This window comes from Effusibacillus dendaii (assembly GCF_015097055.1).
GTDB classification, from domain to species: domain Bacteria; phylum Bacillota; class Bacilli; order Tumebacillales; family Effusibacillaceae; genus Effusibacillus; species Effusibacillus dendaii.
In genome coordinates this window covers 403,700-461,062 of the sequence record NZ_AP023366.1, presented here as the reverse complement: position 1 = coordinate 461,062, position 57,363 = coordinate 403,700, and the positions used below count along the sequence as shown (strand labels likewise).

The following is a 57,363-nucleotide window of genomic DNA, read 5'->3' as shown; positions in this document are numbered from 1 at the left end:
AGCCACTCTGTATACCGTTTGACAGCTGCGCGGAATTGTTCAGGCTGTTTTGGGCGCAGTCGGTCAATTCCTGCATCATCCAATACAATCGCCTTAACTCCTTTCGAACCGGCGACTGCTCCCAAACCGCCGCGTCCCAAAAAGCGGGTGGGTGATCCATCCTTGTCTTTGACGGCGATGCCCGCCAGATTCATCTTATGTTCTCCCGAAGAGCCGATCATATAATAACTGATGTGTTTGCCAAATTTCTCATCCAAAAGGTTCGCCGCTTCACTCAACGGTTTGCCTAAAATCCAATCGGCCGATTCAAACCGCACTCCGTCTTTTGAGATATGTACAATCTGCATATCATCACGGATGCCCTCCACCACAATCGCCCGATATCCCAATCGTCCCTGCTTCAATCCGGCCGTTCCGCCAGAATTGCTTTCTTTAATGCCACCGGTCAATGGGCTTTTGGCCCCGACCGAAACCCGCTCCGCGCTAGATGCAAGAGATCCCGTCAAAACACCATTGGCAAACACCAGTTTATTATTAGACCCCAACGGATGCGCGGTTCCGATCACCTCATCAAACACGATGCGCGACGTGAGCGCCCGTCCGCCAAGTGCGGCATACTCAGACTTCAATTCTTCCTCTGACCATGTCAGGTCGGTCATCGAAATACGCAAAATTTTCATCATGATCCCCCTTATCCCACGCAGCTTGAATATATACATTCTATTTTAGCAATTATGTGCTAGATTTGACTATAGATCTTAAAGAATTAGTTCCACTTCACTCGACATATCCCGCAATCGCTGTTTGAGAATTTTTCCGACTCCGTTACGCGGCAATTGATCGATAAATAAAATGCGGCGCGGCGTTTTATATTTGGCCAGCCGATCCTGACAAAATTGGATCAGTTCCTGTTCGGTGACTTCTTTGCCTGCTTGTTTCACAACATAGGCGATCACTTCTTCGCCCAGCCGTTCGGACGCCACCCCGATCACCGCAGCTTCGGAAACAGCCTCATGGCTGACCAACAGCTCTTCCAAATCCCTCGGATAAATATTGAACCCGCCGCGAATGATTAAATCCTTTTTGCGGTCCACAATATACAGGTAGCCGTCCTCATCTACCTTTGCCATGTCTCCCGTATGCAGCCAACCGTTTTGGATGGCGGATTCGGTCGCATCCGGATTCTGAAAATATCCGGTTGTAACATTCGGCCCTCGTACAATCAATTCCCCTACTTCCCCGGTTGGAAGTTCACGGCCGTGCGGATCGACAATTTGAATTTCAACACCCGGTATCGGAATGCCAACCGATCCCGGTTTGACAATCCCTTTCTTACGATGCGCAGTAACAGTTGGAGCCGCCTCTGACAATCCATATCCCTCATAGACTTCTGCATTAAATTTTTGCCGGAACGCTTCAAGCAAAGCAACCGGCAGAGGGGCAGAACCGGAACCGACCCACTCCAGGCTGGACAGGTCGTACCTATCCGCGTGCGGGCTGGTCACCATCGCGTGAATCATCGCGGGAACAGCCGAAAAACCTTTCACTTTGTAGGTTTCAATTGCCTTAAAGATTGCATCCGGATCAAATTTAGAGAAAATTACCACTGAATTTCCTAACAGAAAGCATACGTTTGTGACAGTGAAACCGTACACATGCGCAAGCGGCAAAACGCCAAGCGTAGTGCTTCTCCCGTCCGTATTAAGCGAGGCGGAACTGGCCGCGTTTGAGTACAGGTTTTTATGTGTGAGCATTACGCCTTTCGGTTTTCCTGTTGTGCCGCTGGTATAAAGAATAACGGCCAGATCGTTTTCATCCAGATTCAGTCTGTCAGATATCAAGGATGCATCCGCCTGATTCATCAGATCGTACAGGTTCTGCACATTCTCTGCGGAAGGCGCATCAACTGCCAGGATCATCGGATTTGTCGCCACGGACCGGACCGCTTCCTGCAATTTCGGAACAAGCATAGCTGACGTAATGATCGCGTTGGCCCGTGAATTTTCCAGAATAAAAGCGATTTCTTGCGCATGCAGCAAAAACATGACAGGAATTACAACAGCTTCCGCATGCAAAATCCCCTGGTAGGAAAAAATCACCTCGGGACAGTTCGGCATGCAAACCAGCACCCGATCCCCTTTTTGGATACCCAAGTTTTTCAAGGCGGACGCAATTTGTTTGGCATGGATGGCCGTTTCAAAATTCGTGTACGTTTTTTCTCCGTAATGCAAGAACGGGTACTCGCCAAATCGTTCCATATTTTCTTTCATCACATCAGTCAGCAGCATCCGGTTCCCCCCCCTGCGATCGAATACGGAAGAATATGACTAGTTCGAATTATTGGTTAAATTATAACAGATCGACGACTCTAATCAGTGACTTTTTTGCTGAGTAACCGTTCCAAAAACGGAAACATTATTTTGCAGGGGAGGTGACTGAAAATGGAAAACAAGCACCAGCCGACAATCGCCCCCGGATCGGACAACCTGGAGAAACGTGCGACTCCGGAGGAAATTGCTCAAAACGATTACACGCAAGTCACAAAAATGGCTTTGGATGAAGTGGATCCCAGTCTGGAAAATAAAAAAAGTTAAACTGCGGACACTTGGACCCGACAAAAAGAGGATTCTGCATCAAAATCCGATACAGAATCCTCTTTTTCTCTACTCAACCGGATGAACTGTAAGCCGGTTTACCAAATCTGCCTGCAAACCTGCGTTAACGGCTGCGCATCCACCTTGTAATATTCGATCATATCCTGTCACCGTCCTCCTATCCTTATCGTCCTCCCAAATAAGCCGTTCTGATTCCTTCATGTGTCAGCAGTTCATCCGCCTCCCCCTCCAGAACCGTCCTCCCGCTTTCCAATACATACCCTCGCGAGGCAATCTGAAGAGCCATTTTCGCGTTTTGTTCGACCAGCAATACGGTGATACCTTGCCGATTTATATCTTGAATAATGCGAAATACCTGTTGCACCAATAAAGGAGCCAAACCGAGCGACGGTTCGTCAAGCAGAAGCAAATTCGGTTTTGCCATCAATCCTCTCGCGATGGCCAACATTTGCTGTTGACCTCCGCTCAGCGACCAGCCCTGCACCTTTAGTTTGTCTAACAAATCGGGAAACAGCGAAAGAACATACTCAAGATCGCGCTGAATCTGTTTTCTGCTTGTTTTGATTCGGTTGCTGATCCCCAGCAGTAAGTTGTCTGCTACGCTCAACCCGGGAAAAATCCGTCTTCCCTCCGGAACATGGACAATCCCCATTCGGGCGATAGTTTGCGGTTTTAAACCGCCAATCGGTTTCCCTTCATATGTAATCTTGCCTTTCGTGCAACGCAAGAGACCGGAGATCGTTTTCAGGGTCGTTGATTTCCCGGCGCCGTTTGCTCCCAGCAGAGCCACCGTTTCGCCCCGGTTAATATGCAGATTGACTTCTTTTACAGCCACAATTTCTCCATATCGAACCTCTATTTGTTCAACTTGAAGCATATTCAAAGTCCTCCCCCAAATACGCTTTGATGACCCGTTCGTCCGACAAAATGGCGTCTGGCAGACCGGACGCAATTTGCTTCCCAAAATCAAGAACGGTAATTTGACTGGCCATCGAACTGACCATGGCCATATCGTGTTCAATCAATACGATGGTCAACCCTGTCTGATTCAGCCGTTTTAACAGATGAACCAGTTTCCTCGTCTCTTCTTCATTCATGCCAGCGGCCGGTTCATCAAGCATCAATATGATCGGATTCGAAACAAGTGCCCGTGCGATTTCTACCATTCTCTGCTGGCCGTAGGACAAATTCTTCGCCAACTGATTGGATTCCGCGAAGCCCACAAAGTCCAGAATCTCGATCGCCCGTTCCCGCATGGCACGTTCCTCTTTTGCCGCATTTGGCAGACCAAACCCGATTTGCAACATTGAAGCGGAAGTTCGTGTATGAAGACCGACCATCACATTTTCCAAAACGGTCATTTCAGGAAACAAACGAATGTTTTGAAATGTGCGGGTCATTCCTAATCGCGCAATGTGACTGGGCTTTTTTCCGCCAATCGATTGACCGGCAAACAAAATCTGACCGCTTTGCGGTTTGTAAATACCGCTTATCAGGTTCAACAAAGTGCTTTTTCCTGACCCGTTCGGGCCAATCACGCAATGGACATCCCCCTGGAGCACCTGCAGCGAGACCCCATCGACCGCTTTCACCCCGCCAAAGTGAAGCACCAGATCGGACACTTTCAGCAGTGAGTCGGCTGTTGAACCGGTGAACATTTTCTTGTCCGCTTGCAGCAGCCAACCTGGAACATCTTTTTGTTGTTCCCGTTCCACGTCGCCAATCGGAATTGTGTTCGAGCGCCTGTTCTTTTTGCGCAGGAAATGAGCCAGATTTTCAGCGATTCCCGACAGTCCGCCCGGTACAAAAATCAACACCAGAATGATCGCCAACCCGTAAATCACCAGATACATTCCGTTCAAGAACCGCAGCCATTCAGGCAAAAATGTCAGCAAGAAAGCGCCTGCCACCGTACCTGTCACCGACGAAGAACCGCCGATCAATGTCATAGCGAAAAACAGCACCGACTTTTCGAACGTGAACATATCGGGGCTGATATAGCGCGCGCCGGATGCATACACAATGCCGGCGATCCCTCCTGCCACCGCACTGAATGTAAAAGCGACCAGCTTCATGCGGTACGTGTCGACTCCCACCACTTCGGCTGCCAGTTCGTTTTCCCGCAATGCCAAAAGCGCCCTTCCCCAGCGAGACCGTTTCAGTTTCGCAATAAAAAATCCAGTCAGAAGCAGCACGACCAAAGCAAATGACAAGTAAAATTTGTCGTTATCAAGCAGAACACCCAACCAGGGCCTTTGAATACCGCCGATGCCGTCAGCCCCTTTTGTCAGATCGGTCCAATTGTGAAACACCAAATTCAAAATAATTCCGAATCCGATCGTCACAAGAGCCAAATAGTGGGAACGGATATTTAAGGAAATCAGTCCCAGCAGCAAACCGCTTACAAGCGTGAGCAGAATGGCAAACACGACAGATATCCAATAGGGAACGTGGTGCAGGACCAACAGAATGGCAAACGAATAGGCCCCTACCCCGTAAAATGCCGCCTGCGCCAGAGAGATTTGGCCGGCAAAACCGGACACCACCGTTAAGCCAAGACAAGCGATTGCATAGCTGACGGCAAGAATCATGAGGGTCACGAAGTAGTCAATCTGCGGCCCGTTTCCCAGCATCCACGGAGCGAAACAGGCGACGACCACCAACAGAAGCAGCCAAAGGGATTTTGTTCGTTTCATCCTCTCTCCCCCTTCATGCTTTCTGCGCGATTTTCTCGCCAAACAGTCCTTGCGGCCGAATTAACAGGAAGACAATCAGAATCAGAAAAGCAAACGCGTCTTTATACGGTTCCGACAGGTACGCGGCGGCAAACGTTTCGATCAAGCCAATGCCTAATCCCCCAATGATCGCTCCTGGAACACTGCTGAATCCCCCAATGATGCTTGCAGAGAATGCTTTTAGCGCAATGATGACTCCCATTGTGTTCGTCACCATAAACAAAGGAGCCACCAGAATGCCCGCCACCCCTGCCAGCACGGTGCTGTACATAAATGTAAGCATGATCATCGTGTTTACCGAAATGCCGAGCAATCGCGCCATTAATTTGTCTTGTGCCGTAGCCTGCATTTTTTTGCCGATCAGCGTTTTCTCGAACAGGATATATTGAACAAGCAGCAAAGCAAAAGTGACTCCCAAAATCAATAAATATTGGGTGGACAACACCACCCCGCCTACATGAACCGTCTCGGCAGGGAAAATGTTTGGCAACTGCTGAGGAAACGGGCCGTACACCATCAACACCAAATTTTGCAGCAAAATCGAAGCACCAAGCGTACTGATCATAACGGGCAAATAATTTTTGGACCTGTCACGAAACGGGACATATACCAACAGTTGAAAAATAATCCCCAGCAAAATCATGCTAAGAAGTCCCAACACAATCGCCAATCCGTAAGGAACCCGCATTTGCACCGAAAACGTGAATACCAAGTAGGCGGCGATCATTGCAAAATCCCCCTGCGCAAAATTTACCGCGTCAAGTGCTACGTAAATCCAGACAAATCCCAACGCAAGCAGCGCATAAATACCGCCGATTGCAAGACCTGCCACCAGCAGTTGAACAAAATCGGTCAACGGAACCCCCTCCCAAAAGATGCGGCACAGATCGAAATCCGTGCCGCCTGCGCACTCATTTAGAACCGGACATCATCTGTCACTTTTTAAAATTAACCATTTTAATTATTTTTTGAGTGCCATTCTCGATTTTGACAACGGTGTATCCGTGCAGTCCGTCTCCGTTTGGATCAAAATCGTAGACCCCCTCCGTTCCTTCCCAGCCTTTGATGGACAGAATCCCTTGCCTGATTTTATCGGGAGCCGTTGATTTCTCCTGATCGATCGCTTTCTTCAGGGCCATCATCGCGTCATACACCCAACCGGCAAATCCGTCCGGAATTTGGCCAAATTTGGCTTGAAAAGCGGCCGTAAACTTTTTATTCGCCTCATTCTGGTTGGGCACATAGTCACCTACGCCATAAATTCCTTCTGCCGCTTCTTTTGCCAGATTAAGAGTGACGTTGCTGACACTGGCAGGCGCACCCACATACGTCTGCTGCAGTCCCATTTGGCGGTACTGTTTAAGCAAGAGCGCCGAATCCTCCGATACATTCATATAGGTAAGGACGGCGTCCGCATCGGAACGTTTGATGTTATCCAGAATCGGGGTCCAGTTCTTGTTACCTTGTGTGTAAGGGATGACAGCCGCCGGTTCCAGCCCCCGTTTTTTCAACTCTGCCGCCACCAGATTTTTGCCGTTCTCACCGAACGTTTCGGAAGAATAGATGATCGCAATTCGTTTTTTCTGCAAATCGTTAGCCGTATAGTCGACAAGCGTCTCAGCGGCGAAGCGATCGGGTGGACGAAACCGGAGAAGCCACTCATTGCCGGCTTGCGTCAGCTTGTCGTCAGTACCGCCAAACAGCATCGGAATCTTGGCATTCCGAATGTAAGGATCGAGCGCCTGCGTTTCTGTGCTGCGAATTGAACCGATAACCGCCACCACATTTTGGCTGATCAGTTTTTGATAAGCGGACACAGCGCCCGGATTGGACGTTTGGTCATCTTCAAAGACCGCCTGTACGGGGCGTCCCATAATGCCTCCTTCTTTGTTAATCTGCTCCACCGCAAGCTCAATTCCCTGCTGTTTGAACTTTCCGCTTAGCGCGGCCCCGCCTGTCAATTCCACGATGGCTCCCACTTTGATTGGATCCCCCGATGTCTTTGCCGCGTTACCACCGGTGGGATTCGACTGTGAATTACCCCCGCAGGCAGCTGTTAGCATCAGTCCGCATACCAGGAGCGACGCGCTTGCCAGCTTAAAAATTAACATATAATTCCCCCTTATCTGAAAATTCAAGCCATCAGAATATGTTTGTACCCAACATATTCCTGGCAGACAGCTTTTATGACGTGGCAACCGTTTTTAAGGACGCATCGGATGGGGGGAAGGTCCAACCTGCTGCGGCAGCAACTGATAGGCGTCTTTTATCCATTCGCATAATAGAGGCCGGGTGTCGCGCGGGTCGATGATTTCTTCAATTCCAAACTGCTCCGCAGTACGGAAAGGCGACCTTACCGCTTCCAGGCGAGACAAAAGTTCTTCATACAGCACCTGCGGATCGTCACTTGCTTCAAATTCCCGTCGGTAGGCAACCTGAATACCGCCTTCCACCGGCAGCGAACCCCACTCTCCGGAGGGCCACGCATAACGTAAATGCAGTCCGTGCCCGTTGATCATACCGGCACCGCCAACTCCGAATACGCGGCGAATAATAATTTCGATCATCGGAACGGATGCTTGATAGACTGCCGCAACGGCACGAACTCCGCGACGTATGGTCCCCTTTTTTTCCGCTTCAAGACCGATCGCGATGCCCGGTTGGTCGACCAGATTGACAATCGGCAAATGGAATGTTTGGCACAGATCAACAAACCGCTCCAACTTGTCACAGCTTTCAACAGTCAGGCAGCCGCCTCCAACATAAGGATCAGGCGCAATCACACCGACCGGATGGCCGTTCAATCTGGCCAAAGCCACGACAGTACCGCCGCCGTAATAGCGTCCCATCTCAAAAATGGATTCCTTGTCAAAGATCATCGGCAGTATCTGTCTGATTTTATAAGGAACCCGCCGGTTTCTTGGAATCGCTGACAAAAGCGGTTCTTCCTTTCTGTCCGGATCATCAGCGGATGGTGCAACCGGAGGCAATTGCCAAACGTTTGATGGCAGATAAGAAAGAAATTGACGAATCTGTTGGAATGCTTCCGCTTCTGTTTTCGCCACATTATCAACAGCTCCGCTGGAACGGTGGACCTGAACGCCGCCCAGCTCTTCCTTCGAAAGATCCTGACCGATTCCGTATTTAACAATTTGTGGTCCCGCTACAAACAGCTGCGATGTTCCCTCCACCATCACCGAAAAATGGGAGGCAGCCACCCGCGCTGCGCCGAGGCCGGCAACCGATCCCAGACAGGCGGCGACAACCGGAACCCTTCCCAAATTGGCCACAACCAAATCCCATCCAGGATTGACCGGCACATATGTATATCCCATATCGTCCAGTGATTTTACGCTGCCGCCGCCGCCTGTCCCGTCCACCAGACGGACGATCGGAAGCTGCAAATCATGCGCCATTCGTTCCGCGTATTCCTGCTTGCCACGGATAGAACCGTCAGCCGCTCCGCCACGAACCGTAAAATCGTCCGCTCCGACAACCACCTTCCGGCCGTTAATCAAACCGGTTCCCAGCAAAAAATTGGACGGCCGAAAATCGACCAACTCCCCGTTTTGATAAGTGGCTTTACCTGCCAACGCTCCCGTTTCATGGAACGTTTCAGGGTCTAAAAGCTGTTCGATCCGTTCCCGAACTGTCAGCTTTCCTTGTGCCTTGTGTTTGGTGACCCGCTCTTCGCCGCCCATTTTGCGGGCCCATTCTTCCCGTTTATGCAGTTCATTGATTTCCGGTTGCCATGACATTGGTTATCACCCCTGATTTTTGATTGTTTGCAGCATCGACTCCGCACCGGCCGACAGAAGCCCGATATCCATCGAACAGGTGATATATTGAATCCCCATTTCCTGCAGTTGAGGAATCAGTCGGATGTCGGGGCACTGGATTCCGACCGCTTTTCCGCGCGAACGGACCCGTTTCGTTACCCATTGAATCGTTTCCCACAACAGAGAATCATCAAATTTGCCTGGAATTCCAAGCGCCTGTGAGAGATCAGCCGGACCCATATAATAAACATCCACCGCATCCTGTGAAACCTCCAGAATCTCATCTAACCGTTCTACCGCCTGTTTTGTTTCCACCTGCAGCGCTAAAATCGTTTCCCGATTGGCCGATGCAAGAAACGAGACTGTGTCCGCCTGGCCATAACTGTCTGCCCGACAAGCGCCGCCGATTCCCCGCAAGCCTTGCGGATAAAAACGGGCTGCTTCAATGATTCGTCTGGCTTCTTCCCCATTGTGGAGCTGCGGTACAATTACCCCGCTTGCCCCCATATCGAGCGTTCGTCCGATAATTGTTCCGTCCTGACCGGGAACACGTACAATCGATGGAATTCCCATATACTTGCATGCCAGCAGCAATTGATTCAGTTCTGCCGTCCCAATGGGGCCATGTTCCATATCGAGATGAAGAAAATCAAAACCGGCTCGCCCCAACACCTCAATGACCGTCGGATGAGCAATCCGCACCCATGTCCCGATTACCGTTTCGCCTGCCTGTAACCGTTCTTTAATCATTCAAATCCCGCCTTTAAGTTTAGATTTGGAGTAAGTATTCCCAAGATTCTACCAGTTGTTTATAATAAATATCAGTTTTCCGCAAGAAGAAAGCGGTGGTCATGTGATCTTGTTCCAGGTTGTTTTGCCCGTACTCTTCATTTTCTTAAGCGGTTACATCGTCCAGAAAAAATTCCAGCCTGACATCCGGTCCGTTTCGGTCGTTGCCTTATACATTACAAATCCGGCGCTTGCATTTCAGACATTTTATGGCACGATGTTAAACAGTCAGCTTTTCTATATTGTGGTTAACTCATTTCTCCTTTTATTTGCGTTAATCCTTTTCACCAAATGGGCAAGCCGCCTGTTTCATTATTCAACTACGGATGAAAGTGCTTTAATGCTGACGACCGCCTTCATGAATTCAGGGAATTACGGTGCTCCCATCATTTTGTTCGCTTATGGGCAAACCGCTTTTCAGTATGCGGTAGTGACCATGGTTTTGCATTTGATCATCATGAGTATTTTTGGAGTTTACTTCGCATCGCGAGGCCAAAACGGTGTGATGACAGCCGTCAAAAATGTGCTTCGGATGCCTCAAATCTATGCGGCCGTAATTGGCATCCTGTTTCAGTTAACTCACGTTCACATACCCGCTTCGTTTGACCAAGCGATCAATCTGGTTGCACAAGCGACCATCCCATTAGTGATGCTGATCTTGGGCATGCAGTTGGCAACCATAACGACAAAAGATTTTGAATGGAAAACGATCGCTGTCGGTTCCGTTATCCGTCTGCTGCTGTCGCCTGTTGCGGCTTGGGCGATCTGCCTGTTGTTTCCGCTCGACCCGCTTCTGCAAAAAGTATTGATCGTCACAGCGGCCATGCCGCCTGCCGCCACGATGGTTTTGTATGCGATCGAATTTGACGCAAAACCGCAGTTGGTTTCCAGCATCACGTTTATCGGTACGCTGATCAGCTTCGCCACCATCACGGCACTGCTCTACATTGTATGATGGCAGGCAAACTTTCATTTTGAAATCTTGCCATCTTATTTTTGCCACTTACCGTTCATACAGCCCTCCGGTAAAATAGTAAAAAAACACAGGAGGCGGTAACGTGGAGGATCGGATATGGCAAGCAATCGTGGATTGCGATTCGCAATATGACGGCCAGTTTTTTTATGCGGTTGTTTCCACACGTATTTTTTGCCGCCCCTCCTGTCGCTCGAAGACACCAAAAAGAAATAACGTAATCCTTTTCTTCACCCCATCAGAAGCAGTTGCAGCCGGGTTTCGTCCCTGCAAACGATGCCAACCGCATGACACCAGTCCCTTCTGCTCAGATATTGAAATCGTCAACCGTACCTTGCAGCTGATCGATACAAACTATAGCGAGCCGCTCTCTTTGCGTGAGATGGCAAGCCGGGTTCATATCAGCCCCTATCATTTGCACCGTACGTTTAGACGTATAACAGGCGACACTCCGTCTGACCGTTTGACGCGAAAAAGAATAGAAGCAGCCATACAATTATTGGTCAGCAGCAGGATTCCCATCAAACAAATTGCTGAACAGGCAGGGTATCGAAATACGGCCTACTTTTCGTCTGTATTTCGAAAGATCACGGGTGTAAGCCCGACCGCCTACCGTCTCCAACAGTTTCAGCAGAAACAGCAGAAAAGGTGATATCGATGAAAAGAACGGTTTGCATAGGAACAATCGATACAAAACTCGGCGTTTTGGGCGCCGTAGTGACAGACCTTGGACTCGCCCTGCTCACCTTCCCATCCGATCCGGTCGATGAGTGTGAAATGTGGATACGCAAATGGGAGCCATCCGCCGGAGTCATCTCCCACTCTCCTTTGCTGGATGAGGTACGCAACCAACTATCCGATTATTTCGCAGGACGTTTGCGCACGTTTACCCTGCCGCTTGACATGCGCGGCACTCCTTTTCAGAAAGACGTGTGGCAAGCGCTGCCACAAATTCCCTACGGAACAACTGTATCCTACGGACAAGTTGCGAACATGATTGGAAAACCTAAAGCCGTAAGGGCGGTCGGAGCTGCCAATGGCGCAAACCCGGTACCGATTATCGTACCTTGCCATCGGGTGATTGGCAGCAACGGAAAATTGACCGGCTATACAGGCGGATTGTCGATCAAACAGTTTTTGTTGGAACTGGAAGGCGTACATCGTTTCGCAGCAGAGTTCACCGTTTCCTAATCGAGTAAACACGGAATAGACGGGGCTGACGACCAGGACACCCGTCTTCTTTCCCTGTTCACCGGTTTTATTCGTGGCTGCTGACCGGCACATAGCGGAGCTCTGTTTTTAACACTTTGCCGTTCGGATTGCGAGGCAACAAATCCATTATTTCTACATAAACGGGCACTTTGTATTTCGCTAATCGCTCCGCCACCCATTGTTTGATTTCTTCTGCTGACAGTGAGGCGCCTGGACGCGGTACAACACACGCTTTCACCACTTCCCCATAAACGCTGTCGGGAACTCCCACCACGGCCGCTTCCATAACGTTCGGATTGGAATAAATGACATCTTCCACTTCCACCGAATAGACTTTTTCACCGCCACGGTTAATCATATCCTTGATACGATCCATCACATAAACAAAACCTTCCGGATCCATCGCCGCCAGATCTCCTGTCGCAAACCAACCGTCCACCATTGCTTTTTGGGTCGCTTCTTCGTTTTGCCAATAGTAGGGAACCACCATCGGGCCTTTCAGAACAAGTTCGCCCACTTCCCCCGGGTTCAACTGTTCCCGACTGACAGGATCAACGATTTTAGCTTCCGCCACGGGAACCGGTATGCCGACCGAACTGATTTTTTCCAACTGGTATTGATGCGGCATCACGGTGGCTGGCGAAGTGGTTTCCGTTAAACCATATGTGTTGTGAAGTTCCAGATTCGGATTCCAATCCATCAGCGCTTTGACCGTTTCGGCTGGCATGGGGGCTCCTCCAAATCCGCCAACACGGAAGTTTTCCGTATTATATTGTTTGTAATCCGGCTGCATAAGGGTCATGACATACACGGTCGGGGCCGCAATTACATGGGTGATTTGCTCGTCCTGCAGAATCTGCAAAAACTGATCCGCTTTAAACATCGGCATCAGTGCGATTTTTCCACCGAGATAAATAAACGGCACTAACTGTCCAGCCAAGCCTGTAATATGAAAAAGCGGCACTGCCACCACCGTCGAATCATCGGAAGATAATCCGTAACAGAGTTCGTAGTTGATCGCCGAATGGATCAGATTAAAATGGGTGTTGACAGCCCCTTTCGGCCGACCGGTGGTACCCGATGTATACATGATTAACGCAGGGTCATGCTCATGCAGCGCTTCTTCTACCAAAAAAGGCGCGTTCTCTGCAACAAGCTGGCTGTACGGCAGAGCGCCCTGCGGGGGGTGTTCGCTTGTCACAAAAATCCTTTCCGCCGGAATCTGATCGATGATGGGAAGCACATTCGGCCACCATTCCTCGTTTGTAATAAGCAGCTTGGCTCCCGAATTTTGCAGCATGTATTCCAGTTCCTGCGTTTTCAACTTGGTATTGAGCGGAACCGCAATCGCTCCGATTTGCAAAGCGGCGTACAGCCCTACGACAAACGGAATGCCGTTCATCAACAAAAGAGCCACCCGATCACCCTTTTGCACTCCGTATTGATGTATCAATTGGTAGGCCATATTATAAACTTGCTGCTGCAATTCTGCATAGGTGATTCGCTGATCTCCGTGCACAAGCGCAATTTTGTCTGGAAAACGGCGGGCGCTGTTTTTCAATGTTTCGCATAACGTATGCGGTCGATTCTTATACACTTTTAATCGCACGCCATTGACCGTTTCTTCTGCAATCTGATTTTGAATTTTCTCCTCCCAAACTACACGCATTGCGGCACCCCCAGAATCTTTTTGTCATTCATCCATATTTTTGTAGTAGGATGAATATGACGAGAGTTTACTTTCTTTTCCCATATTACCAAACATTCTGATAAAATAGTGAGGGAATTTGGCAAATGGACAACCTGCTTGATCCAAAACCATTCGAACATCAGATAAACTGGACAAACATCGAGCATTTTTTACGGTTGCATATTGAAAACCTTGATGTAAAAAGTCCTTTGCAGGTAGAAACTTTCTCCATCGGCTATTCCAATTTGACCTTCTTGCTTCGTATTGGCGATTGGGAAGCTGTTCTGCGGCGCCCTCCGTTTGGCGTCTTACCGCCGAAAGGGCATGACATGCGACGGGAATACCAAATTCTTCAGAAAATGCAGCCCGTGTTTCCTTATGCACCCAAACCTTTTTTGCTATGCGAAGACCCGTCTGTAACCGATCGGCCCTTTTATGTCATGGAACGAAAAAGAGGCCTGGTGCTGGACGACGAACTGCCTGATGCCTATCGGAATCCTGGTGTTTTGCCGTTAGTCTCCGAAACGTTTGTCGATACTTTGGTACAGTTGCATCAGATCGATTATCAAACTGCAGGACTTGCCGATATTGGCCATCCGGAAGGATTTCTGGAGAGGCAGGTGAACAGTTGGATCAGACGATTCCATCTTGCAAAAACAGACGATCAGCCCTCCGCAGAAAAATTGGAACGGTGGCTTGTCGACCATCTTCCTCCCTCTCCCCCGCCGACGGTTCTTCATAATGACTTTAAATTGAACAATCTTATGTTTTCAACCGAAAAAGTTGGCAGTCTGGTGGCTGTACTCGATTGGGAGATGTGCACAGTCGGTGATCCGTTTGCCGAGTTGGGGTACGCGCTCGCCTTTTGGACGGAAGCGGGTGAACAAATAGACGGAATCACCTCACCGACCGCCTATCCCGGATTTTTCAGTCGACGGGATGTCTTGCAACGATATGCGGCAAAGAGCGGTCGTGATGTATCCTCCATCAATTATTACGTCACATTTGGTTTTTATAGAATTGCCGTGATCCTGCAACAAATTTATGCCCGCTGGAAAAACGGCCAGGCGTCTGACAAGCGATTCGCTAAACTGAGTCATTCGATTGGGCATTTGCTGATACGGGCAGAGTCGGTGAGGGAAAACGGTCTGTACTGACGCCGCTTTCCCCAACTATTTTTTGGGCAATTCGATTTGCCACAAACCCGGTTCTGCCGTTATGATTCGTTTCGGCCAATTCACTGGACGCGTTAGCGGGATCGCCTTTTCGAAATGTTCTTGGTAACTTTGCCAAACCATGTGTTCACTATGTTCCGTCTTTGTTTCCAGTTCAACTGTTCGACGCAAAATCAGTATCTGATTCTGGTAAAACGCTTCCAAATCATTTGGGTGGCGAATGCCATCCAGTGATACGGTAATCAGATACCGGTCATCGAATTCTTCGATTGTCAGTTGCCGATTCACTTGCTCAAGCAGTTGATTCAAGTGTCCGAATTTAATCCAATTTTGTAAATCAGACGTCATTCGCTGGAACAGACCCCACGGATCAAATGGACCCAGTTGGTTCACAGCCGACACCTCCAAGGATTCATTCTCACTGCTATCGTATGTTGGAAATAGTGTCGGGGTATATGGAAAGAGTGAAAAAACCTCCGATAGGATAAAATTTATACGATTCCTATCGATTAAAAAAGCACCGAGCCGGTGCTTACCCAATGAATCATTATCTTGGCAGGTGGGGAGGGATCTTAAGATAACCCCGTTGCTTCATAAGGTGTTGTAAAGTTTGCATCCAAGAAACCTTCATTAAAAAACATTTCAAAAACAAGAAATATTTCAAAAACACGGCTCCTACATCCGACCTCGTTGATTCCGTAACCCCTCTGACCGCAATTTGGATTCCCATAAGCTCATTAAACATAATCGTGTTTGCAATCTCTTCATCCGTTAACCTTGACGAATCGTTTATAACTAATCGGTCACCGCTTACTGATTTATCTGGCGTATTCCGCGGAAGCGGCACACCCTCATGTTTAAGAAATTCATTCAGTGCATTGATAATGGGTATACTCCCGCTTGATTGGTAGAATGGTCTCTAAAATATTCCCTTTCATCCAGTAACCTATGCATAGATACTAGTATTTTCGACCTGCCGTTTGGCGGAAAATCGAATTTTGTTACACGATTGTTACACCAATGTCACTCGATTGTTACATCCGTCTTATAAAATTCTGTTACCAAACTGTAAGACATCATGCGCAGCAGAGGTGATCAAATGGAAAATTTAGACCTGGTAAGTGAATTTGTTTTGATTAACTCTTATTTGCAAGCTGTTAAATACGGACTTGAAGAGGAATTCACGAATATGCTTTTTGAAGAAATTGAGCGGCGGGGTTTAGAGCTGCCGGAGGTTACCAAATGATTTATGAAAAGTTGGCCCGCTTGGAAACACGACTCCGGGAACAAGCAGGGTTTCTACAAAGTAAAGCACCCGTCACTATGGCAACCGTTCACCAACGAATCGTAGCTTTGCAAAATCTTTTAAATTGCATTTTGGTGGACTTCACATCCGATAACTTTCAGAAAAAGTACTGGTACGAACAAGTGGAAGCCCATTATCAACTGCCTCCGTTAGAGAAAGTATTTCATTCCAAACCCAAGATGTATAAATTTTAGCAGCAGTCCCCCCGCCTATCGCAGGGGGATTGTTTGCCATCAATTGTCACCCAGATATCCACCTTGATTGCTTTCCCGTGCGTGAATCTCCATTGCACCTTCTGCCAACTTCTCTATCGTTGACTTTGGCTTCATTTTAGCATTCTCTTTGTCCAAAACGTCCTTTACACTAATCCGCGCTTCCTTTAGGGTGGGCTGAAGCGCGTTGCAGTTCCATGATTAGACTTGATATAATCATGGTATGGGACAAGAATATCGCCATACGAAAACAACCGTACCGCTCATCCACTATCATTTTGTATTCTGTCCGAGATACCGACGAAGAGTTCTCGTTCGCCAGGTCAATTGCGATTCAAGGAACTGGTGAAAGGGATTTACGCTTAAAACGACTTGGCTGATTCTCGCAATGGAAGTCATGCCGGATCATGTTCATTTGTTTCTCCATTGTTTCCCCACAGATTCGCCGTCTGGCATCATGGCGACCATCAAAGGGAGCATTATCCAGACGACTGCGAAGTGAATTCCCGCATCTAAGACATCTCCCCAGTTTATGGACACGTTCTTTTTTTGTGAGTACGGCAGACAACGTATCCAGTGATACAATCCGCCGGTATGTCGACGCTCAGAAGAAGCGCGGGTGAACGATGTGCACAAAGCCTATTCCTTCCGTCTCTATCCAACAAAAGAACAGGAGTGGCAAATTCGGCGCACCATTGGGTGCTGCCGGTTCGTATTCAACCACTTTCTCTCTCGCCGGAAGGAAGCGTATGAGCGGGACGGATCTACCTTGAACCAATACGCCTGCATGCGGGAATTGCCCGCGTTGAAAACAGCAGCACCCCTGGCTTCGGGAAGTGGACGCGGAAGCTGCGGCGATGGCGAATTAAAACGGTTAAAACCCCGTCTTGCAACAGGGTATTCATAAGAACGCTTAAAGAAATCTATAGCTTTCTAGTCTTGTCTGTATAAACTCTACGCTATGAATTTACTCACGCGCGACTTCTCATCCCATCCCACAAATAAAAACGAGAGCCCCTGTCGAGTCTCTCGTTTTTATTCGTGGAGCGGGTGATGGGAATCGAACCCACGCCGCCAGCTTGGGAAGCTGGAGTTCTACCATTGAACTACACCCGCAACTATGGAGGCGCCACCCGGATTCGAACCGGGGAATAAAGGTTTTGCAGACCTCTGCCTTACCACTTGGCTATGGCGCCGTATTGTTTCTCATTCGAACCACGGATAATTCTCAAACTCCGTCGCGGCTTCTCATCCCATCCGCTGAGGTGTAACTTATTGGGGTGAGTGATGGGAATCGAACCCACGAATGTCGGAGCCACAATCCGATGCGTTAGCCACTTCGCCACACCCACCATAAAACAAGGATGTTTTACTCCGCGTTGATCATACGGACGTGATCGGTAGTAGCGGAGTCTCCTTAACATATTTACTCCGCGCGACACGCATGGACGTGCTAGTGTCGAACATGCCACAGGATGTGGCGCTTATGTTCGACCTGCAAGGACACAAGCGGTCTTAGCGGAATTTCCTATAAAAATTAAACTGGCAGGGGCAGCAGGATTCGAACCCACGACATGCGGTTTTGGAGACCGCCGTTCTACCAGCTGAACTATGCCCCTGTATACTCCCCAGCGAAGCACAGTACGGCTCCGCAAGGAATTCGGATATAAATGGTGGAGGCTGACGGGATCGAACCGCCGACCCTCTGCTTGTAAGGCAGATGCTCTCCCAGCTGAGCTAAGCCTCCGCATTTTGCCATTTGGTGCTCGAAGCCGGACTTGAACCGGCACGGGAAAAATTCCCGACAGATTTTAAGTCTGTTGCGTCTGCCTATTCCGCCATTCGAGCGATCAAGACAACTGCTATGATACCATTTTCGATGTACTTTCTCAATAGAAAAGATACAACAAAACAAAACAAAAAGCTTGAATCGCCTGCCTGATTTTAACCCTTCGCAATTATACTTCTACTTTCTTTCGTTTCCGCCCGTTGCAATCGGCGAACGATAAAAATTTGCTCTGTTATGCTCATCTCTTCTCGTTTTCGGGAAATACCGCAATCCCATTTTGCATAAACAGTGCTGCCGTGACGCCAACACCGGCCTTTTTTGCCCCGGAAAAGGATCCGTCATATATCATATGGCTTCCACACGATGGGCTTCGTTCTTTGAGAATGGCTTCTGTTGCTCCGGCAGTACGAGCGAGTTGTAACGCTTGATAGGCGCCATCAACAAACTCTTTCGTGACAACGTTGCCTTGGCTGTCGATAACCCGGGCACGGCCTGCAAGCACGTCAAATCCGTCACCGCCCACAATCTCCGCAGGGTTACGAGGCGTTGGCAATCCTCCTAACTGTTCAGGACAGATCGGCACTGCGGACCGGTCTGTTACGAATTGCTCTATGTCCTCTTGCCAAGCAGATTTTTTGTCATATCGACATTCGCACCCAACTAAACAAGCGCTTACTACTTTCATTTGCAAAACACCTCACCTATTTATCGGTTGGTTGAATGCGAAAAGCCATCCACATTTCGAACATGGCTTTCCTATATCATACACAAACAACAGTTGCTGAGTATAGTAGTGCTATGCAAAAGTAGCGCGCGCAGAGTTTAGAAGAATTTTATACGCGAAAAAGCCCTTCCGTTCCTGTGAAGGGCCTCATCTCATAAACAGCCTGTTATTTGTTCAGAATATGAATAGCATGCCCGACAGCCGCTTCTGCAGCCTCCATGATCGTTTCCGGCAGCGTCGGATGTGCGTGTACCGTCAGTGATAAATCCTCAAGCGTTGCACACATTTCAATGGCCAGCGTCGCTTCCGCTATCAGATTGGATGCCTCCGGACCAACAATGTGGACCCCCAACACGCGTTTCGTTTGTTTTTCGGCGATGACTTGCACAAATCCGTCACCGCCTTCCATAGACAAGGCACGTCCGTTAGCTCCAAACGGAAACCGACCGGTCAATGTTTCATATCCTTCCTGTTTGGCCTGTTCCTCCGTCCATCCCACACTGGCGATTTCCGGGTCGGTGAAAATTACTGACGGAATTACGACAGCATCCATTTCACTCGGCAGACCCGCGATCACTTCGGCCGCCACTTTTCCCTCGTAACTGGCTTTATGGGCCAACATCGGATTGCCTGTCACATCGCCGATTGCAAATACCTTCGGATTTGTCGTTCGTTGCTGCCGGTCCACCTTGATAAACCCTTGTTCGTTCGTTTCAATACCGGAATCTGCCAGTTCAAGACCGCCCGTATAAGGTTTTCGGCCAACCGTAACCAACACCTGATCAGCTGAAAAAACTTTTGTTTCATCCTTGACACGAACTGTCACATCCACTTTCTCTCCATTTATCTGGAGGGAAGTGGCAAGAGCGTTCGTCTGAACCTCAACGCCCAATTTTTTTAAGTTGCGGGTAACGTATCTCACCAAGCCCGGATCCGTTCCCGGCAAAATCTGGCCCGTTCCTTCCAAAACGGTTACTTCACTTCCCAACTTGCGGTAGGCAGTACCCAATTCCAGTCCGATATAACCGCCGCCTACCACCAACAATTGCTGCGGAATCTTTTTCAGGCTCAATGCTTCTGTGGAACTGATCACACGTTGCCCATCAAACGGAATGCCTGACAACTCCACCGGATAAGAACCCGTGGCAATAATGCAGGACTCAAAACGGTATCGTTCGCTTCCGTGTTCAGTAACCACCCGAACTTCATTGGCGGAAACAAAAGATGCCTCCCCTTGCACCACCGTAATTTGATTTCCTTTGCAAAGAGATGCCACGCCTTGTGTCAGTTTTTGAACGACTCCCTGTTTCCACTGCTGCAGCCGTTCCATTTCCACCGTAATACCATTTACTCGAATCCCGGCCGTTTCCATCGTTTTCATGCGATGTACAAAATCAGCCATGGAAATAATCGCTTTCGAAGGGATACATCCGCGGTTCAAACAAACTCCGCCCAAATCGTTTTTTTCAATTAACGTGACCGATTTGCCCAATTGCGCCGCGCGGATGGCAGCCACATAACCGCCGGGACCGCCGCCAATCACCAATACATCTGCTCCTACGGTAAATTCGCCTACAACCAATTAGACCATCTCCAAAAACATCAGTGTCGGATCCTGCAAGTATTGAATGATATGCTTGGTAAATCGGCCGGACATGCCACCATCAATTAATCGATGGTCAAATGTTAACGATACAGGCATCAGATGACGACCGATAATGCTATCATCATCCAAAATCACCGGTTTGCGCGCAATCGTTCCAGTCGCCAAAATCGCAACTTCCGGATGGTTAATCACCGGTGTCGCAAAATACCCGCCAAACGATCCGATGTTGCTGATCGTAAATGTCCCGCCCTGCAGGTCGGAAACATCCAACTTCCGGTGGGTCGCTTTTTCTGTGAGTACGCTTATTTCATCTGCCAGCTCCAGCAGGCTTTTGCGATCTGCCTGTTTGATGACTGGCACAATCAAACCGTCCGGTGTATCAACGGCTATGCCTATGTTATAGTAGCGCTTTACAACGATTTGGCCTTTCTCATCATCAATTGACGCATTAAAAAATGGATATTCCTTCAGCGCCGAAACCACCGCTTTAATTACAAACGGCAGATATGTGAACTTGATTCCTTTCTTGCTTGCCATATCGGCCGCTTTCTTACGGAACTTAACCAACTCGGTCACATCCACCTCTTCCATCGAAGTGACATGCGGAGCCGTGAACTTGGAACGGACCATGTGTTCCGCAATTACGCGGCGAATTCCTTGAATTGGAATCCGTTCTTCCAACTGTTCCGCTTCCCTGTCCGACGTATAAGCGAACGGCTGACGATCTGCAAGCGGCGGCGTATTTTTTAAGGGGTGGGAAACCTGTGATGCTACCGCTGACCGGACATCCTCCTCCGTAACGCGTCCTCCTGCTCCCGTTCCTTTTACCGTCTGGATATCCACGCCAAGCTCCCTCGCCAATCTGCGAATCGCCGGAGTCGCCAGTGCCCGTTTGGCAGGGGTGGGAGCGGTCTGCTGCGATTGATTGGATACAGATGCAGGGGTCTGGGCCGTTTCCGTTTGCGTCGTCTGATTCTCGGAATTGGGCGTTTGTTGATTTGTCTCGAATTCAACAAGAATGGTTCCCACCCGAACGACATCCCGCTCTGCCGCGTGGAGTTTCACGATTTTACCTTTGACAGGAGAAGGAATTTCGACAAGCGCTTTGTCCGTTTGCATCTCCAAAATCGGTTGGTCTGTCTCAACCGTATCCCCTTCTTTTACCAGCCAACGGATAATCTCCGCTTCGTGAATACCTTCCCCGACGTCAGGTAATTTCCATTGATATGACATAAGGTTTCCCTCCTGTATCATCCAAAAACAAACATAAGCTGTCTGGTTACTTAAAAATGCACCGTCCGTAAAATCGCTTCTCCTGTTCGTTTCGCATCCGGCAACCAATAATCCTCAAGGGTGGGCACCGGATAGGGTGTATCATAACCCGTTACGCGAGCCACCGGGGCCTCCAAAGAAAGAAATGCACGTTCATTGATTTGCGCTGTAATTTCGGCACCGACTCCACCTGCGCGTACCGCCTCGTGAACAATAACTGCCTTCCCGGTTTTTTGTACGGAATTCACAATCGTATCGATATCAATCGGAGAAATCGTCCGTAAATCAATCACTTCACAAGAAACTCCTTGCTGGTCAGACACCGATTTCGCCGCTTCCAATGCTACCGGAACGGTAGGCCCCCAGGCGATAACCGTAACGTCATTTCCTTCTTGCACTACATTCGCTTTTCCAAGCGGCACTTGATAGCTCCCTTCCGGCACCTCGCCGCGGAACGCACGGTACAACTTCATGGGCTCCAAGAAAAGAACCGGGTCGTCATCCGCCAGCGCGGCCAACAGCAAACCTTTTGCATCGTACGGATTGCTTGGCATGACCACTTTGATGCCCGGCGAATGAAGAAAAAGCGCCTCCAAACTGTCAGAATGAAGTTCTGGTGTACGCACACCGCCGCCAAAAGGAGACCGAATCACCATCGGAACGGAAAAACGCCCCTGGGAACGAAAGCGCATTCGTGCCGCCTGCGCTGAAACCTGATCCATGGTTTCATAGATAAATCCCAAAAATTGAATTTCTGCAATGGGGCGCATTCCGTTCAAAGCCAAGCCAACCGCCGTTCCAATAATCCCCGATTCAGCCAGCGGAGTATCGATTACCCGGTTTTCGCCAAACGCCGCCATTAATCCTTCCGTGGCGCGGAACACACCGCCGTTTTTGCCTATATCTTCTCCCAAAACAAGTACGCGCGAATCAGCCTCCATCGCCACTCGCATTGCATCTTGGATTGCTTGTATCATGGTCATGTTCGCCATATTAACGTCCCTCCCCCTGGTTCAAACGCTGAACAAAGTCTTGTTTCTGTTCTGCCAAAGGCCCCGTCAAATCGGCGTATACATGATCAAAGAAAGAAGAAGGTTCCGCTTTCGGATGTGATTCCGCTTTTTCGACTGCAGCATCGATTTTTTGTTTCGCTTCCTCACGCCACTCGTTTTCCTGTTGTTCATTCCAAATTCCTTTATTTTCAAGGAAAATACGAAAACGAATCAATGGATCCCGTTTTTCCTGCCACTCTTTCAGTTCGGTTTCATTCCGGTAACGAGTGGGATCGTCTGCGGTCGTATGCGAGCCCAAACGGTAGGTGACCGCTTCAATTAACGTCGGACCCTCTCCACTGCGCGCCCGGTCTGCTGCATACTTCATGGCGGAATAAACGGCCAATACATCGTTGCCGTCAACGCGAATCCCCTCCATTCCATACGCGACAGCTTTCTGTGCAATAGTAGGTGTCGCCATTTGTTTGGAAACCGGCACACTGATCGCCCAGTGATTGTTCTGACAGAAGAAAATGACAGGTGCCTTGTAGACAGCCGCAAAGTTCATTGCTTCATGAACATCGCCCTGTGAAGACGCTCCATCCCCATAATAGGTTACCGCAATATTCGATTCGCCTCTCAGTTTGCTGGCCAATCCGGCTCCGACGGCATGCAGCACCTGACCCGCAATAATAATTTGAACAGGCAATACATTTAAATTTGTCGGCATCTTTCCGCCATCCGGATGCCCCATACTGTAAAGCAGGGCATGTTCCATGGGAAGACCGTGATAGATGAGTCCTGCCATTTCCCGGTAGCTGGTCGCAAGCCAATCCGTATTTTTCAAAGCGGCAAAGCTGCCAATTTGGGCGGCTTCCTGCCCGCTAAATGGTGCATATGTGCCAATTCGTCCTTGTCTTTGCAAATTAAACGCCCGCTGGTCATATAAGCGAGTCAAAAGCATCCATTTGTAAAATTCGATCAGCTTGTCGTCCGACAGTTCCGGAAGATCCCCACGAACAGAACCATCCTCAGCTAAAATCTGATACATCGACACACCAAAATCGGCCGTGTATGTTTTCATAAAACGGACCCCCCAATTGGCATATATCCTAGTTCTTAACAAATTATATTCGATTTAGACTTTCGATATCCTTCCCTCTCCAATTAAAAGGAAAACGCCCTTACAAAGTCAAGGGCGCAAGATAAACTGTACCTTTACTTTGCCTGCCGTTCGACAAGGGGGAACCACCCGGGTGAATTAACAATCGCCTGCCATGAAGGATCAGGAATTACCAATTCGGCTTGATCGTCGCGGCTGAGCGTGACACGGATTTGATTTTCTTTTGCAGACTTGACCTTTTCTACCCAATCCGGTTCCATAATAATTTCGCGGCCAAGAGCTACCAACGAAACTCCTGTTTGCAAAGCTTGCAACGCATCGTCTGGTGTATGCAACGATCCGACGCCAATTACAGGCACACGATGGCCGCCCCGCTCCTGCACCAATTTCACACGCGATTTTTTGTCCTGTGGATTACGTATCGACCCGGCCCAAAAAGATTGCACGGAAACATGCAGGTAATCCAGTTCTTTAGTGGCCAAAACATCGGCAAATTGGAGTGTATCGTCCATCGTTATGCCAGGATTCTCCGCTTCTTCCGGAGACAAACGGTATCCAACCTGGAAAGGTTGCTTTGCATGTTCTTTTACCGTTTTCCTCACTGCCTCAAGAACAGCCAACGGAAATGTCTACGCTTTTCCAGACTGCCGCCCCAACGATCATCACGACAATTCGAGTGGGGAGAGAAGAACTGCTGCAGCAAATAGGTGTTCGCGCCGTGGATTTCTACATCGTCATATCCGGCTTCAATCGCCCTTCGTGTTGCAGCGGCAAACGATTAGATCATTTCCTCAATCTCTGCTTTGGTCAAAGCGCGTGGTGTTTTGGCACCTTCCCTGGCAGCGGGAACAGCGCTCGCAATCCGGGTTTGAGGACCAATTGGTCATCGGCGCCATTACAATCCGGTTGTCCAATTCGATGCCGCTTACCGGAAAACGAAAAGATTCGAACAACGGTGCATATTTCGGGTTCATTCTTCTCTCCACCATCCTTTTTTGTCACAGCATCTCCTTAATTTTCGACAGTAACCATGATCTATGTATGTTTATGAAAAACGCTGTTTGGAGAGTATTTTACAGATGAGACGTGGACCAAATCCGTAAGGTGCCACACACTCTACCAAATAAAACAAACAGAGTAAAAAAGCCCCCCTCGAATCACCGTCGAAAGGAGCATATGCCTCGTAAAAGTTATCGGGAGCCGGAAACGGACGAATGGGCAGACGGCTGCAAATGGTTTGCATAGCGAACCTGGACTGGCAGGTAGAAGGATAGCAAACTGGCTGCCGCAAGCAACAAGGCAGTCAATCCAAAGGAAGGCAGGTGCGTGCCAAACGTTTCATACCCCCAACCGGCCAAGAAAGAACCGACGGCAGCCCCAATCTGGTGAACAAAATAAGTCCAACCGTACAGGACGCCTACCCAGCGGACACCATATACATCTCCCAAAATGGCGGAGGAAAGTGCGGTGCTTCCGGCCCAAGCCAAACCTCCCATCACGGAAACCAAATATAACTGCCAAGGTGTCATCACAACCGCTATCAGCAGAAATCCAATGCCGCGGATCAGGTAAATGAGGGACAACAAATTTTTGCGCGGCAGTTTATCTGATAATGAACCTAAAACAACTGTACTGCCCACCGCCACAATTCCGATCAGCCCGACTCCGAATGAGGCGGTCATTTCCGAAAAACCGTGGTCAGTCAGCATCGGAACGCCATGCGATCCCAGCACGTTCATGCTGAAGCCACAAACAAACAGTCCGGCCGCAATGTTCCAAAACGGTTTAGTTCGTAATGCACCTTTCCAATCCACCAAGGGAATCATCTGATTAGCGGACAAAGTCTGGCTCAAATGGCTGCTGGCCAACTGACCGGGCAGCAAATCGGTACCGGCCGGTGCCTCGTCTCGAATAATCCAGATGGCAGAAGGAATAAGTATAACTATGAATACAATGTCCAAAACAAGCAATGTGTCCCGCCAGCCGATCCAACCAATCAGCCATTGAAAGACAGGGGTCATGACTGCTATTCCGGCCATAGCGCCGGTTGACAAATAAAATAATGCCCTTCCTCTTTGACGGGTAAACCATTTGCTTATGACAGGCGTCATCGCCACTGGACTGGTAAAAGCAAGTCCGAAGGACAATAAAATACCATAGGCAAGGAAAAAACTGACCGTATCAGCCGTCCAGATCGTCCATAAAGTAGCGACAGTAATCATCCCTAAACCGCTCAAGAGCACAAACCTGGTTCCGTAACGTTCGACCAGTTTCCCAGCCACCGGCATTCCCGCCCCATACGCCAGCATGCCGACCGAAATGACGAAAGACAGGAACGTACGGCTGACTCCCAGTTCGTCCGCCATCGGTTTAAAAAAGGGGCCGATGCCCAAACGGGTACCTACCGTAAGCAGTGTGATCATGCATGAGATCAGCACGATATACCATCCAAAATAAAATTTTTCGCCGCTCGTTCGATGTGACATAACATTTCCTTCTTTCCTGTCTGTTTAGTAACAGTATAACAGGTAACCTTGTCCTTATTTCATTTCCGGTTCAAAAAAATCTGATTGTTCCCCCAATTGCATCCCGTTTCACAAACTTCCGTTCGATCTCTGTTTGACACACTGTTAATAAAACCGTATTGTTATCAACAGGAAATGAATTCCATGTACATAGAGGAGAGAGAGTCATGAGCGAGCTGAACCGCAGTATTTATCTGGTGAGCCGTCCTGAAGGAATGCCGGAGAAAAGCAATTTTAAAACGGTCGAGTCTCCTGTTCCGCAACCGGCTGAGGGCGAAGTGCTTGTCCAGACCATGTATCTTTCGGTCGATCCTTATATGCGGGGCCGTATGCGGGATGTCAAATCGTACGTTCCTCCTTTTCCCCTCAACGAAGTGATCGTCGGAGGCGTAGTCGGCCGTGTGGTCGAATCGAAAAACCCCAACTTCGCTAAAGGCGACATTATAGCAGGGATGCTGGGTTGGTCCGATTATTCCATTTCGAACGGAAAAAACATCAAGAAAATTGAAACGGGAGCCATTCCGGTTACTCATGCGCTCGGAATTCTCGGCATGCCGGGTCTGACCGCCTATTTTGGATTGCTTGAAATCGGCAAACCGAAAGAGGGAGAAACGGTGGTTGTCTCTGGCGCAGCCGGGGCGGTTGGCATGGTGGTCGGACAGATTGCCAAACTGAAAGGATGCCGTGTCGTAGGCATTGCCGGAACCGATGAGAAAAACGAGTACCTCCGAAGCGAACTTGGATTTGATGCCACCGTGAACTACAAAACGACGACCAACATGCGCCAGTCCTTAGCAGAAGCATGTCCAAACGGAATTGACGTTTATTTCGACAATGTTGGCGGCGAGATCACGGATGCCGTATTAACCTTGATAAATTACCAAGCGCGAATCGTCATCTGCGGACAAATATCCGCCTATAACATGGAGAAACCGGATCTGCGGCCAAATCCGTTTACGCAGTTGTTAATTAAGAGTGCCATGGCAAAAGGTTTTATCGCATCCGATTTTGCCAATCGCAATCAAGAAGGTTTAGCGCAACTGACTGAATGGGTTACACAAGGAAAACTGAAATTTAAAGAAAATGTGGTAGAAGGATTGGAAAATACGGTCGAGGCGTTCCTGGGTCTGTTCCGCGGCGAAAACCTGGGAAAACAATTAGTAAAAGTCCACGATTAACCTGATCGAACCGTACACTTCACTGGCAAACCGCCTCGTAATTAGCGAGGCGGTTTGTTTGACAGAATATGTACTTCTGTTTTTCCATCTTTAGCACCTCTCCACAGGGAGTATGCCCGTCATACAAAAAAACACCCCGCAAGCGGAGCGTCATATCTTCACATTAACCGTTCGAACGGCCATAATAATCGTTAATTTGTTCAATAATGGTTTGTGTCGTTTCCATAGCTCTCGTTCCCCTCTCAATTGAATTCAAATTTTATGCTTCCGAATGACCTGGACAACGATAGTTTTCACTTACAACAGATTCGCTTCTGTCAATATCATCGCGAATCCTTCCATTACTTTATAATCCGATTATAGTACAACAGATTAATACAGTCAATACTGTTATAATACAAATTGTGAACAAATAAAAAAACCTTTAACCGAATGAGATTCAAGAAGATCACATTTTGTTCTTTCTAAGCTGTTAAAGAAAACAAAAAAGGGACGAACCTAAAAGCATGTAATCTGCTTTTGGACCGTCCTTTTTTGTGCAATTATAATTATAACTTTGCCAATATAAACACTTTGTCAACTCTATTACGCGACAGTCGCTGCCTCTTTCTTCCGCATCGATTTTTCTACCAGTTCGGCCAAATCGAGCGCTTGCACTTCTTCATCTTTATCAAAATGTTTGATACCGTCGCTCATCATGATTAGGCAATATGGACAGTTGCTGCCGATAACAGTCGGTTTGCCGTCCAACGCTTGTTCGGTACGAGTGACGTTTACGCGCAGGCCTTCATGTTCCTCGATCCACATGCGACCACCGCCTGCTCCGCAACACATGGCATCTTCTTTATTACGTTCCATTTCTACCCGTTCCACGCCTGGAATCGCATCCAAAATATTTCGCGGGGTATCAAAGATTCCGTTGTAACGGCCGATATAACAGGAATCGTGATACACGACACGTTCATTTACGGCATTTTCCAGTTTAATCCGGCCTTCTTTAATCAGCATTTCAATGATTTGTGTATGGTGGAAAACTTCCGCTTCCAACCCAAATTCCGGGTACTCGTTTTTGAACGAGTTGAATGCGTGTGGATCGCATGTCACAATTTTCTTCACACCCAGCTCTTTAAACATTTCAATGTTTTGCCGGGCAAGTTCCTGGAACAAGAATTCGTTGCCGACCCGTCTAGGCGTATCCCCAGAGTTAAACTCTTCTTCGCCGAGGATCGCAAACTTGACGCCGCCTTCATTCATAATGCGGGCAAAAGCGGAAACCACTTTGCGGTTCCGGTTGTCATACGCACCCATCGATCCAACCCAGAACAGATATTCAAACTCTTCCACTTCGTCAATTGTCGGAATGTTTACATCCGGGAATTCTTCACGCCACTTGGCTTTTTCGCGACGGTTGATGCCCCAGGGATTGCCTTGCCGTTCAATATTATTCAACGTTCGGGTAATTTCAGCCGGCATGCTGCCCTCTGTCATCACCAGGTAACGGCGCATACCATAGATAAATCCGAGGTGCTCGTTGCCGACCGGGCATTGGTCTTCACAATTGCGGCAAGAGGTACAAGCCCACAATTCCTGTTCAGAAATGACGTCACCAATCAGCGCAAGTTCCATCACATCTTTGTCTTGCACTTTCCACGTTTCATATTGCCGATGCATAGTCGGCGTAATGTCGGTATGTAGGTCCGGATTCGGAGAAAATCCTTCCGGCATGCCGTTAGCAAACGGAACTTCTGTCATAACATGCGCCATTCCAGCGGGAGCGGCCATAATACGTCCCGGCGCCCAAGCCGGTATGTTAAGCATTTTTTCCGCTTTCTCACTCAGATGGTCACGCATCTTAATCATCAAATGCATGGGAGACAGCATTTTTCCTGTGTTCGATGCCGGACACATATTGGTACAACGGCCACATTCTACACAAGAGTATAGATCAAGCAGCTGACCTTTGCTGAAATCTTCAATTTTGTTGACGCCGAACTCTTCCACCGACTCATCGGAAAAATCAAGACTGGTCGGCTTGCTGGGCGGACCCATTTTGGAAAAATAAATATTAAATGGCGCAAACAACAGATGCGAGTGTTTCGATTGCGGCACATAAAGCAGAAACGCAAGCAAGATTAACAAATGCGCCCACCAAAACACATAAAACAACGTTTTGGCAGTAGCCTCACTCATACCGAGGAATGGGCTGGCAATCAGGGAAGAAAACGGAGCAGCAGCAGTCAACGGTTCATTCAGCCATACTTTTTCAAACGCGAGACTGAACAGAACACTCAACATCAAAGTGAAAATAAACCAATACAGCCATGTGGTTTTCTCTGTCCGTTTCAAGCGGCGCAATTTTTCACCGAATCTTCTGTAAGCGGCATACCCAACTGCCAGGAAAATCGCCAGTACGGTAATTTCCTGCAACAAGCTGAAAAACGGGTGCACCGGTCCCAACGGCCATTTGTAACCGGGAATAAATCCCTTCACGATCAGTTCAAGCGCACCTAACTGCAGAATGAGGAATCCGTAGAAAATAAAGAGGTGCATAAAACCGCTCTTCCGGTCCTTAAACAGTTTCGTATGGCCAAATACCTGACGAAGTGTAACTCTCAACCGTTCGCTTGAATCGCCCAACGGTTCCGAATGCCCAAGCATGATAAACCGATAACGGGCATACATGATTTTCCAGAATGAATACAGCGCGTAACCCAAAACAATCAAGAACGCGAGAGTGAAAATAACACTGGTAGCCTGCATTAAAAATAACCTCTCCTCTTTCAATGCCTGTTATATAACAAATCTGGTTGTACGATTTCCAATTCATTTTCCTATTTCTTCGCTTAGAAATCAAGAGTTCATAGGGAAAATTTCATTTTTTTTAAAAATTTTCGCAGGCCGGCCACCGCTGTTACACCGCCGTACACCATTGATTTAGGATAGCTGGCCTTTTTTCTCGGCACGGTAAAACGTTCCCGTGGTTTTGCATAATAACTCTCCGCCCTCGTTTACAACAGTACTCTCCAAAAATACAACCCGGTAACCGTCTCGCATATAACGGGCGGTTGCCTTGATTTTACCGGTATGGGCCGCATTAAAATAGGAAGTTTTTAACTCTAAGGATACGTAAGACGCTTGTTTATCATGCATCAAAAGATGTCCCATCGACGAATCTGTAAGCAACGTGAATACACCGCCATGCACGATTCCAGCCGGGTTTAACATCGGTTCGCTGACCGGGCATTCGATGCTGCATGTTTTCTCCTGATCGTTGTACGAAAATTGAAATCCAAACAGATGAAACAGAAAAATGCTTTCCATTTTTAATTCCGATTTGTCATAAGCGGCTTCCACAAGCCGCAAAAACTGTTCTTTATTCAACTCTGTTTTATCCCCTTTTCCAGGACGATCCACATGCAAAACCATCCACTTTGCAAATTAGGAAGCAAATACGCTCTTCAGATATTCTGCTGCTTGCTGTAAAGCCTTTTTCCCCTGATCCAAGCGGTTCGCCATACTGATAAACCCATGAATCATGCCGTTGTAACGCGTATACTCAACTGGCACCCCAGCGTTTTTTAAACGTTTTGCATATGCTTCCCCTTCATCACAAAGCGGATCAAATTCCGCCGTAATGACCAGTGCGGAAGGCAGTCCGCCAAGGTCTTCGGTCAGCAACGGCGCCGCCAACGGATTTCTGGAGTCTTGTTCATTTTGCAGATAGTGATCTCGAAACCATGTCATTAAATTTTTCGTTAAATAATATCCCTGCCCATTCCTCTGGTAGGATTCCGTATCAAAGTCAAAGTTGGTAACCGGATAAAACAGCACTTGGCAAATAGGTTGAAACTCATTCCGATCACGCAACTGACAGCTGACAACAGCGGCTAAATTACCGCCTGCACTGTCACCGCCGACCGCAATCCTGGCTGGGTCGGCTCCCAGTTCATCGGTGTGCTCGAACACCCACCTGGTAGCGACATAACATTCCTCCAACGCAACAGGAAATTTGTGTTCCGGGGCAAGCCGATAATCGACCGAAATCACCATACAGCCAGCCAGATTGGTCAGCGAACGGCAAATCGGGTCATGCGAGTCGAGATTGCCAATCACCCAACCGCCACCATGAAAATACACCAACACCGGGTAAGGCCCCTCCTGATCAGGTGTATAGATACGAATCGGAATAGGCCCGTGCGGCCCTGGTATTGTTCGGTTCTCCACATTTCCTACCGGCTCCGCTTCGCCCGTTTCCCGCATAGCCACATAAACTTGACGTGCCCGCTCCGGTGAAAGCTCATTTAACGGCGGCGCCCCAGCCGATTTCATCAACTCCAGTACGGCCTTTGCCTGTGGATCCAATGGCATACTCATTCCCCATTTCCTATCAATCTGCTTACTCTCCCTGTTCAAACCGTTCAATTCGTTCTCTTACAAAATCGGGAATTGGCCGCGATCTTTTGTTGTGTCCATCATAGCTGACATAGACGGTTTGAGCTGACACCAGCGGTTCTTGTTCCCCTTCCCGACAAACGGCAAAATCGATCTTCATGCTCGATTTCCCCATTTCCGCCGTTTTCACCCAAATTTGCAACCAGTCGTCCAAATGGGCCGGACTTTTAAATTCAAGCGTGGTTTTCGCCAGAACCACATCGAAAATGTCCTGTTCTGCCAGCTTGATCATATCCAATTGCAATCCATCGCGAAAATATTCGGTGACCGCACAATCCAAATAGGTTAAATAATGAGCGTTAAACACAATTTTTTGACCGTCGATCTCCGAGTATCTGACGCGAAGGCGGTAATTAAACCGGAACCCTTCCATCAACTTCCCCGCCCTTCACAAAATTGATGTCCCATTCCATTGTAGCGGTTTATTGAAATATTCGAAATACTTTTCACCAGTTTATTTCATCCAGCGTTTGCATCCGTGACAGCAGCAGGTTCTGCTGGGTCAGAAAGCTTTCAAACTGATCGAACAGTTCCTTTCCTATAACAATTACCTCTTTCAACTCATCCGTATCGCGGAACATCTCCGCGACCTCCCTATAACGAACCGGTAAAAGAGGAAATTCAAAACTCTCGTTTACCGCACCGTAGTATCCGCTCCCAATCGGTAAACGGTTAATGAGCGCCAAAGCGGATGCCATTTCCGAAAGAACCTCATACTTATAAATCGATAAATTCCGTTTGCCCGCACGACGCTCTAAAGATCGGATTTTGTTAAACGATTCATATCCGATCATCGCCCCATGCAGCGAGAAAAACGATTGCACCTGTTCATCTGTTAAATCACGGTAACGTTCTATGATTTCGTCCCGTTGTTTAGCTTCTCCTGTAAGCAGTTGCAGATTGGCCAGGTTTCCCATTCGAATCGGAAGAAGTAAATCCGGTTCCCTCAACCATTTCTCAATGGTGTCAATCGATAGAAAATTGACTTCGATCACGATATCGCGATATAGAAACTGCTTATCCGGTAACGATACTCCGGACGGCAGTATATACAGCATCTCAATATCGGAAAACTCAGTATCACGTCCGATCGCAGTAGACCCGTATACGCCACCAAATAAAAGACTGTTCGGATATTGTTTCAGAACACGAATATGGATGCCTCGAACGACTTTAATCCGGTCGCCGTGCCGCATGTTTCACCCTCATTTATCACTTTTGTTACTATCGTACCCGATCAAACTGCAATCGTCCAATAGACAGAAAAAAACACCCGCTGCGGGCGATATTGCTGCCAACATCTCAGCAATCTGTCCGCAGCAGGGTGTTTGCTCACCACTGTCCGATTAGTACTTCGGTTCCGGCAATTTGACTTCCACTTCTTTGCCGTCTTTAACCGTAACCGCACTGGGCACGATGTTAAATGCACCAGATTGCGACACGCCGAGCAGGTCGAAAGGAAGTTTGTCTTTCGATACTTGCTTCGCAGCATCATCCAGCTTTGCACGAATTGCCTTCGCATCATCCGTTTTGCCAGCCAGTTCCATCGCTTTCGCAAAAATAATCAACGCGCCATAATTATAAAGTGTTTCCGAAGTCGGCAGCTTATCGGCGCCAAACTTCTTCTGATAAGCTGCAACAACAGCTTTCACACCAGCAGAATCAACTTTGGAAGCCGGATACACGCCGATATATCCTTCCAACAGTTTCACGTCTTTTACGACCGGCTCAATTTCTTCGACCTTTGCTTGGTCCATTACAATAAATCCGCCTTTAAACCCTTGGTCCCTGGCTGCTTTGATAACCAGAGCGGTCGGCTGCGAAGGACCACCGACAAACAGTACGTCCGGGTTTGCGGCCAGCGCTTTCGTAATGGCAGCCGAGAAATCGCTTTGTTTGTTATAATCGACTGCGCTGTCAGCCACTACTTCGCCGCCCAGATCTTTCCACGTTTTCGTCATCAGAGCCGACCAGTCTTTCCCATATTGGCTGGTGGTCGGAACCAGCGCCAGCTTCTTGCCGAAACGTTTCATCATTTCTTCCGACCAGGGTTTCGGATAGTTGTCATATCCCGGCGGAATTCGAACGCTCAATGCGTTATTTGTTTGGATAACACGCGGCTCGGACGTATAAGCGCCAATCAGGAAGTTTTCCTGCTGGTTAATCTGCTGCAGCGCAAGAATTCCTCCCGAATGAGGACAGAAGATGATGGATGCCTTGTTTTCCTGTTTCAAACGTCTCGCGTTTGTAACAGACTCATTCGGCAAATATTTATCATCCAAAGACACGACCTTTAGCTTTACCGTATCTTTGCCGACCTTGATGCCGCCTGCATTGTTGATTTCTTCAGCCGCCATTTCAATGCCGTCCAACGCGTTTTTACCATAAAGTGCAGCACCACCGCTAAGCGGGCCCGTATAACCGATCGTTACTTCTTTTGTGCTGCCGCTGCCCCCTGCCGCTTGTTTATCACCGCCCGATCCGCAAGCTGTCAGAAACAGCATGGAGGAAACGGTTGTCAATGCCAGAAGAGATTTCCATTTTCTGTTCATCTAAACATCTCCTTTGTTTGTTCTGATGTACCCCCGTTTTTTCATGTCCATCATAATTAGGGAACTAAGCACCTATATACGCTTTCCTCACCTCCTCATTGCCATTTAGCATTTCGCTGGTTCCTTCCAGAACGATTCTCCCTTCCTCAATGACGTACCCACGATGTGCTATTTGCAGTGCGGCATACGCGTTCTGTTCAGCCAACATCACACTGGTTCCCTGTTGGTTGATTTCTTTGATCGTGTCAAACATGGACTGTACTACCAGGGGAGCCAAACCTACGGACGGTTCATCCAATAACAAAAGTTTCGGTCTTGCCATCAAGGCGCGCCCGATGGCCACCATTTGCTGCTGCCCGCCGCTCAGGGATCCTGCCGCTTGTTCCCGTTTCTCATACAAAATCGGGAATAACTCGAATACCCACTGCAATGTTTTCTCAAAAGACACTTTATCTTTCCGGTGGATATAGGCGCCTAATGTCAGATTTTTGAGCACTGACATTCCGGAAAACAGTTTGCGCCCTTCTGGACATTGGGCAATTCCAGACTGTACGATTTTGTCGGGGGACATGTTGTTGATCCGCCTGCCCATGAACTCGATTGTCCCGGAAGACGGCTTCATCAAGCCGCTAATCGTTCGGAAAATTGTGCTTTTTCCCGCGCCGTTTGCACCCAACAGAACGATCAGCTCACCTTCCCCGATTTGCATCGAGGCACGGTGCAAAGCTTCAAAGCTGCCGTAACGAACAGATACATCCGTTAATTTAAGCATGGTACGCCCCTCCTAAATACGCCTGGATCACCGTTTCGTTTCGGCTGATCTCACTTGGAGTTCCCTCCGCAATTTTTGCCCCTTGATTAAGCACCATGATGCGGTCGGCAAGATTCATGATCATCTGCATTTTGTGTTCAATAATGCATACGGTATAACCTGCCTGTTTCATCTTTCTTACCAGTTCAGCCAATCCGTTTGTTTCATCCGCATTGATACCGCCTGCCGGTTCATCAAGCAGAACGATTTTTGGATCGGTGGCGAGCGCCAGCGCAATCGCAACACGTTTTTTCGCCTCTTGCGAAATGTTTGCAACCGGGCGATGTGCAAGTTGTTCCGCATCTACAAAGCGAAGCGCCTCCATCGCTTTTTCCCGGCATTTTTCTTCTTCCTGCCTGTATTGTTTTGTACGGAATAACGCTCCTAGAAGTCCGGTTTTGGTTCTCAGACGATGTCCCACAATCAAATTATCAATCACGGTTGCCTGTTCAAATAGTTTCGTTGTTTGAAAGGTTCTGGCAACGCCTAGTCTAGCCATTTGATAGGACGGTTTGTTCGTCACATCCTGCCCTTCCAGGATTAAGCGGCCGGAAGTGGGACGAAACGTACCGCTGATTAAGTTAAAGAAAGTTGTTTTACCTGCCCCGTTTGGTCCTATAATTGCTGTAATATTTCCCTGTTTGACTTCCAAGTCAACCGAATTGACTGCTACGTTTCCGCCAAATTGCTTCGTCAACTGTTCAATTTTAAGCATCGAGCTGCCTCCCCACCCGTTTGGAATCGCCCGCCGCAATAGTTGCCTGTTCCATCTTCCGTAAATTGCGCTGCATTTGACGTTTTGCGATAGAGCCCATAATTCCATGCGGCAGGAACATAACCAGAATGACCAACAGCGGACCAAAAATCACCATTCGGTATTCTGCCAAAAACTGCATCCATTGTGTAAGGATGGTAACAAGCAGAGTGCCTACAAGCGGACCCCAAAATGTTCCGATACCACCGACAATCAAGTACAGAAGCATGTCAAACGTATGGTCGATCACCGAAATATCCGGACCGATGAAGCGAATCATGATGGAATAGAGTCCACCTGCAAGACCTGCATACATAGTGGAAAGTGCAAACGAGAGAATTTTTGTTCGCATGACATTGACGCCAAGCGCTTCTGCAAGATCTTCACTGTTGCGAACAGACTGTAGGGTACGGCCGAACAGCGAATGAAGAATCCGTTTACTTACAAACACTGACAATACAAGGCAGAACAGAATCAAGTAGTATTGTGAAACATAGGAATCAAACGTGAAGGAGCCGACTGAGAGGCCGGGAATTCCGATCAATCCTCTCACACCTTCTGTCACTGATTCCCATTTTTCAAGGATAAGGGACAAAATAACCCCCACGCACAATGTGAATATGGTAAAGTAATGACCTTTTGTCCGGAGTGAAATCAGCCCCACCAAAAACCCAATACATCCCGTCAACACAATTGCCGCCAGTAAGGCCACTATTGTGTTGACGCCCAGTTTAAGAGTCAAAACCCCGTAGGTGTAGGCGCCTATTCCAAAAAATCCGGCTTGTGCCAAGGAAAGCTGCCCCGTGTAGCCAGCGATCAGGTTCATTCCGTAAACGGCAATCGTCCAGATAAATGACATCGCAAGCAATGTCAACGTATAGGAATCTGAAATGGTAAACGGATACACAACAGCCAGAATCAGAAAGACCAGAGGCAACCATTTCGATAAGCGATTCATGATCAGCGAGCCTCCTTAGCGAAAAGTCCAGCCGGTTTCAGGGCGAGAATGATTACAAGAATCAAGAAGGCGACCAAATCTTGCATATTCGTGTTCACAATGCTGATCATGCCTTCCGATAAGCCTAAAATATAACCACCGAGGACTGCACCCGGAAGGCTTCCCATCCCGCCAAGCACGATGATTACAAACGCTTTCAGGTTGACCATCGACCCCATTGACGGGTACACCAGGTTGACCGGTGCAGCAAGCGATGCGGCAGCGGCTGCCAAACCGGCAGCGATCGCAAAAGTGAGCATCGATACTTTGTTCGCATTAATTCCAACCAGAAATGCACCTTCCCGATTTTGGGCCATGGCTTCAATCGTTTGTCCAATTACCGACTTCTTGAGGAACAGGTTTAGAGCCACCATCAAAATCAAAGCTGAGATGATAATAATAATTCGCTGTTCTGTGATGCTAAGTCCGAATATATTGACAACTCCCTCGTAAGGACTTTCCAAACGCCGAAAATCGGATCCCCATAAAACCCTGGCGGTTGCCTCCATAAACAGCATCACACCGACGGCGGCAATCATGGCGTTTATATGCGGCGCGTCTTTTAGGGGATTAAATACAAGTCGTTCGAGAATCACCCCAATTACAACAAGTGCAAGAACAGAAATTACAATTGCCGGCCAGTAACTGAACCCGTAAAGTGTCATCATAAACAGGGTGAGATAAGCACCAACCATATAAAGATGACCATGGGCAAAATTGGGAAGTTCCAGGATTCCGTATACCATTGTGAGTCCGAGCGCCACTAAACTGTATATACTGCCGAGAACCAAACCGTTAATGAGTTGTTGAAAAAACTGTTCCATAACACTCACCCCCATATGCAAGCTGTATTTGAAATAGTTTGTAAATCTCTAAAATTCGGAATTCTTAATTCAAACCAATCGGCTAATTTGTTCGGATATTCGCAGGGCTTCTGCTTTTACCCGCTCCGCGAGCTTCTGCAGTCCACTTGCTGAGACAGATGAAGTAACAGCCAGCAAGGAAAGAACGTATCTCACCTCCTGATCTTTATAAATAATGGGTGCGGCTACGGAAGAGATCCCTTTACGAAATCCATCCATACTAACCGCATATCCTTTTTCCAAAACCTGTGATTGTTCAAAATTGACCGTTTCATCCAACATCCGCAGACAAGCCCCCAAAGAAGTGCCATCGATCGGGAATTGTTGCCCGATTGTAATCGTAATCCGAAAATCAACCGGGGGCTCTTCCTTCGCAATACAAATCCATTTATCCGCCCCGGATTTTTGTGCCAAAATCGCAGTATGGCCGGTTTCATGAGCCAAATTGCTTAAATGAACCCTGGCAATCGCCACATCATCCAAAAAGTCAGCCGCCCGGTTTCCCAATACGATCAAATATGAACCTAGCATGTACATACGGGTTCGTTCGTTGTAGCGCACCAATTCTTCCTGTTGGAGTGTTCGCAGAACCCGTAAACAAGTACTTTTGTTAATCGCGAGATGATCGGCGATTTCAGTCAAGGTGGATTGACGATATTTTGATCGGGCCAACAATTTGAGAATGCGGGACGCCGTTATAACCGCCGGAACCGTGTACATATCAGATCTGCCTACCTTTTTTGTTTCGCTTCCTCCGCCAATACCCGCCGCAGAATTTTTCCCACTGCTGTTTTCGGCAAGGATTCACGGAATTCTATAAGCCGCGGCACTTTATAAGCGGCCAAGTGTTGTCGGCAATGCTGTTCAATTTCTTCCGCTGTTGCTGTTTGTCCAGGTTTTAAAACGATAAATGCTTTGACCGTTTCACCTCTGTACTCATCGGGCACACCTATTACCACTGTTTCCAAAACGCTTGGGTGGGTGTAAATCACTTCTTCTACGTCGCGCGGATAAATATTGTAGCCGCTTGCAATGATCATATCTTTTTTACGGTCGACAATATAGAAATACCCATCTTCATCCATGCGGGCAATATCGCCCGTGTATAACCAGCCATCACGGAGTGTATGAGCCGTTTCATCCGGCATCTTCCAATACCCTTTCATCACCTGCGGTCCGCGGATGATCAATTCGCCTGTTTCCCCGATCGGCAGTGTTCTAGTTCCCGTTTCCAGGTCAACAATACGCGCTTCCGTGCCAGGCAACGGAATGCCGATGCTGCCAGCTTTTTTGGGTCCCTGAAAGGGAGTCGTATGTGTCGTTGGCGATGCTTCCGACAGCCCGTATCCTTCCAGCATATTGGCGCCTGTTTTTGCCTCAAACGAATGCATCAGTTCCACCGGCAGCGGAGCAGATCCACTGTTGCATATCCGGATGGCGTCGATTCCATATTGCTCCGCGCCCGGATATGCGTTAATCGCGACATACATCGTCGGGACTCCTGGGAACAGAGACGGTTTGTGCGCCTTTATCGTTTGCAGTACTTCCAAAGTGTCAAAACGGGGAAGCAAAATGACATTCGCGCCGCCGAGCACACCCAGATTCATCGTACAGGTCATGCCGTATACGTGAAACAACGGAATAACGGCAAGAATCTTATCCTCTTCTGTGACCGGTTGTCCCTCATTGTGGGCGTTGATCTGTTGCACGTTCGAAACCAGATTGTAGTGGGTTAACATGGCCCCTTTCGAACGTCCCGTTGTACCGCCGGTATATTGGAGCACCGCAATATCTTCTGTCGGGTTTACCGGTTCATCCGGAACAGGTGCCGCCGTTTTCAGAAAGTCATCCCATAAAACGGAATTGTCTTCCAGTTCAATCGTTAAGGGGTGGAACGGGACAAGCACAATCTTTTTCAGCTTTTTAAACGATTCTGTATTTTTTACGCGAGGATAGAGATCGGCATATACAATCAGGATGTCTGCTCCGGAGTCATTCACAATGCAATCGATTTCATGTTCTGTGTATAAAGGGTTGACCTGAACTATGGTCGCTCCCCGGCGCAGCGTTCCATAAAAAGCGATCACATAATGCGGGCAGTTTGGCAGCATGACGGCAACCCGGTCGCCTTTTTGCACACCCGCTTGATGCAGCGCTCCCGACATCTGTTTTGAAAGCGCTTGCAACTGATTGTAAGTAATTTGCGAGTGATAAAATGACAATGCCGTTCGATCGCCAAATCGGGTGCAGGTACGGTCCAACATCACGGGTAATGAAATCAGTTCAGGCCGGTAATCTGTTGCTTTCGCGTAGCTTTCATTGTTTAAAACCGTAACGCCCACCATACATAACCCCTCCATTACCGAGTTGTCCTATCTGTTTCTTTCTATATTTAACAGAATAAAAGATGCGCTTGCCGTGGCAACAAGACCGCCGTCTCGCTTAAACATCTTACATTCTGCAACTGCCGTTCGTTTGCCTAAATGAAGCACTTCGGTTTGCACAACCAAATGTCCCTCTTTAATCGCTCCGATGTAGTTCATTTTGATTTCAGAAGTAACTGCGCTGATCCCTTGCGGCAATATGCGGTGCAGCAAGGACCCCATGGCGGTATCGGCAATATATGCCAATACCCCGCCATGAGCCACTTGATTCAAGTTGTGAGTAAACTGAGTGATATCCACTTCATACTGGCCGGATCGGTCTCCCATTGGCCCACCAACGATTCCGACCATTTCTCGCAAATGAGTGGTTCGTTTTTCTCTTGCTGTCAAAATGGCGCGTTGCACCAGTGCCAGCAGGAGTCTTTCCGAATCGGAACCCGATTCCAACACTTCCTTAAAAAAGTCTGTCAACATTGCTTAAATTCCGCCGCGTACGTATAGAACCTGACCCGTAATAAAGCTGGATTCTTCCGAAACAAGGAACAGAACCGCATTGGCAATATCGATCGGTTTACCTGTGCGTTTAATCAGGCTCTGTTCTGCCGCGTGCTTTACAAAGTCCTCAAAATCGATTCCCATCCGTTCCGCAGTGGCTTTTGTCATATCTGTTTCAATAAAGCCGGGTGCAACCGCATTCACGTTAATATTGTACCGTCCAAGCTCGATAGCCAGCGTTCTGGTGAACCCTTGCAAGCCAGCCTTCGCGGTGGAGTAGTTCAACTGACCACGGTTCCCCAAAGCGGATGTCGAACTGAAGTTGACAATTTTGCCGTAACGCTGCGGAACCATGTAGGTTTGTGCGATTTGGGAAGCGTAAAACGCACCTTTTAAATGAACATTCATAACCATATCCCAATCTTCTTCAGTCATCTTGTAGACCAGGTTGTCGCGAATAATACCCGCATTGTTGACCAGAATGTCGAGACGTCCGAATGTGTCAACCGTCTTTTTGACCATTGCCTCTACCTGATCGCGTTGGGTAATGTCGCAAGGAACAGCGATTGCTTCACCGCCCGCTTTTCGGATCTGTTCTGCCGTTTCTTCACAATTGGCTGCATGAATGTCAGTAACAGTTACTTTTGCCCCTTCTTCTGCCAGTCTGGCAGCAGTTGCCGCACCGATTCCACGGCCGGATCCTGTGATAATCGCAACACGATCTTTTACTCTCATTTTCTAATTCCCCCTGCTTTTCAAATTTGATTGATTGTGATCCAAAATGATGCCGTCATTAGGCGGGAACCGCAAATTCCGCTCGGCCAGACACCACTTTATCTCCCTTTTCGTTTGATGCCCAGATATCACAAGAAACGATCTGCTGACCTGACTCGGTTTTCACATCTGTTACTTTTCCTTCACAGGTAATCACATCGCCTGGCCGTACCATGTTCATGAAACGGACGCCAAATTTACGGAGTTCGCCTTCGATACCTGCAGTTTCCGTCAGAAGCTGACCGACAAACGCCATCGTCAGCATTCCGTGTGCAATCACACCGCCAAGTCCCGCTTCCTTTGCAAATTCATCAACCGTATGGATCGGGTTAAAATCACCCGATGCACCCGAGTACATGACCAGTTGGGTTTTTGTGACGGCCGGCTTCACCAGCGGGCCAATCGTATCCCCCGTTTGAAACGTTTTGTTCGCCATGCACAGTCACCTACCCTCTGTAAATGATGTTGGAACGTGCGATAAAGACGGTTTCGCCCGCCTCGTTGACTCCCTTTTGCTCATACACCAGGAAGATCATTTTGCCAAGTTTCCCTTCCCGTTCATAAGCATCAGCCAACTTGGTCGAACAATACAATACATCTCCAGCGTAGATCGGCTTGTAATATTCAAACTGTTGTTCTCCGTGGATCAAACCTTCCTGCTTGTAGGAGAGACCCTCAATTTTGCCGTATTCAAATGTACGGCTGAAAGTAGGAGGCGCTATAATCCGACCGTAACGGGTCGTTTTTGCAAATTCCTCGTCGCGGTAGACCGGATTCGGATCGCCAATCGCATCGGCAAACTTGCGGATCGCCCCTTTTTCCACTTCGTTTTTAACCGGTTTTGATTCAACGCCGATAAATGGTTTAAACAGCTCCAAACTCATTCTGATTCCCCCGTTCCGCAAATCCGATAGCCGGATTTTTGTAAGAATATCCTTCCGTTACCGTCCCATTTTGGCGATGGCGCGGGAGATTACCATTCGCTGGATTTCCGCCGTGCCTTCCCAGATTTGATAAATCTTTGCATCACGGGCCCATTTTTCAACCGGATATTCCTTGATATATCCATAGCCGCCGAGAATTTGTATCGCATCGATCGTGGTTTCCATCGCCACATCACCAGCAAAAAGCTTTGCCATACTTCCTTCGCCACGTTTAAAGCCAATTCCTTTATGGCGCAACCATCCTGCACGCCAAATCAGCAATCTTGCCGCATCAATTTTGGTTGCCATGTCCGCCAATTTGAAAGCCACAGCTTGATGTTCGATAATGGGCCGACCGAATTGAATACGTTCCTTTGCATAATCCAGCGCATATTCATAAGCGGCACGGGCAATCCCCAACGCGGCAGCGGCAACACCCGGACGTGTATGTTCGAGCATCTTCAACGCTCCCAAAGCTCCCGGCACATATTCCGGATCCCCCGGTTCCCCGCCGAGCCGATTTTCAACAGGAACCTTGACATCCTCCAGAATCAGCTGTGCCGTGTGAGAAGCGCGAACACCCATTTTTCTCTCTTTGCGGCCCATTGAAAAACCGGGCGTGTTCTTGTCATCAATCAGGAATGCGGCCACGCCGCCCCATCCTTTGCTGCGGTCTAACGTAGCGAACACCACATGAACGTCGGCAATACCCCCGTTCGTAATAAACTGCTTGGTGCCGTTCAACACGTAGTAATCGCCTTCCCGGCGGGCGGTGGTCTGAATGGAAGACACATCGGAACCAGCACCTGGTTCGGTCAACCCCATAGCACCGATTTTTACGTTGTTCGGATCGCAAAACTGAGGAATCCACTTGTCTTTTTGTGCTTTCGTACCCATCGCCATAATGGCAGCCATGGGAAGATGCGTACCGTTAATGGCTACATTAATCCCGGCGCATCCCCAGGACAGCTCTTCTGTAACCAGCAAGTTGGTGATCGGGTCGTCAATTCCACCGCCGCCATATTCTTCCGGATACGAAAATGTGGTTAATCCGATCTTATGAGCTTTTTTTATGATTTCCCAAGGAGTTTCCTCAGTTTCATCGTAATGTGCCGCAACCGGGCGAACTTCCTTCTCGGCAAATTCATGTGCCAGGTCTCGAATTTCACGCTGTTCTTTTGTCAGTTCAAAATCGATCATAAATTTGGCCCCTCTTCCCAGACTTGTTTACATGATCAGCCAGCCACCATCCGCCACAATGTCCGTACCTGTGACGTATGACGCATCGTCAGATGCAAGAAAAGCCACCACACCTGCGATTTCATTCGGTTGCCCCACTCTTCGCAGCGCTGTGTTGCGAACGATGCTGGCGGCAAACCGGTCATTTTTGAGCCCTTCTTCGGTCAGCGGCGTTTCGACAAAACCGGGGCTGACGGAGTTAACCCGAACTCCCAGCGGCGACAGTTCCAAAGCAAACGAGCGAGTTAAGTTGATGACAGCCGCTTTTGCCGCCGAATAATGTGCAATCATGGCACCTGACTGGATTCCCGAGATAGAGGCCATGTTAATGATCGAGCGCCCACTTTTGCCAATCATCAACGGGGCTAATTCTTTGGATACGAGGAATACGCTGCGCAGGTTGGACGCTTGCACCTCTTCCCACTCCTGCAAGGGAATTTCCAGCAGTTTGCCGTGTTTGGAACCACCCGCATTATTGACAAGGATGTCAAATTCGCCAAACCGCTCTTTCAAAAAAGCAGCCAGTTGCTTGACATCGCTTTCATTGCTGACATCAGCAGAGAATGGAATTGCCAGCTCGCCGATTTTTTTCGCAACCGCCTCGAGTTTGGACTGGGTTCTTCCAACCAATACGACCTGTGCCCCTTCTTGCGCAAAGCGGACGGCGATCGATTCACCGATTCCGCTTCCCGCGCCTGTTACAACAGCGACTTTTCCTTTGAATCGCATAGGATTAACCTCTTTCGATCAGGACTGCAATTCCCTGACCGCCGCCGATACAAGCAGTTACGATACCGCGCTTCGCATCGGTCCGTTTCATTTCATAAACCATTTTTGTAACAAGAATGGCGCCTGTAGCCGCGATCGGATGACCGTGCGCAATCGCCCCTCCATTCACGTTCACTTTGCTCATATCCATTTTCAGCTCTCTGTTGCACGCCAATACCTGGGCGGCAAAAGCTTCATTCAATTCAATCAGGTCGATTTGATCTAATTGCAGCCCGGTCCGTTTTAACAATTTCTGAACAGCCGGTACCGGTCCGATCCCCATAATGTTCGGGTCAACCCCAGCTACGTCGTAAGCGGTTACTTTTGCCAGAATTTCAAGCCCCAGTGATTCTGCTTTCTGACGGGACATAATAACCAGCGCAGCCGCTCCATCGTTAATTCCGGAACTGTTGCCTGCTGTTACGGAACCGCCTTGCTTGAACGCGGGCGGAAGTTTCGAAAGCGCTTCCATGCTTGTTCCAGGACGTGGATGTTCGTCCGTATCGAAGACAAATTCATTCTTGCCCTCTTTTATGGTTAACGGCAGAATCTGCTCCTTGAACCGCCCTTCCTGCATGGCGCGTGCCATTTTTTGTTGGCTTTCGAGCGCAAATTGGTCTTGTTCCTCGCGCGAAATCGAATATTTCTCAGCCAGATTTTCAGCCGTAATCCCCATCGGCGGATTTCCGATCGAATCCGGGGACAAACGAGCATTTACAAAACGGGGTGGATTGCGGTCAAACGCTTTTTCAACCCTTGCCATCATAAACGGTCTGTGCGTCATGCTCTCCGTTCCGCCGGCAATGAAAATTTCGCCGCGGCCTGACCAAATTCCCTCAGCAGCCAAACCTACCGCATTCATTCCGGAACCGCATTGGCGGTCAATCGTAAACCCGGAAATATCCAAGGGCAAACCGGCTTCCAAAAGCGTTAAACGCGCCATATTGCCGCCGCCCGCCAAACAGTTCCCCATTACTACGTCATCGATTTGACTGCCGTCAAGATTCGCTCTCCTTAATGCCTCTTTCATGACAGCCGCTCCGTATTGTTGCGGCAATAGGCTGCGCATGGCACCCGCTTCTCTCGCAATCGCTGTACGCACTGCAGAAACAATTACAGCTTCCATCCCCTCAGCTCCCCCAAAATAATATGGACAACCTCTTCTTCGAATAATAATTCCACCTGTGAAACAGAATTTCTCTTGTGGTTATTTCTATCCTACCTTTATACTTAAAGTTGAGTCAATAGTCGTAATTGTGAAAAAAACAGAAAAATAGAAGTTTTGAAAAAGAAGGTGGAGATTTGTATGACTTTTTGCCAAGTGAACAATGAAAAAATTTACTTTGAAAGACACGGTGCCACAGACGGAAAAACGCTGTTGTTCGTTCATGGAGCAGGCGGTTCCGCTGAAACATGGCACCGTCTCATTACATATTTGCCGGATTTTGACTGCGTTCTTTTGGATCTGCCTGCTCACCACCGGTCGGAAGGAAATACCTGCACTTCGATAATCGAATATTCCGGACTGGTTAACCAATTCGTCCAAGAAGTAACGCAAACAGCGAATCCTTCCCTGACTTATGTGGGACACTCGATGGGCGGTGCCATTGGCATTGAATTGGCCTGTCAATCCATACCTCCCGCCTGGTTAACCAATCTTGTCCTTGTTACGACAGGCGCCCGTTTAAAAGTGAACGATCAGTTTCTGACTCAGCTCGCCGCTGGTCAGTACGACCCCTCGTTTGCAAAAATCGGGTTTGCCCGCAATTCCCCGCAGGATCTGATTGAACAGGTAATTGCTCAGCGTGCGTTTGTCCCTACGGAGATTACATACCATGATTTTTCGGCATGTAATCAATTTGACAGAAGGAACGACCTGCAAAAAATTCAAATCCCTGTTTTGATCGCAGCCGGTGAGGAAGATCGATTAACACCGCCGCATTATTCCGTTTTCATGCACGAACAGATTCCGCAATCCACTTTCGTGCAGATCGCGGACGCCGGTCACTATCTGCCGCTTGAAAAACCGAAAGAACTGGCGGACGCCATTCGAAAATTCATTCCATAGCCTTGCAACACGAAATAGACTCTCAACACAAGATAGGCTTGCAACACGAAAATCAGGTCTGACCTGTACGGGCCAGACCTTTTTTATTTAGCTTGCTGTGACGCCACCGTCAACAGGGAGCACCTGACCGGTAATATAGCTGGATGCATCGGAAGCAAAAAATACAGCCGCCCCCTTTAGTTCATCTTCTGCTCCAAAGCGGCCCATCGGCGTTCCCTCCAGGATTACGTCGCCATACATTTTAAGCAATCCCTGCGACATTTTGGTTGGGAAAAATCCGGGCGCCAGCGCATTAACCGTAATCCCTTTCTTTGCCCATTTAACGGCCAAATCTTTCGTGAAAGAAATGACAGCCCCTTTGCTGGCATTATATGCGATCGCGTTCATCGCACGCGGGTCGCTTCCCACCAACCCTGCCACTGATGCAACATTCAGGATGCGTCCGTAGTTTCTTTTCTGCATTTCAACCCCAACCGCCCGGGACATGATAAACAAACCGGTGACATTGACGTTTAGCACTTGATTAAATTTGTCAAGCGGATATTCCTCTGTCGGCGCTCCCCAGGAAATTCCGGAGTTATTGATCAAAATATCAATTTTGCCGAATGCGTTAAGCGTTTCTTTTACCACCCGATCCGCATCTTCCGGATTGGTTACGTCACAGCCAAATGATAAGCTTTGGCGTCCGATCGCTTTGATTTTTCCAGCTACTTCGTCACAATTTTCTTTCTTGCGGGAACAGACGACCACATCAGCGCCCGCTTCCGCCAAACCGACAGCAATTTGTTCACCTAACCCGCGGCCTCCCCCTGTTACGATGGCCGTTTTACCGCTCAAATCAAAAAGTTGCTGAATGCTTCGCATATTGTCTCCCCCTCTTTTATGTTTTATGGCCGTGCTTCCTTTTCCAAAATACCTGTTTCCACAATGCTCCTCAAAAAACGTGTGATCGCATCGATCGTATACTTTCCATCCGGTCGGTACCACTGATACGTCCAATTGCAAATGCCCAAAATCCCCAAACTGGCAATCACAGGGTCCAAATCGCCGCGAAACTCCCCTGTTTCCATTCCTTCCCGCATCACATCCTCAAACAGCTTCGCATACGCATCCCGTTTCACACGGATGTGCTGCAAGTGGTCAGGATGCAGATGATGTTTTTCCGTAAAAAAAACTTTGGCATACGCCCCATAGTGAGCAATTTCCCCCAGCAGAATCTCCATCAACCTGCTTAATTTTTCTGTTGGATGCATGGTCGAATCGGTGACGGCGGTTGATTTTGCAAGCAATCCATTGATGTATTGCTCATGCAGCGCCATCAAAACGTCTTCTTTCCCTGTAAAATAATGATAGAAAGCGCCTTTCGTCACACCAGCGGCTGATACGATATCCTGTACGGAAGTTCTCGCATATCCCTTTTCTTCAAATAAACCGACAGCCACTTGCAGCAAGTTTGCCTGAAGATTCATGCCTGTTCGGATCCCCCCTTTCTGTACATACCATCCGGTCGGTATGTAATGTAATTAGATGCGCAGTGGATCAATTCCTCTTTTTCAGGTTGAGATTAAATTCGATAAAAAATGCCCCTGTTCCTCACAGGAGCATATGTTTACTCTTGAATTTTCAGACCCTGCCAACGGTAATCTTCACCAAACATTTCAAACGGTTCGGTTAACCAGAGCAACCGTGAAACAAGCGCTGCTGCCCGTTTCCCTGTTTCTTCGGAAGCTCGCTTCAAGTATTTATCCGCCAATTCAACAGGAGAATAGTTGGATGTGATAATGACCGGTTTTCGTTCCGGTTCCCGTCCGTTCAAAATCGTGTAAAGCGCCCATATAGACGATTCGTTTACATTTTCATGCCCCAATTCATCAATCACAAGCACGTCAGAAGAAATATACTTGTCGAGAATTTCCGAGCGTGTCGGCAGACCATCCCTGTTTTCCCGAAAATATAAATCAGACAGCGCCGCAAACGTTTTTTCCGCCTGTACATACAAGACCCGGATTTTGCGAGCGATCAGCCGGTTTAAAATGGCGGATGCCAGATGGGTTTTCGCAGTGCCAAAAGAGCCATATATATATAACCCTTTCATGGAAGAACCGGGCGTATATTCATTGGCGAACTGAAACGCCTGCAAACACAGTTCACGGTTCAACCGTTTTTGCGAGTCAGGAAAATTGTCAAATGTCATCCGCCGGTGGCCTTCGTTCAATCCGGAAAAGGACCACAGCCGATTCTCCAGTTCAGCGGCCAGGTATTCCTGATAAAAACTGCATTTGCTGACCTGTTCGAATATCCCCGTTTCCCCCAAACCAATGGAGAACTGATGGCCTTTCGCATCCTCCTCTTTCGGGCAAGCAAGGAAGCCTGTACACCCCTCGCATTTTTTGCGGTCGGATAAAATATGCATCAGCTGCAGGGATACACTCTTCGTATAGAAAGAGGGAGGCAGGTCGGCCGTCTTCAGCTCAGGAAACACAGATTCCCAATACTCTTTCGGCTGTTCCATCATCTGCCTGTTTAACGAATCGGCATGTTGTTTCCATGCATTCGGGTTACCCAACAGAGATCCAATCGGCGTCGGTTGCATACGGCCCCTCCTATTTCAAACCAGCTTTGCGAAGCTTGTCCAGATAGTCGCTTTTAAAATTCGACGCATCCTGTCTTTTCGCAGCCGATTTCCGTTGCCTTGATTTGCCCGTGGCGTCAGCCGGTTTGATCGCATACTTCTGTTTCCATTCTTCGATTGCCTGAAGCGCTTCTGTTCGTGTTCGAATTCCCCGTTCCTGCCAATCCTGCACGACCGCCTCCACATAGTTTTTGGGAAAATCCGGTTTCCCTTTGGTCAAAGCAAAGTGTGAGGTGACATGATCAATCAGCGCTTCAACACAGCCCGGTTCAAGCTGAAACGGCTCCTCCAAGAGCTGCAAAATTATATTGATTTGTACAGCGGACGGTTCTCTTCGAATTCTGTCGCGCAAAAACTGCAACAGGTACTTTTCAGATGAATCCTCTCCAAGAGTGGGAACGGACAATGTTTTGGTTTCCTTGATCCACTGCAAAGCCTGATCCTTCGTGATGATCGATGCAACCGACCAGGAATGGGCAATTGTCATCAAGTATTGACGATCAAACCCTTTTTTGTATTCCATTACATGTTCAATCAATACTTCAATCACCTGCGGCGGAAGTTCATACGGATAACCTTGCAATGTGGCGAGCAGTTCCTTATCGGACTCCGCCAGTTGTTCAACCCCCAGCATCATTCGAAAATATTCATACAGATAATCAGAATTTTTGGCGGTAAACGTGGGGCGGCGCTGTTCGTCACGTTCATCCACAAACGTAATCGGAGAAATGGGGAGAATCGATAACGAAACCCGTTCTTCATCGTATTGAATGACCCGTGTTTTGTTTATATGAACAATTGGCTGCTCCTGAAAGCGAAATGCTGCCAATTCCTCAATTCTTTTTTGTGCAAGTTGTAAAGAGATGCCTAACGCACGAGCAAAATCCGCAACAGAAATTTCAATCTTGCCGCTCTCATTCATAAACAGCGACAAACACACCAACGAGTGAAGAAGATGCGGCGGAATCTCCGCCAAGAAACCGGAGTAAAGCGCATCCTGATGCAGTATGAACTGCACTCGGGTCTCCCATACGTTACGAATCGGATCGTACTCTTTTTCAATTCGAGTCGATAAGGTCCTGAGGTTATTCATGAGCACCTGTCCTTTTCATTTCAATCCGATTTTAGTATAGCAAACTATCTGTATTCTGACATAGAGCGGTAGACCTACAAATAAAGAAAACTTGGCTTTCGCCAGGCTTAAGCGCAGGCGGAAGCCTAGTTGCACTTATGTCGATAGGATAAAATTTATAAATTCCTATCGACCAAGCAAAAAAACCGATTCGCGAGCGAACGGCTCCTGAATCGGTTTTGATTTACGCACATTTTGCCTTTTGCTGTTTCATCCATTCATGGAAAGCCTCTCCTGTCATGCTTTCCTCTTCGACCAACGTTTTGGATAAACTTTCGATGCCTGGCTTGTACTGTGCCAGCAATTGGCGTGTACGCTCTTCCATTTCTGCTAAGATACGGCGGATTTCTTCATCCAATACGTTTCGCTGCAAGTTTTCCGCATCCACAATTCCGAGTGATGACAACCCACAGGAAATCATCGTTCGAGCCAGTTGCGACGCTTGCACAAAATCGTTGGAGGCTCCCGTTGAACGGTTGCCAAACAAAAGCTCTTCGGAAACCGTACCAGCCAACGCGACCATAATCTGTCCTTCCAATTGTTCCTTCGTATACAGATAAGCATCCGCTTCCGGTATCTGTCGAACAAATCCGAGTGCGTTGCCGCGCGGGGCGATCGTAATGTGAGCCACCGAATTCGGTCTGACCGATTCAGATGCAATCGCATGTCCTAACTCGTGTACAGAAACACGCAGCAACTCGTCCGGCGATGGACGCTTGCCGGTTTTCTCACCGAGCAGGACTTTATTAACCGCATCACGGAGGTGTTCTGTTTCAATTTTAGTTTTGTTTTCACGCATGGCGAGAATCGCTGCCTCATTGGTCAAACTCTCCAGTTGTGCACCGGAAAAGCCGTACGATTCTTTTGCAATGGTTTCCAGGTCAACATCTTCGGCCAGCGGTTTGTTTGCTGTCTGGATTTTAAGAATATGCAGTCGTCCTTCTTTATCAGGCAAATCGACCTTAATCTGACGGTCAAACCGGCCAGGTCGAAGCAGCGCAGGATCCAGCATATCTACCCGGTTGGTTGCTGCCACGACAAGCACAAGCGGGTTGGTTGTGGTTTGCATGCCATCCATTTCGGTCAACAGCTGATTGAGTGTTTGATCATACTCCTGATGCCCCTGCCCGCCGCCTCGCTTGCCACCGATCACGTCAATTTCGTCGATAAAAATGATCGCCGAATCCTTGTTTTCGTTTTTCGCAAGCGTTCTTGCCTTTTTAAACAATTCACGAACACGGGACGCTCCAACCCCTACATACATCTCAACAAATTCGGAACCGCTCGCCGATACAAATACGGAATCGGTATAAGTGGCAGCCGCTTTGGCCATTAAGGTTTTCCCTGTTCCCGGCGGACCTGTAAGCAGAATCCCTTTTAACGGTCGAATGCCAAGCGAGCTGATTTTATCACGAAAACGCAGAAAATCGAGCGCTTCCATCAGCTCCCGTTTCGCCATCTCCTGACCGCCAATGTTGCCAAATTCAACCCGATGCGTAGATGTACGTTCCTTTCTTCCTGTCGTCAGCGCACCTTTCCGCTCCGCAACAACAGACATCGCAAACAACAGGATAGCAAGTAAGACAAATGGAAATGCATTGATTCCCAGGTATAGACAAAATACGGTAGCAGCCGCACCGATACCGAGAATCGCTTCACGAATCATAAAGTTTTCACCCCCTGCTGTGAAACAGGCAATTTATTGTATGGGATCACTTCGTACAGATAGTGGTCCGCTTGCTCCAGTTGTACATATATATTCTCCCGATCCATTGTTACAACGGCCCGCGACATTCCGTCCTGTTTCGCTCGTTTCTGGATCGTGTCAATCATATCGGTAAAACTGCCTTTCGAAATCCCTTCATAGATTACAGGCTGGTAGGCTTGGAACAACGCTTCCATCTCAGGTGTACGTTTGTCCCGAATTTTCACAGTTGTTTCTGTATTAAACGTTTCTGACACCTTGTCGATAATATCCCGGTACGCCGTTTGCAAATCATCCACCCGATTCATGGATACGGTAATTGATTTTTGCGTACCTTTTACTGTTACATCAACCTGCACAACCTGATGCGTTCCTTTCAATTCCTGTTCAAGAGGGCGAACCAGGCCGAAATCCCGATATAAAGTCCATCCGCCGAACAACAAAATCATAGCAGCAGCAAAAAATATCAACGTGGGTAATAACCGTATTCGCGACAAGGTTACAACCCTCCTTCCCGATATAGTTTACATAAACAAAGCAAAATAAGTATATCATAAATAAATTGTATCTCTCATATGTAATCTTGACCAGAGCTTACAGAAAAAGAAAGGACTGCCTGCAAGCGGATATTTGCTTTACACAAATAGAGCTGCCCCGAAAAGTGATCGTATCCACTTTCGGGACAGTTCCCCTAAAAGGTCTGCTATCTTATTTAGCTTCCAAACTGTACGTCGCAAGGAGATTACCTGTGTAGAAATCAAGGTAACTGTATTGTCTCTTTCCCTGTTGATTCACTCCATAAATCTCCCAGAATAATGTCGTAGTGCCATTCGACTTGAACGGATTTGGCCCGTTCGGGTCCACGATACCGAGTGTCATCCGATCGATTCGTTGAAAGCCGTTTGCCCGCGCTTTGTCTTCCAGGACGCTCCGTTTCAGCCCCTTATCCGTATATTCGGATCCCAATACCCGATCTTTGCTGCTCACTACAATCATTTCCCGGCCCAATTTATCCGTTCCGGTAAACACGAAACAACTGGGTCCATTCGAATACACTTCTGCAGACACGATTTGGAACAACGCAGAATGGTCAACCGCGGTTTGCGCGGCGGACTGCAAATCGGGCATTTGCGCATACGTTAATTGCCGCAGCAGAAATAAGGTTCCGATTATGACAATTGCACACACGGACAGGCTGTAAAATAGGATTTTTCGCATGGAACTTCCTCTCGCATTATGTGTCAGGGGATGTTGTTATTTCATAAACAGACAAATACAGGCAGCCATCTGTCTCTTTCGAAAGACCAAACGCCAAATCATAAGACTTCAGCGTACGATTCAGGAAATCCACAACTTGATAAAGGTGATCGCCATCTGCGAATTGAAATGTCGCAATCGTTTCCACTATATTGGACTCCAACCGATTTCACCTCAATTATAACATGAAAGCGCGTCCTGTTTACCCCTGTCATGGTAAAATCCTGCTAACATACGACAGAAACCGAAAGGGATACTATAGCTATCACGGTAAAGGGGTGATCGACAGTGGAATATTCAAGTCCCATGCCGCTCCCCGCTGAACAGATTAAAGAATTGGCTCGTCAAAAGGCAGTGGAACTGGGGGTGACCCATTTGCTGTTCTCCTCAGATTGGGTTAACCCGCATCTATCTAGTGATCCGACAGCCATTCCCATATCCATCCGGAAGATTCATACCTGTCTTTAAAGATTTCCCAAGAGCTGTAGGATCATTCGGGACAATCGCTTATAACGGGTGATTGTTCCTTTTCCGTTTCTTCCTGTCAAGCAAAAAGACGTTTACAAACGTTCTCGACTTCGTGATAAATCCGTTGCTCATCCATTGTGAGCATCTGTCGGTCCCGCATCAATACACGACCGTCCACAATCACGTCTGTTACATCACCCGATTGTCCCGCATAAACGAGATGCGCCATCAAATTATGCCGCGGATAATAATAAGGACGGTTGTAGTCAATCAAAATCAAGTCTGCCGGCGCCCCTTGCTGCAGCGTTCCATGTCCGTCTTCCAGGAATACGGCTTTGGCCCCGTTTACAGTCGCCATCTGCAATGCCTGATAGGCAGAAACGGCAACCGGATCGTATTGGACTCCTTTGTGAATCATGGCGGCCTGACGCATTTCTTCAAACATGTCCAAATTGTTGTTGGAAGCGGCTCCGTCTGTTCCCAGGCCAACCGTTAACCCTTTGTCCAACATTTTTAATACAGGCGCCACGCCCGATCCCAGTTTCAGGTTCGAGTCGGGATTATGCGCCACCTTTACATCGTAGCGGGCCATGATTTCGATATCCTCATCCGTTACGTGAACACAATGCGCCGCTAATGTAGGCCGTTCAAAAAGACCCACCTGTTCCATCAGGCGAATCGGTGTACAGCCATGTTCGGCCAGACAGCGTTCCACTTCCCCTTTTGTTTCCGAGAGATGGGTTTGGATTGGAACATTCAGTTCTGCAGATAGTTCAGCCACCTGCTTTACGTAATCGGGGGGGCAAGTATAAGGGGCATGCGGTGCCAAAGTAACGGTAACACGTCCGTTAGCCGCACCGTTCCATGTTCTGACAAACTGTTCGCTTTCCCGCAGCGCCTGCTCCCCTTTGGGCGGAAATCCAATCATTCCCCTGCCCAGCACAGCACGTATTCCCGTCTCCTCAACCGCCTGAGCCACCCTGTCCATAAAAAAGTACATGTCTGTAAAACAGGTGGTGCCTGTTTTAATCATTTCCAAAATCGCCAACTGGCTTCCCCAATAAATATCGTCTGCCGTCATTCGGTCTTCCACCGGCCAACATTTTGTTTCCAACCATTCCATTAAAGGAAGATCGTCCGCATAACCACGCAATAATGTCATTGCGGCATGGCCGTGCGTATTGACAAGACCCGGCATAACCACTTTGCCTGCTGCATCAATTTCCGTGTCCGCTTTCCCATGATAAGACCCTGACCCGACTTCACGGATCCGGTTTCCTTCGATCAACAGATAGCCGGTTTCGATCCAACCGGCTTCTGTCATCGGCAGGATGGATGCGTTTTTTATTAAAAGAGTGTCTTTCATGTCACACCTCCTGCTTAACCTGTCCATAACAGTTTTGATAGTTATTTCTAAGATACTCTACATCATCAACGGAAAGCAGGGCCGGGCTGCCAATCGTTTTTGCAATTGCAAAAATCCGGGCTCCTTTTTCCACAATTTGGCAGACTCGCAGCGCTTCCATCACGTTCGGACCAACTCCTACAACCCCATGATTGGAGAGTAGTACCGCATTTTTTCTGCCGAGTGATTTGACGGCACAGGCACCTAATTCTGGCGTGCCCGGCAATGCATAACGGGCAACGGATACAGAGCCGCCTACCACCTGTGCCAAATCTTCAACAATCGGCGGGATTTCCTTATGAACGGTGGAGCAGGCAGATGCGTAGATGCTATGAGTATGCATCACCGCATTCACATCGCTGCGCGCTTTCAGTATGGCTAAATGCAGGGCGAGTTCCGATGTCGGCCGTAGGCGTCCCTCTATTACGTTTCCCGTTCCCATTTCTACGACGACCAGATCGTCAATTTGCATCGTTCGATAGTCTACCCCACTGGGAGTCACAACGATCTGATCCGTTTCGGGTATTCGCGCCGACAAGTTTCCCCAAACGGATACGACCAGTCCCTGTTCATGCATTTCTTTGGCAGCTTGCAAGACTTGTTCCTTGATCTCCCTTACTTGTGTCTCCATCTGATTTAACCCTTCCCCCTGAGATATTCCATTCGGTTGGCGTCAGGTGATTCTACGACACCTTTTTCTGTTATGATCGCCGTAATAAGCGAATGCGGTGTCACATCAAACGCAGGATGCAACGCAGCAACACCTGGCGGCGCAATTCGGATACCGCCGATCGATAACACCTCATCGGCTGATCGTTGTTCAATTTCGATTTGCTCCCCGCTTTTGATGGAGAAATCCAAGGTGGACGTGGGAGCCGCCACATAGAAAGGGATGTGATGATAATGCGCCAGGACGGCGAGTGAATACGTGCCAATTTTGTTGGCTGTATCACCGTTTGCCGCGATTCGGTCCGCACCTACAATGACCAAATCGACCTTCTTTTCTTTCATTAAATGACCTGCCATCGAATCGGTGACGATCGTCACAGGAATCTGATCCTGCTGCAGTTCGAACGCGGTCAAACGGGCACCTTGCAGGTAAGGACGGGTTTCATCCGCCCATACGGTAATTTCTTTGCCCGCTGAATGAGCGGCACGAATCACACCAAGCGCCGTGCCATACCCTGCGGTTGCCAGGGAACCTGTATTGCAATGCGTTAAGATTCGGGCCCCCTTCGGGATATAAGGCTCACCGTTTTGACCGATTGATTGATTGATCGCGATGTCCTCCGTCATAATGGACTCCGCTTCCCGTCGAATCAGTTCCACGATCTGCGGCACATCCAGATCCGCATTAGTCTCGATTAACGACTTGATACGTTGAATCGCCCAAAACAGGTTGACTGCTGTCGGACGCGTTCTGGCCAGTCGGTCACAAATCCGTTCTATTTGGTTGAAAAATTCATTTTTATCGCGATTGACAGCCTGTCGGGCTCCCATCACAATACCGAATGCGGCGGCCGCACCAATCGCCGGCGCTCCGCGCACTTTCATCGTTTCAATTGCCTCTGCCACCTGTTCCACGTCCGAACATTCGATCCATTTTACTGCCCCGGGCAACTGTAATTGATCAAGCAGCAAAAGTGTTTCTCCGTTCCATTCCATCGCCCGCACGGCAATCCCCCATCCCAACCACTAATCTATGTAAATTTTTAAAGCGATCCCAATTCCGCCAAAGCATGTGGACATCGGCAGGTTCGCTCTTCCAGGCCGCGTTTGATCAACTCAAAAAACAAACGCCGCACTTTTTCAATGTTGGCTCTCATCGTGTCTGCCACTTCCTGATGAGTCAAAAATGAGTCGGCAATGCCTGTGCAATAATTGGTCACGATCGCGACAGTTGCATAACACATCTCCGCTTCTTTTGCCAAGACGACCTCCGGGACAGATGTCATACCGACAACGTCGCCGCCAAGCCTTGCATACATG

The 57,363-nt window shown here is 48.3% G+C and carries 59 protein-coding genes, 6 tRNA genes and 2 pseudogenes (2 of these 67 only partly in view); 12 read left to right on the top strand and 55 right to left on the bottom strand.

Translation table 11 applies throughout. The annotated features are described in order from the left end of the window. Together skT53_RS02425 and skT53_RS02420 are read right to left on the bottom strand one after the other, a co-directional pair. Positions 1-680: the beginning of an aldehyde ferredoxin oxidoreductase C-terminal domain-containing protein gene (locus skT53_RS02425; protein WP_200759608.1), read on the bottom strand. The gene continues 1,027 nt to the left of window position 1, outside the view; only the first 680 of its 1,707 coding nucleotides appear in the window; it begins with the start codon at positions 678-680; its stop codon lies beyond the left edge, outside the window. Between the two features lie 78 nt (positions 681-758). Continuing rightward, positions 759-2,288, bottom strand: a complete 1,530-nt coding sequence (locus skT53_RS02420; protein WP_200759607.1) for a class I adenylate-forming enzyme family protein — start codon at positions 2,286-2,288, stop codon at positions 759-761. Positions 2,289-2,441: 153 nt separating this feature from the next. Here skT53_RS02420 and skT53_RS02415 point away from each other — a divergent pair, with 153 nt between their 5' ends. Further along, on the top strand, positions 2,442-2,594 hold the full coding sequence (locus skT53_RS02415; protein WP_200759606.1) for a hypothetical protein: 153 nt from the start codon (positions 2,442-2,444) through the stop codon (positions 2,592-2,594). A gap of 184 nt (positions 2,595-2,778) precedes the next feature. Here skT53_RS02415 and skT53_RS02410 read toward each other — a convergent pair whose 3' ends face one another. The 6 genes from skT53_RS02410 to skT53_RS02385 form a co-directional block, all read right to left on the bottom strand. Continuing rightward, positions 2,779-3,492 carry an ABC transporter ATP-binding protein gene (locus skT53_RS02410; protein WP_200759605.1) on the bottom strand — a complete coding sequence of 238 codons (714 nt, stop codon included), beginning with the start codon at positions 3,490-3,492 and terminating at the stop codon, positions 2,779-2,781. After that, positions 3,479-5,311, bottom strand: coding sequence for a branched-chain amino acid ABC transporter ATP-binding protein/permease (locus skT53_RS02405; protein ID WP_200759604.1), 1,833 nt, complete (start codon positions 5,309-5,311; stop codon positions 3,479-3,481). The genes skT53_RS02410 and skT53_RS02405 overlap by 14 nt, the downstream gene beginning before the upstream one ends. Positions 5,312-5,324: 13 nt before the next feature. Then, positions 5,325-6,206: a branched-chain amino acid ABC transporter permease gene (locus skT53_RS02400; RefSeq protein WP_200759603.1), complete on the bottom strand. Its 882-nt coding sequence runs from the start codon at positions 6,204-6,206 to the stop codon at positions 5,325-5,327. Between the two features lie 79 nt (positions 6,207-6,285). Next, positions 6,286-7,461, bottom strand: coding sequence for an ABC transporter substrate-binding protein (locus skT53_RS02395; protein WP_200759602.1), 1,176 nt, complete (start codon positions 7,459-7,461; stop codon positions 6,286-6,288). 93 nt (positions 7,462-7,554) lie between these two features. Next, complete coding sequence (locus skT53_RS02390; protein WP_200759601.1) at positions 7,555-9,108, bottom strand: acyl-CoA carboxylase subunit beta; 1,554 nt, start codon at positions 9,106-9,108, stop codon at positions 7,555-7,557. A 6-nt stretch (positions 9,109-9,114) separates the two neighbouring features. After that, a complete protein-coding gene (locus tag skT53_RS02385; RefSeq protein ID WP_200759600.1) occupies positions 9,115-9,879 on the bottom strand; it encodes an HpcH/HpaI aldolase family protein in 765 nt (254 codons plus the stop codon). A gap of 103 nt (positions 9,880-9,982) precedes the next feature. Here skT53_RS02385 and skT53_RS02380 point away from each other — a divergent pair, with 103 nt between their 5' ends. The 3 genes from skT53_RS02380 to skT53_RS18960 all read left to right on the top strand — a co-directional run bounded on the left by skT53_RS02380 (position 9,983) and on the right by skT53_RS18960 (position 12,082). Further along, positions 9,983-10,873, top strand: coding sequence for an AEC family transporter (locus skT53_RS02380; RefSeq protein ID WP_200760842.1), 891 nt, complete (start codon positions 9,983-9,985; stop codon positions 10,871-10,873). A gap of 103 nt (positions 10,874-10,976) precedes the next feature. After that, positions 10,977-11,543 carry a bifunctional transcriptional activator/DNA repair enzyme AdaA gene (locus skT53_RS02375; protein WP_200759599.1) on the top strand — a complete coding sequence of 189 codons (567 nt, stop codon included), beginning with the start codon at positions 10,977-10,979 and terminating at the stop codon, positions 11,541-11,543. Positions 11,544-11,548: 5 nt separating this feature from the next. Then, complete coding sequence (locus skT53_RS18960; RefSeq protein ID WP_318978584.1) at positions 11,549-12,082, top strand: methylated-DNA--[protein]-cysteine S-methyltransferase; 534 nt, start codon at positions 11,549-11,551, stop codon at positions 12,080-12,082. 67 nt (positions 12,083-12,149) lie between these two features. On the opposite strand, the gene skT53_RS02365 is transcribed toward skT53_RS18960, so the two are convergent. Continuing rightward, positions 12,150-13,772 (bottom strand): class I adenylate-forming enzyme family protein, encoded by a 1,623-nt coding sequence (locus tag skT53_RS02365; RefSeq protein ID WP_200759598.1) that lies wholly within the window; start codon positions 13,770-13,772, stop codon positions 12,150-12,152. A 125-nt stretch (positions 13,773-13,897) separates the two neighbouring features. Here skT53_RS02365 and skT53_RS02360 point away from each other — a divergent pair, with 125 nt between their 5' ends. Further along, positions 13,898-14,950 (top strand): phosphotransferase family protein, encoded by a 1,053-nt coding sequence (locus skT53_RS02360; RefSeq protein ID WP_200759597.1) that lies wholly within the window; start codon positions 13,898-13,900, stop codon positions 14,948-14,950. Positions 14,951-14,965: 15 nt separating this feature from the next. Here the strand turns inward: skT53_RS02360 and skT53_RS02355 are convergent, their stop codons facing one another. After that, complete coding sequence (locus skT53_RS02355; protein ID WP_200759596.1) at positions 14,966-15,361, bottom strand: Hsp20/alpha crystallin family protein; 396 nt, start codon at positions 15,359-15,361, stop codon at positions 14,966-14,968. A 154-nt stretch (positions 15,362-15,515) separates the two neighbouring features. After that, a complete protein-coding gene (locus skT53_RS19060) occupies positions 15,516-15,842 on the bottom strand; it encodes a DUF3231 family protein (RefSeq protein WP_226375396.1) in 327 nt (108 codons plus the stop codon). Positions 15,843-16,067: 225 nt separating this feature from the next. Between skT53_RS19060 and sda the strand changes: the two genes are divergently transcribed. From sda to skT53_RS02330, 4 genes and pseudogenes are all read left to right on the top strand, one after another. Beyond that, positions 16,068-16,214 carry a sporulation histidine kinase inhibitor Sda gene (sda, locus tag skT53_RS02345; protein WP_200759594.1) on the top strand — a complete coding sequence of 49 codons (147 nt, stop codon included), beginning with the start codon at positions 16,068-16,070 and terminating at the stop codon, positions 16,212-16,214. Continuing rightward, positions 16,211-16,468, top strand: coding sequence for a hypothetical protein (locus skT53_RS02340; protein ID WP_200759593.1), 258 nt, complete (start codon positions 16,211-16,213; stop codon positions 16,466-16,468). The genes sda and skT53_RS02340 overlap by 4 nt, the downstream gene beginning before the upstream one ends. A gap of 241 nt (positions 16,469-16,709) precedes the next feature. Beyond that, positions 16,710-17,109: pseudogene (gene tnpA / locus skT53_RS02335) on the top strand (IS200/IS605 family transposase). After that, positions 17,106-17,393 (top strand): helix-turn-helix domain-containing protein, encoded by a 288-nt coding sequence (locus skT53_RS02330; protein WP_200759592.1) that lies wholly within the window; start codon positions 17,106-17,108, stop codon positions 17,391-17,393. The pseudogene tnpA and the gene skT53_RS02330 overlap by 4 nt, the downstream one beginning before the upstream one ends. A gap of 135 nt (positions 17,394-17,528) precedes the next feature. On the opposite strand, the gene skT53_RS02325 is transcribed toward skT53_RS02330, so the two are convergent. The 13 genes and pseudogenes from skT53_RS02325 to skT53_RS02265 form a co-directional block, all read right to left on the bottom strand. Beyond that, positions 17,529-17,602 (bottom strand) — tRNA-Gly (locus skT53_RS02325). A 5-nt stretch (positions 17,603-17,607) separates the two neighbouring features. Beyond that, positions 17,608-17,682 (bottom strand) — tRNA-Cys (locus tag skT53_RS02320). Between the two features lie 80 nt (positions 17,683-17,762). Continuing rightward, positions 17,763-17,838: transfer RNA gene (locus skT53_RS02315), tRNA-His, on the bottom strand. Between the two features lie 191 nt (positions 17,839-18,029). Continuing rightward, positions 18,030-18,105 (bottom strand) — tRNA-Trp (locus tag skT53_RS02310). Between the two features lie 52 nt (positions 18,106-18,157). Further along, positions 18,158-18,233 (bottom strand) — tRNA-Val (locus skT53_RS02305). Positions 18,234-18,246: 13 nt separating this feature from the next. Continuing rightward, positions 18,247-18,334: transfer RNA gene (locus tag skT53_RS02300), tRNA-Leu, on the bottom strand. Positions 18,335-18,513: 179 nt separating this feature from the next. Continuing rightward, positions 18,514-18,960 (bottom strand): 2-thiouracil desulfurase family protein, encoded by a 447-nt coding sequence (locus skT53_RS02295; protein WP_200759591.1) that lies wholly within the window; start codon positions 18,958-18,960, stop codon positions 18,514-18,516. A gap of 205 nt (positions 18,961-19,165) precedes the next feature. Continuing rightward, the gene (lpdA, locus tag skT53_RS02290) at positions 19,166-20,581 is read right to left on the bottom strand and encodes a dihydrolipoyl dehydrogenase (protein WP_200759590.1); all 1,416 of its coding nucleotides are present in this window, start codon (positions 20,579-20,581) and stop codon (positions 19,166-19,168) included. Further along, the gene (locus tag skT53_RS02285; RefSeq protein WP_200759589.1) at positions 20,582-21,838 is read right to left on the bottom strand and encodes a dihydrolipoamide acetyltransferase family protein; all 1,257 of its coding nucleotides are present in this window, start codon (positions 21,836-21,838) and stop codon (positions 20,582-20,584) included. It abuts the gene before it with no gap. Positions 21,839-21,888: 50 nt separating this feature from the next. Further along, entirely contained in the window at positions 21,889-22,869 is a 981-nt protein-coding gene (locus tag skT53_RS02280; protein WP_200759588.1) for an alpha-ketoacid dehydrogenase subunit beta, read from the bottom strand. 1 nt (position 22,870) lies between these two features. Further along, a complete protein-coding gene (gene pdhA / locus skT53_RS02275) occupies positions 22,871-23,953 on the bottom strand; it encodes a pyruvate dehydrogenase (acetyl-transferring) E1 component subunit alpha (RefSeq protein WP_200759587.1) in 1,083 nt (360 codons plus the stop codon). Between the two features lie 134 nt (positions 23,954-24,087). Then, a pseudogene (locus skT53_RS02270) lies at positions 24,088-24,966 on the bottom strand (oxidoreductase). A gap of 216 nt (positions 24,967-25,182) precedes the next feature. Next, on the bottom strand, positions 25,183-26,478 hold the full coding sequence (locus tag skT53_RS02265) for an MFS transporter (protein WP_200759586.1): 1,296 nt from the start codon (positions 26,476-26,478) through the stop codon (positions 25,183-25,185). 206 nt (positions 26,479-26,684) lie between these two features. On the opposite strand from skT53_RS02265, the gene skT53_RS02260 reads away from it, so the two are divergent. Continuing rightward, positions 26,685-27,695 carry an NADP-dependent oxidoreductase gene (locus skT53_RS02260; RefSeq protein ID WP_200759585.1) on the top strand — a complete coding sequence of 337 codons (1,011 nt, stop codon included), beginning with the start codon at positions 26,685-26,687 and terminating at the stop codon, positions 27,693-27,695. A gap of 585 nt (positions 27,696-28,280) precedes the next feature. On the opposite strand, the gene skT53_RS02255 is transcribed toward skT53_RS02260, so the two are convergent. The 19 genes from skT53_RS02255 to skT53_RS02165 form a co-directional block, all read right to left on the bottom strand. Next, entirely contained in the window at positions 28,281-30,455 is a 2,175-nt protein-coding gene (locus skT53_RS02255; protein WP_200759584.1) for a (Fe-S)-binding protein, read from the bottom strand. 174 nt (positions 30,456-30,629) lie between these two features. Beyond that, positions 30,630-31,109 (bottom strand): PaaI family thioesterase, encoded by a 480-nt coding sequence (locus skT53_RS02250; protein ID WP_200759583.1) that lies wholly within the window; start codon positions 31,107-31,109, stop codon positions 30,630-30,632. A gap of 24 nt (positions 31,110-31,133) precedes the next feature. Beyond that, the gene (locus tag skT53_RS02245) at positions 31,134-32,063 is read right to left on the bottom strand and encodes an alpha/beta hydrolase (protein ID WP_200759582.1); all 930 of its coding nucleotides are present in this window, start codon (positions 32,061-32,063) and stop codon (positions 31,134-31,136) included. A gap of 28 nt (positions 32,064-32,091) precedes the next feature. After that, the gene (locus skT53_RS02240) at positions 32,092-32,520 is read right to left on the bottom strand and encodes an acyl-CoA thioesterase (RefSeq protein ID WP_200759581.1); all 429 of its coding nucleotides are present in this window, start codon (positions 32,518-32,520) and stop codon (positions 32,092-32,094) included. A 73-nt stretch (positions 32,521-32,593) separates the two neighbouring features. Then, positions 32,594-33,343 (bottom strand): helix-hairpin-helix domain-containing protein, encoded by a 750-nt coding sequence (locus tag skT53_RS02235; RefSeq protein ID WP_200759580.1) that lies wholly within the window; start codon positions 33,341-33,343, stop codon positions 32,594-32,596. Between the two features lie 150 nt (positions 33,344-33,493). Continuing rightward, a complete protein-coding gene (locus skT53_RS02230) occupies positions 33,494-34,699 on the bottom strand; it encodes an ABC transporter substrate-binding protein (protein WP_200759579.1) in 1,206 nt (401 codons plus the stop codon). A 64-nt stretch (positions 34,700-34,763) separates the two neighbouring features. Continuing rightward, the gene (locus skT53_RS02225; protein ID WP_200759578.1) at positions 34,764-35,471 is read right to left on the bottom strand and encodes an ABC transporter ATP-binding protein; all 708 of its coding nucleotides are present in this window, start codon (positions 35,469-35,471) and stop codon (positions 34,764-34,766) included. Continuing rightward, on the bottom strand, positions 35,464-36,225 hold the full coding sequence (locus skT53_RS02220) for an ABC transporter ATP-binding protein (protein ID WP_200759577.1): 762 nt from the start codon (positions 36,223-36,225) through the stop codon (positions 35,464-35,466). Before skT53_RS02220 ends, skT53_RS02225 begins: the two co-directional genes overlap by 8 nt. After that, on the bottom strand, positions 36,218-37,222 hold the full coding sequence (locus tag skT53_RS02215) for a branched-chain amino acid ABC transporter permease (protein ID WP_200759576.1): 1,005 nt from the start codon (positions 37,220-37,222) through the stop codon (positions 36,218-36,220). Before skT53_RS02215 ends, skT53_RS02220 begins: the two co-directional genes overlap by 8 nt. Before the next feature lie 2 nt (positions 37,223-37,224). Further along, positions 37,225-38,085 carry a branched-chain amino acid ABC transporter permease gene (locus skT53_RS02210; protein ID WP_200759575.1) on the bottom strand — a complete coding sequence of 287 codons (861 nt, stop codon included), beginning with the start codon at positions 38,083-38,085 and terminating at the stop codon, positions 37,225-37,227. Between the two features lie 69 nt (positions 38,086-38,154). Beyond that, positions 38,155-38,844, bottom strand: coding sequence for an IclR family transcriptional regulator (locus tag skT53_RS02205; RefSeq protein WP_200759574.1), 690 nt, complete (start codon positions 38,842-38,844; stop codon positions 38,155-38,157). An 11-nt stretch (positions 38,845-38,855) separates the two neighbouring features. Next, positions 38,856-40,469, bottom strand: a complete 1,614-nt coding sequence (locus tag skT53_RS02200) for a long-chain-fatty-acid--CoA ligase (protein ID WP_200759573.1) — start codon at positions 40,467-40,469, stop codon at positions 38,856-38,858. 27 nt (positions 40,470-40,496) lie between these two features. After that, positions 40,497-40,982 (bottom strand): PaaI family thioesterase, encoded by a 486-nt coding sequence (locus tag skT53_RS02195; RefSeq protein WP_200759572.1) that lies wholly within the window; start codon positions 40,980-40,982, stop codon positions 40,497-40,499. Between the two features lie 3 nt (positions 40,983-40,985). Then, positions 40,986-41,738: an SDR family NAD(P)-dependent oxidoreductase gene (locus skT53_RS02190; protein WP_200759571.1), complete on the bottom strand. Its 753-nt coding sequence runs from the start codon at positions 41,736-41,738 to the stop codon at positions 40,986-40,988. A gap of 58 nt (positions 41,739-41,796) precedes the next feature. Beyond that, on the bottom strand, positions 41,797-42,213 hold the full coding sequence (locus skT53_RS02185; protein WP_200759570.1) for a MaoC family dehydratase: 417 nt from the start codon (positions 42,211-42,213) through the stop codon (positions 41,797-41,799). A gap of 10 nt (positions 42,214-42,223) precedes the next feature. Further along, positions 42,224-42,661, bottom strand: coding sequence for a MaoC family dehydratase N-terminal domain-containing protein (locus skT53_RS02180; protein WP_200759569.1), 438 nt, complete (start codon positions 42,659-42,661; stop codon positions 42,224-42,226). Between the two features lie 57 nt (positions 42,662-42,718). Then, complete coding sequence (locus skT53_RS02175; protein ID WP_200760840.1) at positions 42,719-43,897, bottom strand: acyl-CoA dehydrogenase family protein; 1,179 nt, start codon at positions 43,895-43,897, stop codon at positions 42,719-42,721. Positions 43,898-43,927: 30 nt separating this feature from the next. Then, complete coding sequence (locus tag skT53_RS02170) at positions 43,928-44,668, bottom strand: SDR family NAD(P)-dependent oxidoreductase (RefSeq protein WP_200759568.1); 741 nt, start codon at positions 44,666-44,668, stop codon at positions 43,928-43,930. 4 nt (positions 44,669-44,672) lie between these two features. Beyond that, the gene (locus skT53_RS02165) at positions 44,673-45,833 is read right to left on the bottom strand and encodes a thiolase family protein (RefSeq protein WP_200759567.1); all 1,161 of its coding nucleotides are present in this window, start codon (positions 45,831-45,833) and stop codon (positions 44,673-44,675) included. Positions 45,834-46,013: 180 nt separating this feature from the next. Between skT53_RS02165 and skT53_RS02160 the strand changes: the two genes are divergently transcribed. After that, entirely contained in the window at positions 46,014-46,775 is a 762-nt protein-coding gene (locus skT53_RS02160) for an alpha/beta fold hydrolase (protein ID WP_200759566.1), read from the top strand. An 87-nt stretch (positions 46,776-46,862) separates the two neighbouring features. Here skT53_RS02160 and skT53_RS02155 read toward each other — a convergent pair whose 3' ends face one another. The 8 genes from skT53_RS02155 to skT53_RS02120 all read right to left on the bottom strand — a co-directional run bounded on the left by skT53_RS02155 (position 46,863) and on the right by skT53_RS02120 (position 53,649). Further along, positions 46,863-47,639: an SDR family oxidoreductase gene (locus skT53_RS02155; RefSeq protein ID WP_200759565.1), complete on the bottom strand. Its 777-nt coding sequence runs from the start codon at positions 47,637-47,639 to the stop codon at positions 46,863-46,865. Between the two features lie 23 nt (positions 47,640-47,662). After that, positions 47,663-48,244, bottom strand: a complete 582-nt coding sequence (locus skT53_RS02150) for a TetR/AcrR family transcriptional regulator (protein WP_200759564.1) — start codon at positions 48,242-48,244, stop codon at positions 47,663-47,665. Between the two features lie 140 nt (positions 48,245-48,384). Next, positions 48,385-49,368, bottom strand: a complete 984-nt coding sequence (locus skT53_RS02145) for a DnaA ATPase domain-containing protein (RefSeq protein WP_200759563.1) — start codon at positions 49,366-49,368, stop codon at positions 48,385-48,387. Positions 49,369-49,378: 10 nt separating this feature from the next. After that, positions 49,379-50,500 carry a DnaD domain protein gene (locus skT53_RS02140; RefSeq protein ID WP_200759562.1) on the bottom strand — a complete coding sequence of 374 codons (1,122 nt, stop codon included), beginning with the start codon at positions 50,498-50,500 and terminating at the stop codon, positions 49,379-49,381. Between the two features lie 223 nt (positions 50,501-50,723). Beyond that, positions 50,724-52,205 (bottom strand): AAA family ATPase, encoded by a 1,482-nt coding sequence (locus skT53_RS02135; protein ID WP_200759561.1) that lies wholly within the window; start codon positions 52,203-52,205, stop codon positions 50,724-50,726. Beyond that, entirely contained in the window at positions 52,202-52,741 is a 540-nt protein-coding gene (locus tag skT53_RS02130) for a hypothetical protein (protein ID WP_200759560.1), read from the bottom strand. Before skT53_RS02130 ends, skT53_RS02135 begins: the two co-directional genes overlap by 4 nt. A 211-nt stretch (positions 52,742-52,952) precedes the next feature. Continuing rightward, on the bottom strand, positions 52,953-53,462 hold the full coding sequence (locus skT53_RS02125; protein ID WP_200759559.1) for a hypothetical protein: 510 nt from the start codon (positions 53,460-53,462) through the stop codon (positions 52,953-52,955). 16 nt (positions 53,463-53,478) lie between these two features. Next, positions 53,479-53,649: a DUF4264 family protein gene (locus skT53_RS02120; protein WP_226375313.1), complete on the bottom strand. Its 171-nt coding sequence runs from the start codon at positions 53,647-53,649 to the stop codon at positions 53,479-53,481. A gap of 140 nt (positions 53,650-53,789) precedes the next feature. Between skT53_RS02120 and skT53_RS02115 the strand changes: the two genes are divergently transcribed. Next, positions 53,790-53,969 carry a hypothetical protein gene (locus tag skT53_RS02115; RefSeq protein WP_200759558.1) on the top strand — a complete coding sequence of 60 codons (180 nt, stop codon included), beginning with the start codon at positions 53,790-53,792 and terminating at the stop codon, positions 53,967-53,969. A 76-nt stretch (positions 53,970-54,045) separates the two neighbouring features. Here the strand turns inward: skT53_RS02115 and skT53_RS02110 are convergent, their stop codons facing one another. The 4 genes in view from skT53_RS02110 to mtnP are tightly spaced (at most 47 nt apart) and all read right to left on the bottom strand, a layout consistent with a single transcriptional unit that may run on beyond the window. Next, positions 54,046-55,335, bottom strand: coding sequence for an amidohydrolase (locus skT53_RS02110; RefSeq protein ID WP_200759557.1), 1,290 nt, complete (start codon positions 55,333-55,335; stop codon positions 54,046-54,048). Position 55,336: 1 nt separating this feature from the next. Further along, complete coding sequence (locus tag skT53_RS02105; RefSeq protein ID WP_200759556.1) at positions 55,337-56,005, bottom strand: class II aldolase/adducin family protein; 669 nt, start codon at positions 56,003-56,005, stop codon at positions 55,337-55,339. Positions 56,006-56,010: 5 nt separating this feature from the next. After that, positions 56,011-57,039 (bottom strand): S-methyl-5-thioribose-1-phosphate isomerase, encoded by a 1,029-nt coding sequence (gene mtnA / locus skT53_RS02100; protein WP_200760838.1) that lies wholly within the window; start codon positions 57,037-57,039, stop codon positions 56,011-56,013. 47 nt (positions 57,040-57,086) lie between these two features. Next, positions 57,087-57,363 carry the final stretch of an S-methyl-5'-thioadenosine phosphorylase gene (gene mtnP, locus skT53_RS02095; RefSeq protein ID WP_200759555.1) on the bottom strand. 512 nt of this gene lie beyond the right edge of the window, so the window shows 277 of its 789 coding nt (coding positions 513-789); its start codon lies beyond the right edge, outside the window; its stop codon occupies positions 57,087-57,089.

What these genes read in the sequence shown, in the direction of transcription:
- skT53_RS02420 (WP_200759607.1), bottom strand. Translation starts at nt 2,288, where the DNA reads ATGCTGCTGACTGATGTGATGAAAGAAAATATGGAACGATTTGGCGAG.
- skT53_RS02415 (WP_200759606.1), top strand. Translation starts at nt 2,442, where the DNA reads ATGGAAAACAAGCACCAGCCGACAATCGCCCCCGGATCGGACAACCTG.
- skT53_RS02410 (WP_200759605.1), bottom strand. Translation starts at nt 3,492, where the DNA reads ATGCTTCAAGTTGAACAAATAGAGGTTCGATATGGAGAAATTGTGGCT.
- skT53_RS02405 (WP_200759604.1), bottom strand. Translation starts at nt 5,311, where the DNA reads ATGAAACGAACAAAATCCCTTTGGCTGCTTCTGTTGGTGGTCGTCGCC.
- skT53_RS02395 (WP_200759602.1), bottom strand. Translation starts at nt 7,461, where the DNA reads ATGTTAATTTTTAAGCTGGCAAGCGCGTCGCTCCTGGTATGCGGACTG.
- skT53_RS02390 (WP_200759601.1), bottom strand. Translation starts at nt 9,108, where the DNA reads ATGTCATGGCAACCGGAAATCAATGAACTGCATAAACGGGAAGAATGG.
- skT53_RS02385 (WP_200759600.1), bottom strand. Translation starts at nt 9,879, where the DNA reads ATGATTAAAGAACGGTTACAGGCAGGCGAAACGGTAATCGGGACATGG.
- skT53_RS18960 (WP_318978584.1), top strand. Translation starts at nt 11,549, where the DNA reads ATGAAAAGAACGGTTTGCATAGGAACAATCGATACAAAACTCGGCGTT.
- skT53_RS02365 (WP_200759598.1), bottom strand. Translation starts at nt 13,772, where the DNA reads ATGCGTGTAGTTTGGGAGGAGAAAATTCAAAATCAGATTGCAGAAGAA.
- skT53_RS02360 (WP_200759597.1), top strand. Translation starts at nt 13,898, where the DNA reads ATGGACAACCTGCTTGATCCAAAACCATTCGAACATCAGATAAACTGG.
- sda (WP_200759594.1), top strand. Translation starts at nt 16,068, where the DNA reads ATGGAAAATTTAGACCTGGTAAGTGAATTTGTTTTGATTAACTCTTAT.
- skT53_RS02340 (WP_200759593.1), top strand. Translation starts at nt 16,211, where the DNA reads ATGATTTATGAAAAGTTGGCCCGCTTGGAAACACGACTCCGGGAACAA.
- skT53_RS02295 (WP_200759591.1), bottom strand. Translation starts at nt 18,960, where the DNA reads ATGAAAGTAGTAAGCGCTTGTTTAGTTGGGTGCGAATGTCGATATGAC.
- skT53_RS02285 (WP_200759589.1), bottom strand. Translation starts at nt 21,838, where the DNA reads ATGTCATATCAATGGAAATTACCTGACGTCGGGGAAGGTATTCACGAA.
- skT53_RS02280 (WP_200759588.1), bottom strand. Translation starts at nt 22,869, where the DNA reads ATGGCGAACATGACCATGATACAAGCAATCCAAGATGCAATGCGAGTG.
- pdhA (WP_200759587.1), bottom strand. Translation starts at nt 23,953, where the DNA reads ATGAAAACATACACGGCCGATTTTGGTGTGTCGATGTATCAGATTTTA.
- skT53_RS02265 (WP_200759586.1), bottom strand. Translation starts at nt 26,478, where the DNA reads ATGTCACATCGAACGAGCGGCGAAAAATTTTATTTTGGATGGTATATC.
- skT53_RS02260 (WP_200759585.1), top strand. Translation starts at nt 26,685, where the DNA reads ATGAGCGAGCTGAACCGCAGTATTTATCTGGTGAGCCGTCCTGAAGGA.
- skT53_RS02255 (WP_200759584.1), bottom strand. Translation starts at nt 30,455, where the DNA reads ATGCAGGCTACCAGTGTTATTTTCACTCTCGCGTTCTTGATTGTTTTG.
- skT53_RS02245 (WP_200759582.1), bottom strand. Translation starts at nt 32,063, where the DNA reads ATGCCATTGGATCCACAGGCAAAGGCCGTACTGGAGTTGATGAAATCG.
- skT53_RS02240 (WP_200759581.1), bottom strand. Translation starts at nt 32,520, where the DNA reads ATGGAAGGGTTCCGGTTTAATTACCGCCTTCGCGTCAGATACTCGGAG.
- skT53_RS02235 (WP_200759580.1), bottom strand. Translation starts at nt 33,343, where the DNA reads ATGCGGCACGGCGACCGGATTAAAGTCGTTCGAGGCATCCATATTCGT.
- skT53_RS02230 (WP_200759579.1), bottom strand. Translation starts at nt 34,699, where the DNA reads ATGAACAGAAAATGGAAATCTCTTCTGGCATTGACAACCGTTTCCTCC.
- skT53_RS02225 (WP_200759578.1), bottom strand. Translation starts at nt 35,471, where the DNA reads ATGCTTAAATTAACGGATGTATCTGTTCGTTACGGCAGCTTTGAAGCT.
- skT53_RS02220 (WP_200759577.1), bottom strand. Translation starts at nt 36,225, where the DNA reads ATGCTTAAAATTGAACAGTTGACGAAGCAATTTGGCGGAAACGTAGCA.
- skT53_RS02215 (WP_200759576.1), bottom strand. Translation starts at nt 37,222, where the DNA reads ATGAATCGCTTATCGAAATGGTTGCCTCTGGTCTTTCTGATTCTGGCT.
- skT53_RS02210 (WP_200759575.1), bottom strand. Translation starts at nt 38,085, where the DNA reads ATGGAACAGTTTTTTCAACAACTCATTAACGGTTTGGTTCTCGGCAGT.
- skT53_RS02205 (WP_200759574.1), bottom strand. Translation starts at nt 38,844, where the DNA reads ATGTACACGGTTCCGGCGGTTATAACGGCGTCCCGCATTCTCAAATTG.
- skT53_RS02200 (WP_200759573.1), bottom strand. Translation starts at nt 40,469, where the DNA reads ATGGTGGGCGTTACGGTTTTAAACAATGAAAGCTACGCGAAAGCAACA.
- skT53_RS02195 (WP_200759572.1), bottom strand. Translation starts at nt 40,982, where the DNA reads ATGTTGACAGACTTTTTTAAGGAAGTGTTGGAATCGGGTTCCGATTCG.
- skT53_RS02190 (WP_200759571.1), bottom strand. Translation starts at nt 41,738, where the DNA reads ATGAGAGTAAAAGATCGTGTTGCGATTATCACAGGATCCGGCCGTGGA.
- skT53_RS02185 (WP_200759570.1), bottom strand. Translation starts at nt 42,213, where the DNA reads ATGGCGAACAAAACGTTTCAAACGGGGGATACGATTGGCCCGCTGGTG.
- skT53_RS02180 (WP_200759569.1), bottom strand. Translation starts at nt 42,661, where the DNA reads ATGAGTTTGGAGCTGTTTAAACCATTTATCGGCGTTGAATCAAAACCG.
- skT53_RS02170 (WP_200759568.1), bottom strand. Translation starts at nt 44,668, where the DNA reads ATGCGATTCAAAGGAAAAGTCGCTGTTGTAACAGGCGCGGGAAGCGGA.
- skT53_RS02165 (WP_200759567.1), bottom strand. Translation starts at nt 45,833, where the DNA reads ATGGAAGCTGTAATTGTTTCTGCAGTGCGTACAGCGATTGCGAGAGAA.
- skT53_RS02160 (WP_200759566.1), top strand. Translation starts at nt 46,014, where the DNA reads ATGACTTTTTGCCAAGTGAACAATGAAAAAATTTACTTTGAAAGACAC.
- skT53_RS02155 (WP_200759565.1), bottom strand. Translation starts at nt 47,639, where the DNA reads ATGCGAAGCATTCAGCAACTTTTTGATTTGAGCGGTAAAACGGCCATC.
- skT53_RS02150 (WP_200759564.1), bottom strand. Translation starts at nt 48,244, where the DNA reads ATGAATCTTCAGGCAAACTTGCTGCAAGTGGCTGTCGGTTTATTTGAA.
- skT53_RS02145 (WP_200759563.1), bottom strand. Translation starts at nt 49,368, where the DNA reads ATGCAACCGACGCCGATTGGATCTCTGTTGGGTAACCCGAATGCATGG.
- skT53_RS02140 (WP_200759562.1), bottom strand. Translation starts at nt 50,500, where the DNA reads ATGAATAACCTCAGGACCTTATCGACTCGAATTGAAAAAGAGTACGAT.
- skT53_RS02135 (WP_200759561.1), bottom strand. Translation starts at nt 52,205, where the DNA reads ATGATTCGTGAAGCGATTCTCGGTATCGGTGCGGCTGCTACCGTATTT.
- skT53_RS02125 (WP_200759559.1), bottom strand. Translation starts at nt 53,462, where the DNA reads ATGCGAAAAATCCTATTTTACAGCCTGTCCGTGTGTGCAATTGTCATA.
- skT53_RS02110 (WP_200759557.1), bottom strand. Translation starts at nt 55,335, where the DNA reads ATGAAAGACACTCTTTTAATAAAAAACGCATCCATCCTGCCGATGACA.
- skT53_RS02105 (WP_200759556.1), bottom strand. Translation starts at nt 56,005, where the DNA reads ATGGAGACACAAGTAAGGGAGATCAAGGAACAAGTCTTGCAAGCTGCC.
- mtnA (WP_200760838.1), bottom strand. Translation starts at nt 57,039, where the DNA reads ATGGAATGGAACGGAGAAACACTTTTGCTGCTTGATCAATTACAGTTG.